The 49,047-nt window shown below is 62.5% G+C and carries 41 protein-coding genes and 1 pseudogene; 17 read left to right on the forward strand and 25 right to left on the reverse strand.

Annotated features, from left to right (window positions below; genetic code table 11):
• Positions 1 to 69 precede the first annotated feature (69 nt).
• Both MLC59_RS14225 and MLC59_RS14230 read left to right on the forward strand, forming a co-directional pair.
• Positions 70 to 531, forward strand: a pseudogene (locus MLC59_RS14225) (IS3 family transposase); the annotation flags it as partial.
• Between the two features lie 154 nt (positions 532 to 685).
• Positions 686 to 7,324 carry a cadherin domain-containing protein gene (locus MLC59_RS14230; RefSeq protein ID WP_248235314.1) on the forward strand — a complete coding sequence of 2,213 codons (6,639 nt, stop codon included), beginning with the start codon at positions 686 to 688 and terminating at the stop codon, positions 7,322 to 7,324.
• Between the two features lie 106 nt (positions 7,325 to 7,430).
• On the opposite strand, the gene MLC59_RS14235 is transcribed toward MLC59_RS14230, so the two are convergent.
• From MLC59_RS14235 to MLC59_RS14270, 8 genes are all read right to left on the reverse strand, one after another.
• Complete coding sequence (locus MLC59_RS14235) at positions 7,431 to 8,234, reverse strand: ABC transporter permease (protein WP_248235316.1); 804 nt, start codon at positions 8,232 to 8,234, stop codon at positions 7,431 to 7,433.
• The gene (locus MLC59_RS14240; protein WP_248235317.1) at positions 8,231 to 9,109 is read right to left on the reverse strand and encodes an ABC transporter ATP-binding protein; all 879 of its coding nucleotides are present in this window, start codon (positions 9,107 to 9,109) and stop codon (positions 8,231 to 8,233) included. The genes MLC59_RS14235 and MLC59_RS14240 overlap by 4 nt, the downstream gene beginning before the upstream one ends.
• Positions 9,110 to 9,176: 67 nt before the next feature.
• On the reverse strand, positions 9,177 to 10,172 hold the full coding sequence (locus tag MLC59_RS14245; protein ID WP_041333967.1) for an ABC transporter substrate-binding protein: 996 nt from the start codon (positions 10,170 to 10,172) through the stop codon (positions 9,177 to 9,179).
• A 289-nt stretch (positions 10,173 to 10,461) separates the two neighbouring features.
• Positions 10,462 to 11,118 (reverse strand): NAD(P)H:quinone oxidoreductase, encoded by a 657-nt coding sequence (wrbA, locus tag MLC59_RS14250; protein ID WP_041336636.1) that lies wholly within the window; start codon positions 11,116 to 11,118, stop codon positions 10,462 to 10,464.
• Positions 11,119 to 11,131: 13 nt separating this feature from the next.
• On the reverse strand, positions 11,132 to 11,647 hold the full coding sequence (locus MLC59_RS14255) for a nucleoside deaminase (protein ID WP_427901734.1): 516 nt from the start codon (positions 11,645 to 11,647) through the stop codon (positions 11,132 to 11,134).
• 2 nt (positions 11,648 to 11,649) lie between these two features.
• On the reverse strand, positions 11,650 to 12,444 hold the full coding sequence (locus MLC59_RS14260) for an ABC transporter permease (RefSeq protein ID WP_248235320.1): 795 nt from the start codon (positions 12,442 to 12,444) through the stop codon (positions 11,650 to 11,652).
• Positions 12,425 to 13,213, reverse strand: coding sequence for an ABC transporter ATP-binding protein (locus tag MLC59_RS14265; RefSeq protein WP_248235322.1), 789 nt, complete (start codon positions 13,211 to 13,213; stop codon positions 12,425 to 12,427). Before MLC59_RS14265 ends, MLC59_RS14260 begins: the two co-directional genes overlap by 20 nt.
• A gap of 2 nt (positions 13,214 to 13,215) precedes the next feature.
• On the reverse strand, positions 13,216 to 14,220 hold the full coding sequence (locus MLC59_RS14270; protein WP_248235323.1) for an ABC transporter substrate-binding protein: 1,005 nt from the start codon (positions 14,218 to 14,220) through the stop codon (positions 13,216 to 13,218).
• Between the two features lie 436 nt (positions 14,221 to 14,656).
• Here MLC59_RS14270 and MLC59_RS14275 point away from each other — a divergent pair, with 436 nt between their 5' ends.
• Genes MLC59_RS14275 through brnA form a run of 4 tightly spaced genes read left to right on the forward strand, consistent with a single transcriptional unit; the run spans position 14,657 to position 16,950 of the window.
• On the forward strand, positions 14,657 to 15,622 hold the full coding sequence (locus MLC59_RS14275) for an isopenicillin N synthase family dioxygenase (protein WP_248235324.1): 966 nt from the start codon (positions 14,657 to 14,659) through the stop codon (positions 15,620 to 15,622).
• Positions 15,615 to 16,367 (forward strand): alpha/beta fold hydrolase, encoded by a 753-nt coding sequence (locus MLC59_RS14280; protein ID WP_248235325.1) that lies wholly within the window; start codon positions 15,615 to 15,617, stop codon positions 16,365 to 16,367. Before MLC59_RS14275 ends, MLC59_RS14280 begins: the two co-directional genes overlap by 8 nt.
• A 51-nt stretch (positions 16,368 to 16,418) precedes the next feature.
• Positions 16,419 to 16,682: a BrnT family toxin gene (locus MLC59_RS14285; protein WP_041333963.1), complete on the forward strand. Its 264-nt coding sequence runs from the start codon at positions 16,419 to 16,421 to the stop codon at positions 16,680 to 16,682.
• Positions 16,672 to 16,950: a type II toxin-antitoxin system BrnA family antitoxin gene (brnA, locus tag MLC59_RS14290; RefSeq protein WP_041333961.1), complete on the forward strand. Its 279-nt coding sequence runs from the start codon at positions 16,672 to 16,674 to the stop codon at positions 16,948 to 16,950. The genes MLC59_RS14285 and brnA overlap by 11 nt, the downstream gene beginning before the upstream one ends.
• A gap of 59 nt (positions 16,951 to 17,009) precedes the next feature.
• Here brnA and MLC59_RS14295 read toward each other — a convergent pair whose 3' ends face one another.
• Together MLC59_RS14295 and MLC59_RS14300 are read right to left on the reverse strand one after the other, a co-directional pair.
• A complete protein-coding gene (locus MLC59_RS14295) occupies positions 17,010 to 17,996 on the reverse strand; it encodes an ABC transporter substrate-binding protein (RefSeq protein ID WP_144402184.1) in 987 nt (328 codons plus the stop codon).
• A gap of 23 nt (positions 17,997 to 18,019) precedes the next feature.
• Positions 18,020 to 18,967: an isopenicillin N synthase family dioxygenase gene (locus MLC59_RS14300; RefSeq protein WP_248235327.1), complete on the reverse strand. Its 948-nt coding sequence runs from the start codon at positions 18,965 to 18,967 to the stop codon at positions 18,020 to 18,022.
• A 243-nt stretch (positions 18,968 to 19,210) separates the two neighbouring features.
• On the opposite strand from MLC59_RS14300, the gene MLC59_RS14305 reads away from it, so the two are divergent.
• Positions 19,211 to 20,572 carry an 8-oxoguanine deaminase gene (locus MLC59_RS14305; protein ID WP_248235334.1) on the forward strand — a complete coding sequence of 454 codons (1,362 nt, stop codon included), beginning with the start codon at positions 19,211 to 19,213 and terminating at the stop codon, positions 20,570 to 20,572.
• A gap of 39 nt (positions 20,573 to 20,611) precedes the next feature.
• Here the strand turns inward: MLC59_RS14305 and MLC59_RS14310 are convergent, their stop codons facing one another.
• Both MLC59_RS14310 and MLC59_RS14315 read right to left on the reverse strand, forming a co-directional pair.
• On the reverse strand, positions 20,612 to 21,556 hold the full coding sequence (locus MLC59_RS14310) for an isopenicillin N synthase family dioxygenase (RefSeq protein ID WP_248235335.1): 945 nt from the start codon (positions 21,554 to 21,556) through the stop codon (positions 20,612 to 20,614).
• Between the two features lie 12 nt (positions 21,557 to 21,568).
• On the reverse strand, positions 21,569 to 22,915 hold the full coding sequence (locus tag MLC59_RS14315) for an amidohydrolase family protein (protein ID WP_248235341.1): 1,347 nt from the start codon (positions 22,913 to 22,915) through the stop codon (positions 21,569 to 21,571).
• A 306-nt stretch (positions 22,916 to 23,221) separates the two neighbouring features.
• Here MLC59_RS14315 and MLC59_RS14320 point away from each other — a divergent pair, with 306 nt between their 5' ends.
• The 3 genes from MLC59_RS14320 (at position 23,222) to MLC59_RS20040 (ending at position 26,311) form a co-directional block, all read left to right on the forward strand.
• Positions 23,222 to 23,953, forward strand: a complete 732-nt coding sequence (locus MLC59_RS14320; protein WP_248235343.1) for a hypothetical protein — start codon at positions 23,222 to 23,224, stop codon at positions 23,951 to 23,953.
• A 262-nt stretch (positions 23,954 to 24,215) separates the two neighbouring features.
• Positions 24,216 to 25,421, forward strand: a complete 1,206-nt coding sequence (locus tag MLC59_RS14325) for an amidohydrolase/deacetylase family metallohydrolase (RefSeq protein WP_248235344.1) — start codon at positions 24,216 to 24,218, stop codon at positions 25,419 to 25,421.
• Positions 25,418 to 26,311 (forward strand): rubredoxin, encoded by an 894-nt coding sequence (locus MLC59_RS20040; RefSeq protein ID WP_345799783.1) that lies wholly within the window; start codon positions 25,418 to 25,420, stop codon positions 26,309 to 26,311. The genes MLC59_RS14325 and MLC59_RS20040 overlap by 4 nt, the downstream gene beginning before the upstream one ends.
• A 75-nt stretch (positions 26,312 to 26,386) precedes the next feature.
• On the opposite strand, the gene MLC59_RS14335 is transcribed toward MLC59_RS20040, so the two are convergent.
• The 13 genes from MLC59_RS14335 to MLC59_RS14395 form a co-directional block, all read right to left on the reverse strand.
• Positions 26,387 to 27,772, reverse strand: a complete 1,386-nt coding sequence (locus tag MLC59_RS14335; RefSeq protein ID WP_248235348.1) for an amidohydrolase family protein — start codon at positions 27,770 to 27,772, stop codon at positions 26,387 to 26,389.
• Positions 27,769 to 28,311 carry a (2Fe-2S)-binding protein gene (locus tag MLC59_RS14340; RefSeq protein WP_082040541.1) on the reverse strand — a complete coding sequence of 181 codons (543 nt, stop codon included), beginning with the start codon at positions 28,309 to 28,311 and terminating at the stop codon, positions 27,769 to 27,771. Before MLC59_RS14340 ends, MLC59_RS14335 begins: the two co-directional genes overlap by 4 nt.
• Positions 28,308 to 30,581, reverse strand: coding sequence for a xanthine dehydrogenase family protein molybdopterin-binding subunit (locus MLC59_RS14345; protein ID WP_248235357.1), 2,274 nt, complete (start codon positions 30,579 to 30,581; stop codon positions 28,308 to 28,310). Before MLC59_RS14345 ends, MLC59_RS14340 begins: the two co-directional genes overlap by 4 nt.
• Positions 30,571 to 31,404, reverse strand: coding sequence for an FAD binding domain-containing protein (locus MLC59_RS14350; protein WP_248235358.1), 834 nt, complete (start codon positions 31,402 to 31,404; stop codon positions 30,571 to 30,573). Before MLC59_RS14350 ends, MLC59_RS14345 begins: the two co-directional genes overlap by 11 nt.
• Before the next feature lie 8 nt (positions 31,405 to 31,412).
• Positions 31,413 to 32,483 carry an ABC transporter substrate-binding protein gene (locus tag MLC59_RS14355; RefSeq protein WP_248235366.1) on the reverse strand — a complete coding sequence of 357 codons (1,071 nt, stop codon included), beginning with the start codon at positions 32,481 to 32,483 and terminating at the stop codon, positions 31,413 to 31,415.
• Positions 32,484 to 32,594: 111 nt separating this feature from the next.
• Positions 32,595 to 33,098 (reverse strand): ureidoglycolate lyase, encoded by a 504-nt coding sequence (locus tag MLC59_RS14360; RefSeq protein ID WP_041333935.1) that lies wholly within the window; start codon positions 33,096 to 33,098, stop codon positions 32,595 to 32,597.
• Entirely contained in the window at positions 33,095 to 34,123 is a 1,029-nt protein-coding gene (gene alc, locus MLC59_RS14365) for an allantoicase (protein ID WP_041333934.1), read from the reverse strand. The genes MLC59_RS14360 and alc overlap by 4 nt, the downstream gene beginning before the upstream one ends.
• The gene (gene puuE / locus MLC59_RS14370) at positions 34,120 to 35,061 is read right to left on the reverse strand and encodes an allantoinase PuuE (protein WP_248235387.1); all 942 of its coding nucleotides are present in this window, start codon (positions 35,059 to 35,061) and stop codon (positions 34,120 to 34,122) included. Before puuE ends, alc begins: the two co-directional genes overlap by 4 nt.
• Positions 35,058 to 35,741 (reverse strand): TetR/AcrR family transcriptional regulator, encoded by a 684-nt coding sequence (locus MLC59_RS14375; protein WP_248235389.1) that lies wholly within the window; start codon positions 35,739 to 35,741, stop codon positions 35,058 to 35,060. Before MLC59_RS14375 ends, puuE begins: the two co-directional genes overlap by 4 nt.
• A gap of 69 nt (positions 35,742 to 35,810) precedes the next feature.
• A complete protein-coding gene (locus MLC59_RS14380) occupies positions 35,811 to 36,587 on the reverse strand; it encodes an outer membrane protein OmpK (RefSeq protein WP_041333930.1) in 777 nt (258 codons plus the stop codon).
• Between the two features lie 62 nt (positions 36,588 to 36,649).
• Positions 36,650 to 37,570, reverse strand: a complete 921-nt coding sequence (locus MLC59_RS14385) for an ABC transporter permease (RefSeq protein WP_248235392.1) — start codon at positions 37,568 to 37,570, stop codon at positions 36,650 to 36,652.
• A 1-nt stretch (position 37,571) separates the two neighbouring features.
• Positions 37,572 to 38,678: an ABC transporter permease gene (locus MLC59_RS14390; protein WP_248235395.1), complete on the reverse strand. Its 1,107-nt coding sequence runs from the start codon at positions 38,676 to 38,678 to the stop codon at positions 37,572 to 37,574.
• Positions 38,665 to 40,200 (reverse strand): ABC transporter ATP-binding protein, encoded by a 1,536-nt coding sequence (locus MLC59_RS14395; protein ID WP_248235405.1) that lies wholly within the window; start codon positions 40,198 to 40,200, stop codon positions 38,665 to 38,667. The genes MLC59_RS14390 and MLC59_RS14395 overlap by 14 nt, the downstream gene beginning before the upstream one ends.
• 236 nt (positions 40,201 to 40,436) lie before the next feature.
• Here MLC59_RS14395 and xdhA point away from each other — a divergent pair, with 236 nt between their 5' ends.
• The 7 genes from xdhA to MLC59_RS14430 are packed head-to-tail and all read left to right on the forward strand — an operon-like array spanning position 40,437 to position 48,544.
• The gene (gene xdhA, locus MLC59_RS14400; RefSeq protein ID WP_248235408.1) at positions 40,437 to 41,900 is read left to right on the forward strand and encodes a xanthine dehydrogenase small subunit; all 1,464 of its coding nucleotides are present in this window, start codon (positions 40,437 to 40,439) and stop codon (positions 41,898 to 41,900) included.
• Positions 41,893 to 44,247: a xanthine dehydrogenase molybdopterin binding subunit gene (xdhB, locus tag MLC59_RS14405; RefSeq protein WP_248235411.1), complete on the forward strand. Its 2,355-nt coding sequence runs from the start codon at positions 41,893 to 41,895 to the stop codon at positions 44,245 to 44,247. Before xdhA ends, xdhB begins: the two co-directional genes overlap by 8 nt.
• Positions 44,247 to 45,128: a xanthine dehydrogenase accessory protein XdhC gene (gene xdhC / locus MLC59_RS14410; protein ID WP_248235413.1), complete on the forward strand. Its 882-nt coding sequence runs from the start codon at positions 44,247 to 44,249 to the stop codon at positions 45,126 to 45,128. Before xdhB ends, xdhC begins: the two co-directional genes overlap by 1 nt.
• On the forward strand, positions 45,118 to 45,618 hold the full coding sequence (gene uraD, locus MLC59_RS14415; protein ID WP_248235425.1) for a 2-oxo-4-hydroxy-4-carboxy-5-ureidoimidazoline decarboxylase: 501 nt from the start codon (positions 45,118 to 45,120) through the stop codon (positions 45,616 to 45,618). Before xdhC ends, uraD begins: the two co-directional genes overlap by 11 nt.
• Positions 45,615 to 45,959 carry a hydroxyisourate hydrolase gene (gene uraH / locus MLC59_RS14420; RefSeq protein ID WP_041336269.1) on the forward strand — a complete coding sequence of 115 codons (345 nt, stop codon included), beginning with the start codon at positions 45,615 to 45,617 and terminating at the stop codon, positions 45,957 to 45,959. The genes uraD and uraH overlap by 4 nt, the downstream gene beginning before the upstream one ends.
• Positions 45,959 to 47,347, forward strand: coding sequence for a guanine deaminase (gene guaD / locus MLC59_RS14425; protein WP_248235441.1), 1,389 nt, complete (start codon positions 45,959 to 45,961; stop codon positions 47,345 to 47,347). The genes uraH and guaD overlap by 1 nt, the downstream gene beginning before the upstream one ends.
• Before the next feature lie 3 nt (positions 47,348 to 47,350).
• Positions 47,351 to 48,544: a urate hydroxylase PuuD gene (locus tag MLC59_RS14430; RefSeq protein WP_248235443.1), complete on the forward strand. Its 1,194-nt coding sequence runs from the start codon at positions 47,351 to 47,353 to the stop codon at positions 48,542 to 48,544.
• Positions 48,545 to 49,047 lie beyond the last annotated feature (503 nt).

Below are 49,047 nucleotides of genomic sequence, written 5' to 3' on the forward strand. Positions count from 1 at the left end.
GCGCTGAAAGGTGCACGTCCGGTTCGGAGAGGAGAGGCAGGGAGATAGTTCGACTACGCCCTGCCTCTTACTCTACTACCGCTGGCCCGGGGCTTCATGTATCTGGTCGCCATCATCGACTGGTACAGCCGCAAGGTGCTGTCCTGGCGGGTCTCCAACACCATGGATACAGACTTTTGTGTCGATGCCCTGGAGGAGGCTCTACAGCGCCATGGAACGCCGGAAATCTTCAATACTGATCAGGGTGTCCAGTTCACCAGCGAGGCCTTCACAAGCGTTCTCAAAGAGTATGGCATCCGGATCAGTATGGACGGCAAGGGCTGCTACCATGACAACATCTTCGTGGAACGGCTCTGGCGCAGCGTCAAACACGAGTGCGTCTACCTCACTGCCTTCGAGGATGGCCGACACTTGAAGCAGGCGCTCCACCGGTACTTCCGGCATTACAATCAGACCCGGTACCACCAAACCCTTGATTACCAAACGCCCGATGAGGTGTACTACGGGCAATCCATATCCTTGGCAGCCTGAGCCAAGGAAACAACCGGATCATAGCTTAGGGACACCATCAGGTTGTCCAACTGATTGGGTCCACCTCACACCAAATCAGGCACCCACGGGCCTGAGCCTCAGTGACACTACAGTGCAGTACAGTGAGGGCGGCAGCAATGTAGCGGTTGGCGTATTGTCAACCACCGATCCAGACGCCGAAGATAGCCATAGTTATTCCCTCGTTGCCGGCACCGGCAGCGACCATAACAACTTGTTTGCAATCTCAGACAACACCCTGCTAGCCACGACCCCCCTGGATATGGAGCCTGGCACGTATTCAGTGCGCATCCGCACCAAGGACGCGGATGGACTTATCTATGAGTCGATCTTTTCTATCCTGGTGGTCGACAACCTGCCGCCTGTAGTGGAGTCTATTTCAGCACTCGAAGGGTCCACGGGCACCGTAGAGTACACCGTAACCTTCAGCGAGCCAGTATCGGGCGTTACTACCGACGATTTCAGCTTGGCCGCCACAGGAACTGCAAGCGGAGCCATTTCTGGAGTTTCAGGTGACACCGATAGTTATACCGTTACTGTCAGCAATCTGGCCGGGGACGGCAGCCTCGGGCTCGATCTCATCTCTGCAAACGACGTAGTTGACGCGTCAGGAAACCCAGCCGGTGCCTACTCCGCCGGCGAAACTTATTATGTGGACCTCACCCCGCCAGAGATTAATGAGTCTAACATTTCCCTCTCAGGTGGCAGTGGGACAAACGGTGCGTTCAAGGTGGGAGACACCATCACCGCAACATGGAACGACACAGATTCCGGTGACAATAACAGCGACACCATCGGCGCTGTCACCATGGATTTCAGCCAATTTGGCGGTGGTAGCGCAGTGGCCGCAACAAACAGCAGCGGCTCTTGGTCAGCGTCGTACACCCTCACCGCTGGCAATATCGACGGCACCAACAAGAATGTGGCAGTAACCGCAACGGATGACGCCGGCAACGCCACTACCACCGCGGATACATCCAATGCCACCGTGGACAATGACGTACCTACAGTCACTGGCACTAACATCTCTGTATCAGGTGCCACAGGCACAGGTGGCACCTTCATCGTTGGCGATACCATTACGGTGGAATGGGCGAACAGCGCGGAAGGTAACAGCGACATCGTGAGTGCGCTCGCCGACTTCACGTTCTTGGGAGGCACTCCCGTTCCGATGACTGACGTTAATGGAGACGGCACTCTCTTCACTGCCTCTGCAACCATCACTGCCGGCCCCTTTGACAGTGTCGCTTTTCTACCCATTATCACCGATGACGATGCAGGCAATACAACCTTATACACGGATCTCGCACCAACGGTCGACAACCAGGCACCAACGGTAACCGACGGCAATCTCTCCCTCTCCGGTGCCGGTGGTTCCGGTGGAACCTTCAAGGTAGGCGACACCGTCACCGCCACCTGGAACAACACAGCCGGGGGCGACAATAACGCCGATACCATCAGCCAGGTCGCCGTGGATTTCTCCGCCTTTGGTGGCGGCTCCGCTGTCGCGGCCACCAATAACGCAGGAACCTGGACTGCCACCTATACGATTACCGAAGAAGCCGGCGGAGCTATCGATGCGACCGGGCTGAACATCGCTGCAACCGTCACAGATAACGCCGGCAACCAGGCCACCACCGCCGATACCACCGGCGCCAGCCTGGACAACCAGAGCCCGGGCGCCCCCACCGCCACCCTCACCATCAACGAAAACAGCGCCAACACCTCGGTGGTCGGCACTGTCACCGGTGGTGGTACTGATGGCGTAACCTTCAGCCTGGTGGACGATGCCGGTGGCCGGTTTGCTATTGATGCGGGCGGGCAGGTCACCGTGGCTGACGGAGCCTCGCTGAATTACGAGGCTGCTGGCAGCCACAACATTACCGTGCGGGCGACGGATAATGCAGGCAATACTACCGACAACACCCTGACGGTGACGGTCAACGATATTAACGAAGCACCGGTGCTCGACCTGGATGCCGATGATTCCGGCGGCGCGGCCGTGGCCATCGCCGATGCCGACGCCGTGCTGACAGATGTGGATGCGGGCGAGCTGATCAGCTCCCTCACCGTCACCCTGACCAGCCCCCCTGATGGCCCCGCCGAAAGCCTGGCACTGGACGCCAGTGCGGCAGCAGCCGCTGCGGACCTGGAGGTCAATAACTATGATTCCGAAACCGGCACGCTGTCAGTGATCGGTGAAGCGGACACCAGTACTTACCAGACCATCCTGCGGGGTGTTCAGTACCAGAACAGCAAGCAGCCGTTGGAAATCACCATTGGTAACCGTACCCTCGAGGTGGTGGTCAATGACGGCGGCCTGGATTCTGCGACCGCCACCAGCACGGTCAACGTGGTGACCGCGCCGGTCATCGATCTGGGTGGCGATGGCGGCAGCCCGGACCTGGCAACGACTTACACCGAAGGCGATGGCGCTGTGGCCATAGCCAATGCTGCCACGGTGGGCGAGCCGGACGGGGACAACCTCAGCCAACTGACCATCCAGCTGACCAACGCCCCGGATGGCACCGATGAGACCATCACCCTCAGTGACCGCACCAGCGGAGACGTGGTCAACGGCATTACCATCACCTATGACAGCGCCACCGCCATAACCCTGGCTGGAGACGTTCCGGCCCCCGACTACAAGGCCTTGCTGAGAGAACTGCAGTACCAGAACTCCAGCGACGACCCGGACACCACCGAACGAACCATCACCGTTCAGGGCACCGATATCAACGGTAACGCCGGGGCACCGGCCAAACTGGGTGTTGGCCTGACCGCGGTGAACGATGCGCCCGTAGTGATGGTAACGCCAGCATTTGGCGTTACCTATACAGAGGGCGATACCGCCAGCGGTGCTCTCTTCGTTAACAGTACCGCCGACACCATCGAAGCCGACCAGAGCTTCACCGGACTGACCCTCACGGTCAGCCATCTGTTTGATGGTGCCGACGAAGTCCTGGTCATCGATGGCACCGAGCTGTCACTGACCGACGGCAACACCGTCACGACCACCGGTGGCCTGACTGCCAGCGCTTCGGTCGCCGGTCCAACGGCAACGGTGACCGTCTCTGGCGGCGCCCTGACCAACACCGAACTGAACACGCTCGTCGAAGGGCTGGCCTATCGCAATACCTCGGACAACCCCACGGCCACCATCGGTACCATGGGTGCCGAGAGGTTTGTTTCCCTGACAAGCGTGACCGACTCTGGCCCGAACTCCGGCGAAAACATCAATGAGACCCAGTTGGAGCTCTCTGCGGCGACTGTGTCGGTCACCGCCGTCAACGATGCCCCGGTGCTACTAAACGTGTTCGGAGAATCCAGCCAGATCACCGCCGGTGCTGTCCCGCAAGCTGTGGGTCTGTTTGGCGATGTACTCGTCAGCGATGTGGACAGCACCGATTACGACGGTGGCTTCCTGCTACTGACGCAACTGACCGGAACGGCGAACGGCAACTGGAGCCTGGACGGGGTGGTCGCCACCGCTGGCGGTGATGCCGGTATCAGCTCCGGTGACATCGTAGTGGTTAGCGGCACCAGCATCGGTACCGTTGCCTCCGTGGAAAACGGACAAAACGGCGAAGCCCTGGCCATTGCTTTCAATGCCTCCGCTACCCCTGACAGCATTCAGTCGCTGATCCGGGCGCTGCAGTATGCCGCGCCGTCGGATGTCGGCGATCGCCAGTTCAGCGTGAAGCTCAACGATGGGGATGGCGGTGACCAGGAGGTCACTGGTAACTTCACCATCAGCCTTGTGCCCAGCACGCCGACCATTACCCTTTCGCCCATTCCGGCCGTCAATGAAGGCAGCACGAATGCTGCGCTGAGCAACCTGATTGACATCACCGATGTGGATAACGACAGCCAGAGCGTGACCCTGAACGCCTCCAACGGGGTGGCATCGCTTGTTGATACCACAGGTTTGACGCTGCTAACCGGCAACGGAACCTCGGCGATTACTCTGGAAGGCTCACTGGCTGATATCAACAACGCCCTGGACAGCCTGGTCTTCACGCCCGACCCCAATATCTCCGGTGCGGATGCGGCCTCTGTCACGGTCACCACCGACGATGGCAACGGCAACACTGACAGTCAGACAGGCACCTTCGACATTACCGATATCAACCCGGTCATCGCGGATGGCACCTTTGCTGTGGATGAGGCCAGCGGTAATGGCACCGCGGTGGGTGCTGTCACACCCACGGGTGATACCGACGGCCTGACGTTCAGCATCATCTCCGGCAATGACAGCGGTGCCTTTGCCATCGACAACAATGGCCAGGTCACCGTGGCTGACAGCAGCCAGCTGGATTACGACAACCAGGGCAGCTACTCGCTCGCCGTGGCCGTCGACGATGAAGACCCGGACACCGATGCCGACGACACGGCGACCATGACCGTCAACATCACTGATTCCACCGCCCCGGCAGTGACCAGCGTCAACGCCACGAGCCCGGACGGTGTCTACGCCACGGGCAGTAGCCTGTTGATTACGGTGACACTGGACGAAGCCGTTACCGTCACCGGCAGCCCCGAACTGCTTCTGGACACCGGCACCAGTGACCGGGCCGCGGTTTACTCCAGTGGCTCCGGCACCAATACACTGACCTTTACCTATACCGTCACTGCCGGTGACATCAGCAGCGACCTGGACTATGTCTCAAGCAATGCCCTGACTCTGAATGGTGGCACCATCCTGGACGCGGCCGGCAACGATGCCAGCCTGCAACTGCCAGCCCCTGGCTCAGCGGGTTCGCTCAGTGCCAACAGCGCCCTGGTGATTGATACGCAAAGCCCAGGCGTGCCAACGGCCACTCTAACCATCGACGAAAACAGCGCCAACACCACAGTGGTTGGCACCGTCACCGGTGGTGGTTCTGATGATGTGACTTACTCCCTGACGGACGATGCTGGTGGCCGGTTCGCCATGGATGCCTCCGGCCAGGTCACCGTGGCGGACGAAGCCCTGCTGGACTACGAGGCCAGTAGCACCCATAGCATTGCCGTGCGCGCCACCGATGGTGCCGGCAATACCACCGACAACACCCTGTCAGTGACGGTCAATGACATCAATGAGGCCCCGGCAGGCTCGGACGCTGCCATCGACATCCCCTACAACGGCTCCCATACCTTCACCCTGGATGATTTCGGGTTCAGTGACCCGGATCAGGGCGACATTCTGCAACGGGTTACCTTTAACAGTATTTCAGCCGGTGTACTGACCCTGGATGGCGAGGTACTGGCCGATGGTGCAACCGTCATGGCCAATGATATTGAGGCGGGACTCCTGGGGTATCGCCCCGCGCTTGGCGGTTCAGGCAGCGACTATGCCACCCTGGACTTTACGGTGAATGACGGTGAGTTGAACGCTGCAGACAGTAACACCCTCACAGCCAATGTGGGGGATGCGCCGCCGCCTTCACCCGCTCCTGAGCCAGAGCCTCAGCCTGAGCCTGAACCACAGCCCCAGCCTGACCCTGACGAAATCGATGGCGTGGATGTTACCCCTGGCCAGGAACAGACCGACGACGGCGACACCGTGGAGACCATTATTATCCAGCCGGTGCCGGCCAACCGGAACGACACCGACCCGACATCCGACGATGCCGACATTCCACTGCACTTTGCCGATGACACCGGCAATCAGCCCGTAACCATCCTGACACTGCCGACCGGTGTCGGCGCCAGCGCCCGGACCAACGATGCCGCCCGCACACGGACTACCGAACCGGAGCTGCTGTCGCTGATTCGTAACAGTGCCGGAAACGAAACCGACGACCTGGCGACGCAGCTCGAAGGTGGCGGCCGCTTCCTGGGTCAGGCCGGCAACGGGGATCTCTGGGTCAACCGCATCACGCTGCAGCGGGAGCCCGGCAGCAATCCTGATGCCCCCATTCGCATCACCGGCCAGGGCCCCGGCGCCAGCGGCGACTTCCGCGAAGCCATGGTCATCGACGGCCGCGGCCTGGGCGGGGGTCGGCTGCAGTTGGACAACATCGAGTTTGCCGTGGTGGTTGGTAACGGACTTAACCTGTCCGGTGGCGCCGGCAACAACACGGTGTTCGCCGGTGCCGGCAACCAGACCCTGATCCTCGGGGAAGGCGACGACGAACTGCACGGCGGCGCGGGGGATGACGTGGTCGGCTCAAAGGGCGGCGATGATCGCCTGTTTGGCAACAGCGGCAATGACACCCTGTTTGGCGGTAGCGGAAACGACCTGCTCCACGGTGGTCGTGACCGGGATGTCATCACCCTTGACGGTAACCGGGACGACTACATCGTTACCCAGGACCACAGCATCATTACCGTGCAGCGCCAGGACAGCGACGATGTTGAAACCGTCATCAACGCCGAGGCCCTGGCCTTCGCGGATGAAACCCTGGAGCTGAGCTACAGCGATGGGCTCGACTGGATCACCACCCTGTACGACCGCCTGCTGGACCGTCAGGGCGACCTGGACGGCGTGCAGTACTGGGCCGACCAGCTGGCGCGTACCGATAACTTCATGGATATCGTTTGGGGCTTCCTGTACTCCGAAGAGTTTACCCGCAACCTGGGGCAGTCCGTTGACCAGCTGGACAAGGGAGCTCAGGTTGACCTGCTCTACCAGACCCTGCTGCAGCGGGAGGCGGAGGCCGAGGGACGTGAGTACTGGATCAATGACCTGGAAAACGGTGTCTCACTGGAGGGTGTGGCGGCTTCCATAGCCTTGTCGACCGAGGCCACGGCCAGCCATCTCGACGATCAGAACTGGGAATTCCTCATTTAGGGGGCTCAGCCCAATGTGTGCAGGTGGGCAGTTTAGTGCCCACCTGCACCCCTCACCCTTGACAGATCTAAACCCCGGGTGTGGGCGTCTGCAAGTTACTTTACACTCAATGCTCGACCTTCAGGGCACTCTCATGCCAGTTGCGCAGGGCCCTGTCCGACATCCACACCATCAGGGCGAATAGCAAAATACCAGTGAGTGTAATCAGTATAAGGGCAGCGAACATTTTGGGAATCTGCAGGTTGTAACCAGACTGCAGGATCATATAGGCAAGGCCTGCCTGGGCTCCCCCCGTACCCGCCACGAACTCCGCAACGACGGCACCAATCAGTGCCAGCCCTGAACTGATCCTCAGTCCTCCAAAGAAGTACGGAAGTGCGCTGGGAATACGCAGTCTCATCAGTTCCTGCCAGCGGCTGGTGCGGTACATCCGGAACATACTCAGCAGGTTCGGATCTACACTGCGCAGGCCCAGGGTGGTGTTGGAGATGATCGGGAAGATGGCCACGATCACAGCGCAGATGGTCAGCGCCCAGGTGGTGTCGTCGACCCAGATGATGATCAGCGGCGCAATGGCAACCACGGGTGTCACCTGCATCAGCACCGCATAGGGAAACAGGCTTATTTCGATCCACTTGCTCTGCACAAACAGCAGTGACGCGGCAACGCCGACCATCACGGCGATGGCAAAGGCCAGGAACGTCACCTTCAGGGTCATCAGCAGGGCATTGAACAGAGATGGGAAATCTGACACCAGAGACTGCCCGATATCGACAGGGCTCGGCACCAGGTATTTCGGCACCTCGAACGCCATCACCGTCAGTTGCCACACCAGCAGAACCAGCACGCCCACCAGCAGGGGGGCACCGATCTGCACAAAGCGCTCATTTCGTATCAGGGGTGCATTCATGGCTGACGTTCCTCATCCCGATCCTCGCCCATAGCACTGGCGCGCTCCAGGGCCTGGGAGACCTGGCGACAATAACCCGCAAATTCTGTGGAGACCCGGAAATTCGGGGAGCGCGGATAGGGCTCTTCAATAGCGATATCGTCGACGATCCGGCCGGGGCGTGCCGCCATCACCACCACGCGACTGGAGAGATACACGGCCTCGTAGACACTGTGAGTGACGAATACGATGGTCCAGCCCTTTTCTTTCCAGAGCTTGAGCACGTCGTCATTGAGTTTGTTGCGGGTCATCTCGTCAAGCGCCCCGAAGGGCTCGTCCATCAGCAACAGGTTGGGCTCGGTGACCATGGCTCTGGCGATGGAGGCGCGCATCTGCATGCCACCGGACAGCTCCCGCGGAAAACTATTATCGAAGCCCTTCAGGCCGACCATGCCCAGGGCATCATCGATTTTCTGTTCCACGTCCTCCGACTTGCCGGCATGCTCCAGGTCCAGGGGCAACCGCACGTTCTTGCGCACCCGGGCCCAGGGCATCAGGGTAGCGTTCTGGAATACAAAGGCCAGTTTGCGGCCCCTGCTGCCCACCACGCCGTAATCCTGCTCCCACCACCTCACGTTACCAGTGGTGACCTGACCCAGGCCCGCCATGATGCGCAGCAGGGTGCTCTTGCCGCAGCCGGACGGACCCAGCAGGCTCACAAATTCGCCCTGCTTCACCGTCAGGTCAGCGCCTTTCAGGGCAACCGTTCCGTTGCCATATATCTTGTCGACACCGCTCACCTGGAGCACCGGGCGCGGTGCGATGGTACCGGGCTCTCTGGTGTCCGGTCCGGGGTCCGGCGCCGGGTTCAAGGGCATTATCTTGGTAGCTGTCATAATGGTCTCTCCAGGGCTGGCCAGGACCACCTCCCGGCCAGCATCAGGATGGGTATCGCGGCGGTGCTCAGGGCAGCACCGGCTCTTCAGGAAGGAATTCCAGGGTGTAGACCTTGTTCAGATCCAGGTTCTCCGAGGCCAGGCCGGCTTCCACCATGAAGTCCCTGATTTTCTGCCAGCGCTCCCCGGTCATCACGCCGATGCCCATGGTCCCGGCATCGCCGCCCGTTACCAGTTCGTATTCCTTCATCTTCTCGATGCCGTAAGCGATCTGCTCCGGGGTCATCTCCGGGTTCTCCTGCATGATCAGCTTGTTGCCCGGCTCCGGGTTTTCCAGGTAGCTTTTCCAGCCCTCCATACTGGCCTGCACAAACCGTTTCACCACATCAGGCCGCTCCTCAATCATGTCGGTGGTGGTTTCAATAGTGGTGGCGTAGGGCGGGTAGCCATGATCGGACAACAGGAATACGTTGGGTTCGACACCCCCCTTGCGCATGGCGAAGGGCTCGGAGGACAGGTAACCCTGCTGGACAATGTCCTTGTTGTTGAGGAAAGGCGCCACGCTGAAGGTATAGGCGTGTACCACGTCATCCTCAAAGCCATATTCCGCCTTCAGCCACGGCCAGAACGTGGAATGGGCGAAGGTGGCGATATAGACGGGCAGGCCCTCCTCCCTGATCTGCTCGATGGACTCCACATGGGGGTGCGCAATCAGCGCCTGCGGGTCACCCTGCATGGAGGCCGCCACGGTCATCACCGGCAGCCCTTTTTCAACGGCATTAACGTTGCCAATGGGATACCCCATCAACAGGTCGTAGCGACCGGAGACCAGCAACTGGGTGCCGTTGACCTGGGGACCGCCCATCCTGATCTCCACGTCCAGGCCGTAGTCCTCATACAGGCCTGTGGCCAAAGCCTGGTAAAAACCACCATGCTCTGCCTGGGCGTACCAATTGGTACCGAACACCAGCTTGTCCAGCTCTTCAGCTGATGCCGAAGACAAGGCCAGCAACCCGGCCATCATGATTGAGCCACCGACGGCTGCACGTGTTTTCACTGCCATGAAACCTCTCCTGTAAATGCAGGCGGCTGCTGCCGCTCTTTAACTGACCAATTGTTCAGGTTTTTAAAAGCAACCGTCATGCCATTCAAGGAAAAACAAACTATCCCTTTAATTTCATAATGTTAAGGCCGTCACTAAAACTAGTGTCGTGCACTACACTGAACCGGCCTGCACCGGTTTTGTACAGCGTGGACAAGCACCCGGCAGTGGCCGGACAAAAAAAACCGCCCGAAGGCGGCAAAAGGAAGACAACGCTTGTATCGATCACCCCTCAAAGAGGGTGTCCGGTTCAGGGCCCTGAGGCAGCAGCCAGTTCTACGGACGCAGGTTCTGGCTCGGCCCAGCGGGCCAGCCTGGCGACCCGGGCACCCAGGGCCCGGGCGATGGCCAGTTCATTACTGTCCACGCCCCGGGTTCCGTCAAAACCGGTGACCGCCGAGGCACCATAGGGCGAGCCACCCTTGGTGGTGTGGACCAGTTCCGGCACGCTGTGGGGCACTCCGGCCAGCACCATGCCGTGTTGCATGAAGGGGAGTAGCAGGGATAACAGTGTCATTTCGTTGCCGGAATGCATGCCCCCGGTGGAGGTAAAGGCGGCCCCCACCTTCCCGATCAGCGCACCTTGCCGCCATAGCGGTGCCACTTCGTCGATAAAGGCGCGCAGGGGCGTGCTCATCAGGCCATAGCGGGTTGGCGATCCCCACAGGATGCCATTGGCCCACTCCAGATCAGCTGCGCAAGCCCGTGGCAGGTCCCGGTATTCGGCCTGGGCCGCCATAAAATCCTGTCGCCGGGTATCCACACTGAATTCCGGCTCGACGATCTCCACCCGGCATAGCCGGACCTCGGCACCTTCCGAGCGGGCACCATCGACAATCGCTTTCGCCAGAGCCAGCGTGGTGCCATAACGGGAATCCACAACGACAGTGACACGGCTTGCGTTCATGGCTATTTCCTCGCTATCCCTGATTGCGCCAGAAGGCTTCATGGACTTCCGCCGCTTCATCCTCCAGCACCGGGCCGATGACCGCCACTTCCCGCTGGCCGGAAGCGAATACCTGGCGGCAGGGCAGGTCCAGTGTGGGGTTCTCGGGGTGGTTACCGGTCATCTGTTTCAGGCGGTGTTCACTGACCCCGTATACCAGCCGCCCCAGGCCCGCCCAGTAGGCGGCCCCGGCACACATGCAGCAAGGCTCTGCCGACACATACATCGTGAACTTCGCCATCTCAAGGGGGCGCCAGGTCTGACTGGCGCGGGTCATCAGCACCCGCTCGGCATGGCCGGTCATGTCCTGGTGCGGCAGGTAGGCATTCACCTGGGACATCAGCTCTTCGCCCTTCTCGTCCACCAGGATCGCGGCGAACGGGTGGATGCCCTTGGCCGCAGCACTATTCGCCAGGTCCAGGGTCTTGCGAATAAACCTCAGATCATTGTCCGTTGGTTGCTCTGTCAGCGCCAAAGGGAAACTCCTCATGGTCAATGGCTGCCCTTGCGAGGCAGGCTCCAGGGAAAGAACCACTGCTGTATCCACTGCACGGACTTGAACAGCAACAGGCTCACGACGGCCAGGAAGAACAGGCCGGCAAAGGCCTGGGGTATCCGGAAGAAAGACGTGGAAAACTGGATGAAATAGCCCAACCCTTCCTCGGCCGCGACGAACTCGGCGACCACGGCACCAATTATCGCCAGGGTTATGGCGACCCGCAGGCCGCTAAAGATGTGAGGGATGGCGTAGGGAATGCGGATCTGCCAGGTTTCCCGGCGCAACGGTGCGTCCAGTGAGCGACTTAGTTCGACCAGCTCCCCGGGCGTCTCATTGATACCGGTGGCGGTCGACACGACCAGCGGAAAGAACGTCAGCAGGCAGGTGATCAGCACCCGTGACGGGTCATCAGACCCCATCAACACGATGATCAGCGGCGCCACCGCCACCACTGGCGTCGACTGGATCACGACCAGCAAGGGGTAGAGCGTGCGACTCAGCAACTCCGAGCGCATCATTGCTATAGCAACGGGGATCGCCACCAGTATGGATACCGCAAATCCCATCAACGCGACCTTCAGGGTCGCCCACAAGTAAGTAAACCAGCGGCTCATCTCCACCTTTAAGAAAGCCTCCACAATGGCAGACGGCGCTGGCAGTACATATTCCGGTAACGAGAACACCCGACACACCAGCTCCCACGACAGGATCAGCGCCAGGAAGAACACCCAGGGCGCTGCCGCCAGGAGGTAGCGACCGGCCTTGCCCTCAGGCAGCTTCAGGCTCATAGATATGCTTCCTCAGACGTTCCGTCAGCTGCCCGAAACGGGGTTCGGAGATGGTGTGGGTGGTTCTGGGCCGGGGCAGGTCCACATCCAGCACGTCCAGCACAGTGCCGGGGCGCTTGCTCATCACCAGCACCCGATCCGCCAGCAGCACGGCCTCGGCGATAGAGTGGGTGATAAACAGCACGGTCTTGGGGTTTTCCTCCCAGATCTTCAGCAGGTCGAATCCGATCTGCTCCCTGGTCATGGCATCCAGCGCCGAGAAGGGTTCGTCCATTAACAGAATGTCCGGGTTCAGCAACAGCGCCCGGACAATGCCTACCCGTTGCTGCATACCGCCGGACAACTCATCCGGCCGCTTGCCGGCAAAGCCTCCCAGCCCGGCCATGGCCAGCAGTTCGTCGGCCCGCTTCTCATCCGCGCGACTGTAGCGACCATATTTGTGCCTGAGCGGAAACAGTACGTTCTTGCGCACCGACAGCCATGGCAGCAGGGTCGGTTTCTGGAACACGATACCGACGTCATCCCGGGGACCAGATACCGGCTTCCCGAACACAGAGACCTCGCCTTCCGTCGGCATCAGCAGACCGGAAATCATCCTCAGCAGGGTCGACTTGCCGCAGCCGGATGGGCCCACCACCGCCACGAATTCGTGACGGCGGATATCCAGGTCGATACCGGTCACGGCCGGCGGTACCGTCGGGTCCGGATCATACCGGTGCCCGACCCCGGAGAGCCGGACAAACGAACGGTTGGTGGCGGGCTCGGTCATGCTTACAACGCCTCGATCAGGGTACGGTCGATAATGGCTTCCGGGTCCAGGGCGTCGTGACCCAATTTTTCTGCCTGTGATACCCAGTCCCAGGTCAGTGCCACACGCTCTTCGGTAAGCGCGCCCACACCATCCCGCTCGCTGACCTCATTCATGATGAGCTCCATGGTGTCGCCAATCTGGGCAGTCACTACGTCCATATCCACTTCCGGCACCATACTGTGAAGGGCTTCGGCAGCCTTGCGGGGATTCTCGCTGGTAAACTTCAGGGACTTGTCGAAGGCACGCATAAAGCGTTTGGCAACGTCAGGGCGCTCACTCAGGAACCTCTCACTGGCCACCACGGAGGAGGAGTACAGCTCCAGGCCGGCATCCGACCAGGGCAGCACCACCAGCTCATTACCGGTCGCCTCCGCCTGATCGGCAAACAGGGCAATATTGGTCACCCAAGCGATGATCGCATCGGTGCTGCCACTCATCAGCATCGGCCCAAGGGCACCCGGGTCAGCCTTGGTCAGGTTGACGGCGTCTTCCGCCATACCATTTTCTTTCAATACCAGCGGTAGAAATGCATTGGACGACGTGAACGGCGAGGTAGCGACCTTCTTGCCCTCCATGTCCGCCATCTCGCTGATGTCGTTCTTCGCCAACGTAAAAAAGGCGTGGGGCGCCTGGTTAAAGATGCTGTAGACGGCCTTTACCGGCAGGCTCTCATCCTGGGCCTTGGCGGCCATCAGGGCACCGATGTCGGCGCTGCCAATATCCGCCTGGCCAGTGGCGATCTTGGTGATCGCATCGGTGGAGCCACGACCGCTGGCGATGCTGACTTCCAGGCCTTCCTCCTCGAAGAAGCCTTCCTGGACACCCACATAGACCGGGGACTTGTCGCCACCCGGCAGCCAATCGAGCTGGTAGGTCACTTCGTCGGCGGCGAGTGCCGACTGGGCCATGAGCCCGCCGGTCAATGAGGCCGCCAGCAGGAATGAACGTGTAAGACGCTTATGCATGTGCTTTTCCCCTTTCATGGTTTATCGCCCGCCGAATTTTATTGATCATTCGGTCAGGTTTTATCAGGAGAAAGCAAACGGCAGACCAGCTTGGAAACGTCCGCTGCATAATTCCCGCCAGAACTGACGAACTGCCTGAAAAGCGAGACCTTTCGTCCTTCTACCCGCCTCCGGCCACGGGACCACACCATAAGCACTGACACTCCAGCCCAAGCCAGGGCCTGTCGTTCAGTCGGATCAGGCGCCCGAAACTAGTGCACAAAAACGCGACACGCCCTCATATGAGGCCAGTAGCCAGCGACGGTTCTGGTTGCAAACGCTCACAGGCCAACGGATTCCTGGCGTCGGGGCCCAGGCAGATAACGGATCTCAATGGCACGCTTTATGAATTACTGACCATATGGACAATTTTGCAGACAGAAAGTGGAGCCACACCATGAGCAAGACTTCCGGGGCGGGCGCCGCCCTGCCCGTCATCGACCTTTCCCTGCTGGCGGGAAACGAGGAACAGCGTCAGTCGCTGGCCCGATCCCTGAATAACGCCTGCCTGCATACCGGGTTCTTCTATATCTGTCGCCACGGTATTCCTGATGGCCTGATCGCCCGGGTCTTCCGGGAATCCCGGGCGCTCTTTGACCTGCCTGCAGAGGAGAAGGAGGCCATCCACAAGGCCCACTCAACGGCCAACCGGGGTTACGAACCGTTGAAGGGACAAACCCTGGAACCCGGCAGCCCGCCGGACCTCAAGGAAGGCTTCTATATTGGCGAGGAACTGGACGACTCGGATCCCCGGGTCCGGGCCGGACGCTTCAACCATGGTCCCAACCAGTGGCCTGCAGCATTGCCGACGTTTCGCGAGACCATGAGCAAGTATTTTGAGGCCATGAACGAGCTGAGCGACCGGATCATGCAGGCACTGGCCCTGGCTCTGGACCTGCCACAGGACTTCTTCGACGATTTCTGCCAACAACCGCTCTCGACCCTGCGACTGCTGCATTACCCGCCGCAACCGCCGAACCCTCAACCCGGTGAGAAAGGCTGCGGCGCCCACACGGATTTCGGCGGCGTCACCATCCTGCTGCTGGACGACAACCCCGGCCTGCAGGTGTGGGATGCGGCCAATGACCGCTGGATCAATGCCAACCCGATTCCCGGCACCTTCGTGGTCAACCTGGGGGACATGATTGCCCGCTGGACCAACGACCGTTACCGCTCCACACTGCATCGGGTAGTCAATACCTCCGGCGCCGAACGCTACTCGGTGCCCTTCTTCTTCAGCGGCAACCCGGACCATGAAGTCCGCTGTCTCCAGGCATGCCTGTCCGAAGACGAACAGCCCCATTACCCGCCGACCACGGTGGAAGCTCACTTGATGGAGATGTACCGGAGGACCTATGCCTGATGCACATGGCATTACCGCGGTACTGATCCATGGAGCCTGGGCCGGCGGCTGGGTGTGGGACACCATCACGCCGTACCTGGAAGCCCGGGGATTCCGGGTTCTGGCGCCGGATCTCCCCGGTTGCGGTGCGCGTCTCGGTGATCCTGAAAACGCCTCACTGATCGGATGTGTCGACGATCTTGAACAACAGCTGAGTGCTGTCTCCGGTCCGCTGTTGATGGTGGGCCATTCCGGCGGCGGCGCCGTGGCCACGCAACTGGCCGAGGCCATCAGTGAACGGGTGATTGGCGTCGCCTACCTGGCGGGTATGATGCTCCCCTCAGGAACCGGCTTTAGTGAGGTCGTCGCCGAAATGGTTGATGACTACCCGGAAGCGTCCGGTATCGGCCCGTATCTCGAATGGGAGGCCGAAGGTCAGGTCTCCCGGGTACCCGCTCACGCCATTCGCGATATTTTCCTGCAGGACATCAGCGACGCGATTGCTCAACAGGCCATTCCCCGCTTTGGTCCCCAGGCCGAGGGCAGCCGCGCCCTGGTGCCGTACTGGAAGCCGGAGCGGTTCGGGCAGATTCCCCGCCTGTACCTGGAAGCCCGCAAAGACCGGTCCGTGGTACTGCCGGTACAACGGCGTATGCAACAGCTGGTGCCCGGTGCCCAGATAGTATCCCTGAATACCGGCCATGTGCCGCAAGTGGCAGCTCCTGGGGCAGTGGCCAATGCCCTCACAACATTTGCCATCCATTGACCAACACCGCCAATTATTGCAGCATGAGTAAAAAGGGAATAATTTATACTCATGGAAGCGTTCGAGTTCGACGAGAACAAAAGCAAAGCCAATAAGGACAAGCACGGCATCGACTTTCTGGAAGCCCAGACGCTATGGGACGATCCATACCTGCTCGAAATCCGTGCAAAATCCATGGATGAAGACAGGTTCTTGTTGATTGGCAGGATTGAAGAGAAACATTGGTCGGCTGTCATTACGTACCGGGGAGAGCTTATTCGGCTTATATCAGTCAGGCGCTCCCGGAAGCAGGAGGTTGAGCTCTATGAAAGCTAAAGACTTCGACAGGAAATTCGAGGAAGGCTCAGAGGATATCGTTGATGACCTGGACCTTTCCACAGCTCGCCGCGTGAATCAGGAACCCAAGCGAATCAACGTGGACTTCCCTACCTGGGTTGTGGAATCTCTGGATCGCGAAGCGGCCCGCATTGGCGTTACCCGCCAATCCATTATCAAGGTCTGGCTGGTTGAACGTCTTCAGGAAGAAGCTGCGAATAACGAAGCATTGCTGCACAAGCAAGAGTCGCATACGCCCGCAAAATAACCCGGAAAAGAGAAAAGGGGCCCGACTGAGCCCCTTTTCCCGCTTCACCAGCTACTCGTCTAGTCGGCGTAAACCGCCTCCACAAAGCTCAGGTCAAACGCTGCTTCCCAGTCCAGATCCTCCGGCAGGGTGCCGGCGGCCACCATGTCCTCGAAGAAGGCCTGCCAGCGCTCACGGGTCATCATGCCGTACTGGCCACCCTCGGCCGCGCCGGACAGCAGGATACCTTCCTCCTGCATCTTGGCGTGGCTGTAGGCCAGCAGTTCATCCTGCATTTCCGGATTGTCTTCCTTGATCAGGGCGTTGGCTGGTGCCGGATTCTCGAAGTAGGCTTCCCAGCCCTTGGCCGTGGCTTCCACCATCTTCTGAACAACTTCGGGATTTTCCTCCACCATCTCGTGGGTGGTATCCAAAGTCGCGGAATAAGCTTCCCAGCCATAGTCCGCCAGCAGCAGGCTCTTGCCCTCGACCCCGGCCTGTTCCAGGAAAAAGCCATCATTGGTGACATAGCCCTGCTGGATGGTCTGCTCGTCACGAATAAACGGCGCGAAGCTGTAGTCGTAGGCCTGCAACTGGTCATCGGTGTAGCCGTACTCGGTCTTCAGCCAGGGCCAGTAGGCGACGCGGCCGGCGGTGGGTACCCGCATGGGCTTGCCTTTCATGTCCTCCAGCGAGTCGTTGCCGACACCGGTGTGCACCACCAGCGACTGGGGATCCTTCTGGAAGAAAGCCGCCACGGTCACCAGCGGGATGTCCTGGTTCACGGAATTGAAGGACTGCAGGGCGTAGCCCATGATGAAGTCTACCGAGCCTCCCATCAGCAGCTGCACGTTGTTGACCTGGGGGCCACCCATCTTGATGGTGACATCCAGGCCGTAGTCCTCGTAGATACCCATGGCCTTGGCGGCGTAGAAACCACCGTGTTCCGCCTGGGCATACCAGGTGGTGGCCACGGTCACCGGGGTAAGCTCCTCCGCCTGGGCGAAGCCGGAAATCGCGCCGAGGGACAGGGTGATGCCGGCGGCCAGTGTCTTCACTATTTCCATGGTTACTTCCTCGTTCAGGGAATTCAGGTTCCGTAGGTATTGGTAAGCTTTTCGTGGAGATGCTGGCCCGCGGTAATCGGGCCATAGAGGGGCGGATTCTCCGCCGTTGCGCAGGAGTCGATGCAGGCGATCTCCGCATCCTTGTTGGGATGACAGAAGAAGGCGATGGAGTAGCGGTCCCGGTGACGATGCTCCGGCGCCACATTGACCCGGTGGGGCGTGGAGCAGAACACATGGTTGGTCCAGCGGTGCATCAGGTCACCGGTATTGACCACCACGGTGCCGGGAATCGGCGTGGCGCGGATCCACTCGCCGGCGCGCGTTTGCACTTCAAGGCCACCCACATCGTCCTGGAACAGCAGGGTAATACTGCCGTAGTCGGTGTGGGCGCCGGCACGGCTCTCACCGTCATGGGGCTCGAAACCCTCCGGCAACGGCGGGTAATGGAGCAGCCTCAGGGTGTGGTGATGCTGGTTGTGGGCGTCCACAAAAAAATCCGACGGTTGCTCAAGCGCCAGGGCAAAGGCCTCCAGAACCCGGTCTGCGGTGCGGATGCATTCATCGAGGAAATCGGTCATGGCCGACTCGAACTCCGGGCGACCAGCCGGCCAGAGGTTCTTGTGGACATCCTGGGGCTGTTCCGGCGCCAGGTTGAAGGCCTCCTTCAGGTCCCCCGGGCGGGACGGATCCAGCCGTTCGCGCTTGATGCCCACATAGCCCCGATTGCTTTCCGCGCTCTGCCAGGCCACCTGGCTCTTCTCGTCCACCGGCAGCGCAAAGAAGTTCTTCGATGCCGCAAAGGTGTCCGCCAACCGGTCTGCGGGCATGCCGCAATTGGCCAGGTAAAAGAAACCCCAGTCGCGGCTGGCCTGTCGCATCTGGTCAGCGACCGCCTGCTGGTCCACCTGTGAGCCGTCGAGGAAGGGCCCGAAATCAATCACGGGTATGCCCTCCTGTGCCTGGTCTGCCATGTTCTCCCCCGTTGCTTTTCCAGAATTTGTTAGCCAACTGGTCAGGTTATTTGCAACGGATGTGCCATTTCCTTTATCACCATAAATCGCCTGTTTATAGACCATGCAGGCAGAACCTTTGCCTCATCCAGGTGCACAGCGCCACTTTTATGACCATAAAGTCAGCCTTTCCATGAGATAGTGAAGGCACTACTCTTGCATGTGGTAAACGCTCCAATGTCCTGCAATGAGAAGACGACAGCAATGACGCAAACGCTGCTACTGAAGAACGCCCGGGTTATCGCCACCATGGACGACGACCAGCGCGAGATCGACAACGGCTATATCCTGATCCGCGGCAACCGCATTGAGGCGGTCGGCCCCATGGCCGAGTGCCCGGACGACGCCGACCGCACCATCAACCTGGAAGGGCACGTGGTGATTCCCGGGCTGATCAACACCCACCACCATATGTTCCAGTCCCTGACCCGGGCCCTGCCCGCCGCCCAGAACGGCGAGCTGTTCGACTGGCTCAGCGCCCTGTTCCCGGTGTGGCGCAACATCACCCCGGCCATGCAGCGGGCCGCCAGCCGCACCGCCATGGCCGAGTTGATGCTGTCCGGCTGCACCACGGCGGCGGATCACGCCTATCTGCACGTCAACGGCATCACCCTGGACGACAGCATGCAGGCGGCCACCGAGATGGGCATTCGCTTCCACGGTGCAAGGGGTGCCATGAGCCTCGGGCAGAGCAATGGCGGACTGCCGCCGGATGAGCTGGTGGAAGCGGACGAGAGCGCGATCCTCAAAGATATGCAGCGGGTGGCGGAAGCCCACCACGACCACAACCCCGATGCCATGGTGCGTGTCGCCCTGGCGCCCTGCTCGCCGTTTACCGTGACCACCGACCTGATGCGGGAGGCCGCCACCATGGCCCGGTCCCTGAAGGTGGGCCTGCACACCCACACGGCGGAGAACTGGAAAGACGTGGCCTTCAGCAAGGAACGCTACGGCATGACGCCCACGGAGTTCACCGAGGACGTGGGCTGGGTGGGGGACGATGTCTGGCACGCCCACTGCGTCCACCTGGACGAGCCGGGTATTGCCCTGTTTGCCCGTACCGGTACCGGCGTCGCCCATTGCCCCTGCTCCAACATGCGGCTGGCTTCCGGCATCGCGCCGGTGAGGAAAATGCTGGATGCCGGGATCAAGGTCGGCCTGGGCGTAGACGGCAGCGCCTCCAACGATACCGGCAACCTGCTGGACGAGGCCCGGCTGGCGATGCTGTCGGCGCGGGTGCGGGAACAGAATCCCGGCGATATGACCGCCCGGGAAGCGCTGCGTATCGCCACCCGGGGCGGTGCAGAGGTTTTGGGACGAGGTGATGCCCTGGGCCGCATCCAGCCCGGTTACTGCGCTGATATCGTCGCGTTCCGCACCGATGACATCGCCATGGCCGGTGGCCAGAGCGACCCGCTGGCGTCCCTGGTATTCTGCACGCCGCCACGGGTCAACTGCAGCATCATCAACGGTCGCGTGGTCATCGAGGAAGGACAACTGCTGACCCGGTCACTGCCCCATATTATTGAGGAGCAGAACCGGATGGCGGCCAGTCTGGCCAGCTAAACCCGGATCGCGCCAGTCACCCTCCGGTCGCTGGCGTCGCTACTCGGCCCGATGGTCATAAGTGGCATTCAGCCGAGACGCCAGGTACTCGGCACAGGTAATAGGCTCATACTTCGGTGACTGGTCCGGCACGATTTCCCTCGAGTCCACCACCGAGTCCGGGTTCACTTCCAGGAAAAAGGCGATGGAGTATCGCTCCTTCGCCGGCGGTCGCACCCGGTGGGGCGTGGACACGTAGGTGTCGTTGCTCCAGCGCATCAGGCAGTCGCCGATATTGCACACGAAGGCCCCCGGCACATGGGGCGCCTGGATCCACTCCCCCTGGCGGTTCAGTACTTCCAGGCCCGCCACTTCGTCCGTCGCCAGGATGGTGACGTTGCCATAATCGCTGTGGGTGCCGGCGGCGCCATCCTCCCGGTCGAGTTTGCCGGCACTGGGCGGGTACCGCAGCATGCGCAGGGTGGCGATGGGCAGGGTCAGGTGTCCCTCAAAGAAGTGCTCGCCCAGCCCCAGGTCGAGGCTAAAACCCCGGTGGATGGTCCGCCCCAACGCCAGGCAGTGATTAAAATAATCCAGTGCCCGCTGGCGCCAGCCGTCGATGGGCGGCCAGAAGTTCACGCCCCGGAAGGGCTTGCCTGCCAGCACGTCCGGGTGATCCGCCGGGAAGTCGGTGCCGATGTTGAACGCCTCCTTCATGTCGGCACCGGACTGCGGGTTCAGCTTCTCGTCCGCCATGGCCACGTAGCCCCGGTTATGGGGTGAGCGCTTGATGGACAGCGGCTCCTTGTCCTCCGCCGGCAGCGCGAACAGCTGTTTCGCCAGGTCAAAGGCCCCCTGGCAGACCTCATCCGGAATGCCGTGGTCGGTGGCGTAGAAAAAGCCCACCTCACGGCAGGCCCGGCCCAGCTCGGCGGCGGTGGCCCGGCGTTCGTCCGGGTCGTCGCTACGCAGGCCGGCGAGGGAAATAATGGGTAGTGAAGACATGGGAATTCTCTCTCAAACCATGGATGTTCGGGTATGGGACAGGTTGCGGCAGGCCTCATGGAGGGCCAGACCTTGCTGCTGCGCCTCGGCGATCACCATTCCGCCGCTGACCAGCGTGGCATCACCGTTATCGATCAACCGGCGGCCATCCACCCAGACACCGGAAACGTTGGCGCTGCCGGCGGCAAACACCAGATTCCACACCAGGTTGCCACCCTGTTCATTGACACTTACCGGAGTCAGGTTGGCCTGCTTCAGGTTCAGCAACAGCAGGTCCGCCTTCTTGCCAATCTCCAGCGAGCCTATCTCGTTGTCCAGCCCGAGGGCTTTGGCACCATTGATGGTCGCCATGCGCAGGATCTGGTCGGCGGGCAGTGCGGTGGCATCCAGCCGGGTCGCCTTCTGGATCAAGGAGGCGAACTTCATTTCCTCGAACAGGGTCAGGCTGTTGTTGCACACCGGCCCGTCCGTACCCAACCCCACGGTGACGCCCGCCGCCAGCATCTCCGGCACCGGCGCCACCCCGCTGGCCAGTTTGGCGTTGCTCACCGGGCAGTGGGCAATGCTGGTGCCGGTGTCTGCCACCCGGGCAATTTCTTCGCTGTTAAGCCAGACGCAATGGGCCAGCAGGGTACGTTCACCGAGGATGCCGTAATGATCCAGCATGGCCAGGGACCGTCGCCCCAGCTCTGCGGTAACCGCCTGCTCCTCTTCCTTCTGCTCGCTGCAATGGGTGTGGATGCCCAGCCCGTATTCCCGGCTCAGTTCCGCCGCCTCACGGTAGGCGTCTCCGGTGCAGTAGAACAGGTGCTCCAGCCCCATCCACACGCGGATGCGACCGTTCTGGGTCTCATGGTGGGAGTGGATCAGACGGCGGTTCTCCTCCCGGGTGGAGAAGAAGTCCTTGCCCGGTCGGTCCGCCACGTAGGGCGCCAGCTGCACCCGCAGGCCAAGCTCGGCGGCGGCATCGGCGCACCGGTCCATGTATCGGAACATGTCCATCACGCAGGTGGTGCCGGACTGCAGCGCTTCCAGGTAGCACAGACGGGCCGAGTGATAGGCGAACTCCTCGGTCATGGCCCGATGCTCCAGCTGGTACCAGGGCAGCCACTCCATCAATGGCATGTTCTCGGTCACACCCCGCATCAGGCTGGAGTGGGAGTGACAGTCGACCAGCCCCGGCAACAGGGCATGGCCCCGCCCATCGATAACCTCACAGCCGTCGGGCACAGTGACCGCCCGATCATCCCCCACCTGGGTAATCACACCATCCTGCACCACCAGGGTGCCGTCTGGAATCACCCGATTTTGGGGATCGACCGTAAAAATCGCAGCATGACGGATCGCAAAATCGGGCATGGGGACTCCTGAAACTTCCTGACCAAATGATCAGTTTTTAAAGCAATCACCATGCCACGGCCATCCGTCGCCCAGACTCCTGATTCCTGCGCCCATCAATGAGGCCAGCGCCAGGTAATAGCGCACCGTTAACGATCACCCGCCAAATCCGCGCACCACAACGATTCAGTTTACCTGACCGTATGCTCATCATTTAAGGGGGATAACAAAACGCCAACAATTCGTGGCACGCATCGTGCAAAACCGCTGTAAACACCCATTGACCCCCAAAGCCCCGCCAGCCAGGGGTTACCAAAAGGAGGCTGCATGATCACCGCGACACTCAGGCCACGGCCGGCCAAGGACCCAACCGTCTTCTACGACGACCTGGCCATGACCCTGACCGCCCGCCGGGACGCCCTTATCGGGTCCTCCAACACCGTCAACGGACGCCAACCGCTCGCCTGGGAGGAACTGGTGGAATGGCTCCGGTTCCAGTGCTGGTACCGTCGGCAGGAAACGGACATCATCGATTCCTGGCTCGATCACGTGCCCCAGCCCGACATTCTCACGGCCCTGCGCAGACAGCTGGCCGAGGCGGGGCGCCACTATCGGCGATTGCTCGCCCACCTGGACACCCTGGGCACCTCAATGGCGGACTGGTCGCCGGAACCGGAGTGGGTGAACTGGGCCAGCGAGTTCCACGCCAGCGGTTCAGACACCCTGGAGCGGATCATCGCCCATAATCTGGCCGGTGCGCCCGGCGCCATGGAAGTGCCAGGTGGGCTGATGTCAACACTGTCCGAGGATACCCATGCGGTGCTGGAGCAACTGCGCCCGGACAGTGGGTTGCACGCTACCCTGGGTCGCATGGTGGCGAACCGGTACGCCACAACCCTGGACGCCCAGGCCCAAACCCATGCCAGGGTGATGCGCGCCTTCGAACGGGAGCAGAAGGGCCGGCTGGCACTGGACCGGCGTATCCGCGCAATCCGTCAGCAGTCAGCCGCCAATGACGCTATCGATGATGGTCTGGCCGCCGGTGGCCACGTCTCCTGATTCCCGTCGTCTTATCGATGCACCGATAGCCGTCACAACGGGGATTACTGCACCTCAACGGGCCACACAGGTGGTCCGTCATCAGGCGATAAACCGCCACAACGGCGGTCTGGTGCCGCCCTGGCATGTATCCTGCTAAATTCCGTTCAGGGAATTTCCGGGCCGAGAGAACCTCCTGGATCAGACTCCTGAGTCAAGATGACATTCCTCTGTCATAACGCCGCGGTGGCGTACGGTTCTCGTGAAATACCGGAGGAATGCTATGCCTTCCGCTCAAGATGCCATTCTTGTACTCAAGGGTGGCCGGGTAATCGACCCGGCCAACGGAACCGACGACATCGCTGATGTGGTCACCCGGGGCGATACCATACTGGAAGTAGGGCCGGATGCCGGCACCCGCTATCCCGATGCCCAGGTCAAAGACGTTACCGGCAAGCTGGTCACTCCCGGCCTGATCGATATCCACACCCACTGCTTTACCGGCCTGGGAGATTTCTGCCTGCCCACGGACCTGATGGGAGTGGACTCCGGCGTGCCCATTATCGTGGATGCAGGCACCACCAGTACCACCATCTTCGGCCTGGCCCGCAAAGGGATCATCGATCACCCGGACACCAAAACCAGGATCTTCGCCCTGATGGACCCGTCCCAGATCTACCTGGCCAACAAGACCTTTATCTGCCACTACCTGCGCATCGCCGATGACGAGCGCAACATCGACATCGAGGCCGCAAAGGACGTGGTTGACGCCCACCGGGACGTCATCGTCGGCTTCAAGGTACGACCCACGATTACCGACAACCCGGACCGTTCACCTTTCCTGGAGGCCGCCCACCAGATCGCCCCGGACCTGCCCATCATGATCCACCTGGGGTCCTTCCCCCACACGCCGGTGCTGGAAACGGAAAAACTGCTGTACCAGCTACGCAAGGGCGACATCATCACCCACGCCTGCCGGGGCGGTGGTGGCCAACTGGACGCCAGGGGCGAACCGACAACAGCGTTTACCGATGCCTACAACCGCGGCGTGCTGATGGACATCGGCCACTCTGCCGGCGATTTCCACTTCCGCACCGCCCGGCGCCTGATCGAACGGGGCTACATGCCCAACACCATTTCCACGGACCTGAACGTGTTCAACGTGGACGGACCCGTGCATTCCCTGTCCACCACCATGTCCAAGCTCTGGGCGCTGGATGTGCCCCTGGATCAGGTTATCGCCATGAACACGATCAACGCGGCAAAAGCCATCAACCGCGAAGACCAGTATGGAACCCTGACGCCCGGCCGGGCCGCCGAGGTCAGCGTGCTGGATATGGAGGAAGGTTCCTGCATCCTCTCCGATGGCCATGAGGAGATCACCGCTGACCGCCGTTTGCGGGCCGTAGGCTGCCTGCGTAACGGCCAGTGGCACGATGCTGTCCACGATCAGAAGGCCCTTCTGGCAGAGATGAAGGAGGCGGTATGAGCACGGCAGCAGCGGAAACACAGTCCGCAGAAGACCCGAAGACCTTCTACCAGAACCTGGTCAGCACGCTCGAAAGCCGCCGGGATGCCCTCTCCGAGGCGGAAAAGAGCTTTGGCGGTTACCAGCCCCTGGAACGGGCCGAACTGATCGAATGGCTGAAATTCCAGTGCTGGTACGAGCAGGAAGCCGCCGGTTTCATCGGCTCCTGGCTCCGGGATACGCCGGAGCCGGAAGTGTTCGTCGGGCTCTGTCGGCAGGTGGCCGATGAAGGCAAGCACTACCAGCTAATCCTGTCCCACCTGGAGTCCCTCGGCACCAACATGGAGGGCTGGACACCGGAACCGGAATGGGTGGCCTGGGTGAGCGAGTTCTACGCCGCCGGCGACGACACCCTGGAACGGGTGGCCGCCCATAACATCACCGGGGAACTGGGCGCCATGGATGCCTTCGACGGCCTGCTGCCCCGGGTGCCGGACAGTACCCGGGCGGTGCTGGAGAAGATCATTCCTGACGAGAAGTTCCACGTATCCCTGGGGCGGATGGCCGTGCACCGTTACGCCACCACCGCCGACCGGCAGGCCCGCGTGCGGGACCGGGTGATGACGGCCTTCGAGCTGGAACAGAAGGGCCGGCTGGCCTTCGAACGCCGGCTTCAGCAGGTGCGGGAAGAAGCGGCCGCCAACGATACCAGCCCTGCGCCGGGCAAGGCGGCAGACACCGGCCAATCCCTCCAGTGGGTCTGCCAGGTGTGCGGGTGGATCTATGACGAGGCCGTGGGTGACCCGGACTCCGGCATTCCTCCCGGCACCGCCTTCGAGGACATCCCGGATGACTGGATGTGCCCGGAGTGTTTGGTGACCAAGGAGGATTTCGTCCTGCTGTCCGTCTGATTCAGACAACCTCGGAGGGCCCCGGCGCCCTCCGCATCATCATTTTCCTCCACCGACCACTTCCCCCACCGGCCTTCATGCCAGTGAAGTGACTTCTTTCTGACTGGCCAGCCAATCATCCCGACGTGTCAGCAATCGCACGGCCGCAGCGTTCGCTTCATCGATATAGGCCGGCAGGTCACCGCTGAGCAGCACCTGGTTTTCAGTCACGATCCTGCCGGCCACCATGGTCATGGCCACATCACCACCCAGGGTGGAATGCACCAGGTTGTAGTGCAGGTTCTGGAGCGGCCCGGACGGAATAAACGGCGTCATCCTCGGCGTATCCGCCTTCACGGCAATGATATCCGCCTGCTTGCCCGGCTCCAGGGAGCCGATCTGGTGCGCCATACCCAGGGCCCGGGCGCCTTCGATGGTCGCCGCCCGCAGCACATCCCAGGAGCGCCAGGCCGAGGCATCCATGTTGCGCAACTTGGCCAGCAGGGAGGCAAACTTCATCTCCTCGAACATGTCGAGGTTGTTGTTCTCCTTCTCACCGTCGGTGCCGATACCCACTGCGATGCCGGCCTCGATCATGGCCTCCACCGGTGCCGAGCCGCTGGCCAGTTTCATGTTGCTGCAGGGGTTATGGGCCACGCCCACGTTGTAATCCGCCAGCGCCCGGATTTCGTCATCGTCCAGCCACACGCAGTGGGCCAGCAGCACCCGCTCCGGCGACAGCAGGCCCAGTTTCTCCAGGGCGCGGATCGGGCTGATACCATGGAGCCGCAGCGATTCCGCCCGTTCAATCTCGGCCTCGTTGGAATGGGTATGAAGCCCGGTCTGGAAGTGATGGCTCAGCGCCACCGCCCGGCGACAGGCCGCAGGCGTAGCGTAGGACTGATGCTCCAGCCCGACCCAGACCTGGACCCGTCCACCGGCACCGCCGTGCCACTGGTCCAGCAGTCGTTCGTTGTCGTCCAGGGTGTCAAAGTAGTCATGGCCTTCGGCCTCACCCACGTAGGGCACCATCACCACACGGTTGCCCAGTTGTTCAGCGGCCCGGGCGGAACCCGCCATATAGCGCCACATATCCACCGATGTGGTGGTGCCGGCCAGCAGGCTCTCGGCGTAGCACAGCCAGGACGCCGTCTCTGCCTCGTCCGGCCTGAGCACCCGGTGCATGGGGTCAATGTATTGCTGCAGCCACTCCCATACCGGCAGCTCCTCGGCGGTGCCCCGCAGCAGGCCGGAATGGCTGTGGGTATTGATCAGGCCGGGCATCAGCACGGCGCGCCCGTATTCCCGACTCTCCGCATCCGGGGCCTGCTGTTCCAGCTGCGACCGCGGGCCCACGGCCTCGATGGTGTCACCGCTGACCAGCACGGCGCCGTCGGTGATCACCGGATCGCCCGGGGTCATGGGTAGCACGGCGTCAGCGCACAATAGGGTCCGGCGATTGCCGGCGGGTGTTGCGGTCATTCTGGTTCTCCTGAAATCTGTTTTTTGCTGACGGTCCCGCCATCGGAACTCGTCGATGAGCAGGGGCTCAGATGCTTTTCCACGGCCCGCTTCAGGCCGCCGTAACCGGTGCAGCGGCAGAGGTTGCCGGCGATGGCCTCGCCCAGGTCCACCGGGTTGCCCTGGCGCCGCTCCCGCAACCCCGACACCAGAGACAGTGCGAAGCCGGGGGTGCAATAACCACACTGCAGGGCGCTCTCTTCCACCAGCGCCTGGCGCACCCTCAGGAAGTCAGGGTCACCGCCCAGGCCTTCCACGGTTTCAATCCGGCGCCCGGGTAACTGCCAGGCCATAATCAGGCAGGCCGGCATTGCCTGCCCGTCCATCAGCACGTTACAGGCACCACAACGACCGATACGGCAGCCGGGGCGCACGGAGGTACACTGCCCGTCCTCCCTGAGCAGATCCAGCAGCGGCGTGGCGGCGGGTACCGAGCGGGTGACCGTTTCCCCGTTCAGTTCAAAGGTGACGGGTTCCGAAGCCCTGTACAGATCATTCATGACACCACCTCCCGGGCATGGATGGCCGTCAGCAGAACGCCCGGTTCAACCGGCAGCGTTCGTATGCGGACGCCCGTCGCGGCTTCGATGGCCGCGGTGATGGCCGGCGCGACGGCTTCAATGCCCAGCTCGCCCACGCCCCGCACCGGGAACGGATCGTTCTCGGGGGTCCCGTCCAGCACATCAACCCGTTGCGCCGGCGCGTCATGGAAGGTGGGGATCAGATATTGGTCCAGGTTGTCCCGCCGCAGACGGCCATCCTCCGCCGGCATGTCCTCGGTCAGCGTCATACCAAGGCCCATGACCGCCGCTCCCTCAATCTGTCCAAGATAACCGGGCGGATAGATCACCCGGCCGGCGGCGGTGATGTGGTGGAGATCGGTCACCCTGACACGACCGGTCAGGCGGTCCACCCTCACCCTGGCCACGGTGGCAATCTGTAGCTGCAGGTATCGTCCCACCGGGTGGTCCTGGTCCGGCGCCACGGGGAAATCCTGACTGGCATCGGCCACCATCGCTTCCCGCCGCCCATGCTCCGCCAGTTCCCGGTAGCTGAGCACCTGGCGGCCCTGGTGGAAGACACCTCCGGGGCCGTGGGCCAGGTCATCCCCGGGATAACCGGTCAGTTCGGCGGCCTGGCGCCTTACCGCCTCCATCCACTGGGGCAGCATCCTGTTCAGTACGCCGTGGACCAGCACCGAACTGCGTGAGGCGCTGGTGGGCCCGGAATCTGGCCCCCGGGAATGTCCCAGCATCACCTCCACGTCACTCCCCTGGCAGCCCAATACCTCACATACGGAATGGGTGATGGCCTCGCCAATGCTCTGGCCGTAGTCGGAGAATCCGAATTCGACCCGGACACGGCCCTCACGGCTCAGGGAGATACGGCCACCACCAGCATCCGGCAGGCCGTCGCCAAGCCCGTTGCCCTGGGCCCCCATGGCCATGCCGGTACCCGTCAGCCAGCGCCCCCGGGAACCCTTCTCCGGTGACCACAAGGGCGATGCCTGCGCCTGCCGCAGCACCTCGACGGGTGGGGCCGTCCAGCGTACGGGCTGATGGCGGCTGCCGGGTTCATCTACCGACCGCAGGTTGATGCGCCGCAGTTCCCGGGGGCACAGGTTCAGTTCCCGGGCGAGGGCGTCCAACTGCGATTCCACGGCGAAGGTGGCCTGGTTGCCGCCGAATCCCCGGAAAGCGCCGCAGACGCCGTTATTGGTGTAGACCAGCCGCCCGGACACCGAATAGGCACCGATCCGGTACAGTGGTGCGGTGGCGTGGTCGAGGAAGTTCTCCAGTACCGCCGGACCGAGGCTGGCGTAGGCGCCGGTGTCCAGCACCGCCTCCACCCGATGGGCCAGCAGCCGCCCGTCCGCATCGCAACCGGTGGTCATCCTCACCGTCACGGGATGTCGCTTCATGCCCGCTCGGCAGGACTCGAAACGGTCCAGATGGATCATCACCGGACAGCCGGTTTTCAAGGCCAGGATGCCCGCCGCCGGCTGCACCGTCAGTTCGTCCTTGCCACCAAAAGCACCGCCGGTGGCCATGGCTTCCACGGTCACCTGCCCGGGCGCCAGTGCCAGGATGTCGGCCAGCTGTTCCGCATCCCGGTGACCGGACTGGCAGCCCACCCGGAAGTGCACACCAACGGCGTCATCGGGTATGGCGATGCCGCCCTCGGTTTCCATAAAGGCATGCATCTGCCGGGGCGTCCGGTAATCGTGTTCCACCACGACCGCACAGGCGGCAAAGGCCTGCTCCGGATCACCACGGTGGAAAGTCTCCTGTGTCAGCAGGTTGCCACCCTCATGGAGCGGCACCTGCTGCTCCGCCGTCGTCGCGTCCGTCACCAGGGACAATGGTTCATAGTCCACCTCGATGGCCGCCAATGCGGCCCGGGCCTGGGCCAGCGTATCCGCCGCCACGGCGGCGATGGCATCACCCTCGTAGCGAACCCGGTCCTCGCAGAACACCGGCTGGTCCCGTACCACGATGCCAAACCGGTTGAGCCCGGGCACATCGTCGGCGGTAACCACCGCGCGCACGCCTGGCATGGTCCTGGCCCGGGAGGTGTCGACCCGCAGGAGCCGGGCATGGGCGTGCTCACTGCGCAGGATCGCCCCCTGCAACAGCCCGGGGGTATCAAAAAGGTCGGTGGGATAGCCCAGTCGGCCTTCGATGCGGCGATAAAGCTCCGGCGACGGACAGCCGCCGTCGGGGGCATCGGCGTCGAGAGTGACAATCCTCCCGGGGGTATCAGAGGACATGGCCCACCTCCGCCAGCAGGTAATCCACCATTCGCTGGATGGCCAGACGCAGGGTCGGATCCCGCCAGCCACGGAATTCCAGCTCGGTGTCCAGGATATGGATTCGGTCCGCCCCGGACAGTGAATGGCCATCGTTCAATGCCGCCTCGCTGATGGACAGTCGGCCCGGCCCGCCTTCGCCACTCACCGCCAGCCGCAGCCGATCTCCATCATGGACAGAGGCTACCGTTGCCCGGGTGGGGCTGAAGCGCTCGCGATGGCCCAGCTTGTCCACTGCAATACGCCATGGGCTGGCGTCGGGCAGGGTGACCGACTGGATCAGATCGAAACCGGCGTCCGCCGCGTCCCACACCACCAGGCTTTCACCTTTCGGGTCATGATGGCCGACGAGGTGAAGCCGGGCATCCAGGGCCAGGAACAGGGCCGACAGGTCGCCCCCGGCGCACAGATTGCCCCCCACCGTTCCCAGCCGACGCACCCCCGGCCCCGCCACCTGGTCCAGCAAGGTCCCCAGGCCAGGCAGGTGTTCGTGAACCAGCGGATGGCTGGCCAGCTCATCCAGCGTCGTCAGCGCACCAATGGTGAGCCCGCCCTCGTCCTGCTCAATACCCCGGAACCCCGGCCAGCCGGGATCCAGGGCCACCAGGTAGGAAGGCCTGCTCTGGCGCCGTTCCCAGACCGGCTGCAGCCAGCTGGCACCGGCGATGTAGGTGCCACCGAAACGCCGGGCCATGGCGACGGCCTCGCGGGGAAACTCCGGACGCAGGACCCGGACCCCACCCCGCCCAGCCACTTCAGGTTGCACGGTCACATCAGATTGCATGGCGACACTCAGTCCCCTTCAACACCGGACACATCCGGATACCGGGCCATGATGTCGTGGATCGCCTCGGTGCCCACGAACTCCGTGGTATAGCCCTGCGTCGGATCAACGGAGTCATCGACCAGCCCCAGGCCTACCAGTTGCTCATGGATCGCCTGCCACCGCTCATCGGTCATGATGCCGATGCCATCGGTGAGGGCATCGCCGGAAAGCACGATGCCCCTCTCATCCATTTCCCGCAGGGAGTGGGCAAGCTGCGCCGGAGTCTGGTTCTCGTTGAGCTCGTTGATGTACTCGTTGGTGGCCTGCGGGTCCTGCAGGTACTGGTACCAGCCTTCGATGGTTGCTTCCACGAACTTGCGTGCCACTTCCGGCCGCTCCTCCAGGGTCTCGCGGGTGGTCACGATCATGGTGGAGTAGGACCGCCAGCCATGGTCCGACAGCAGGAACACGTTGGGGTCAATGCCCGCCTCCTTCACCACGAAAGTCTCGGAGGTGACGTAGGCCTGCTGGATCACCTCGGGATCCGCGATGAACGGCCCCATCTGGAAGGTGTAGGGGCGCACCTGGTCGTCGGTGTAGCCGTACTTCTGTTTCAGCCAGGGCCAGAACGACTGGTGGGCGTCCTGGGACAGTAGAATCGGCTTGCCTTTGAAGTCCTCCAGGCTGTCATTGCCAACGCCCGGGTGACTCATGATGATCTGCGGGTCCTTCTGATAGAACGCGGCCAGCGCTACCAGCGGCAGGCCCTCTTCCAGGGCGGTCAGGATCTGGCCACTGGAATGGAGCATCACGAAATCGGCACGCCCGCCCAGCAGCAGCTGGATGTTATTCACCTGCGGACCACCCGGCTCCATGTCCACGTCCAGACCGTAATCCTCATAGGTGCCCTGGGAGACGGCGTGATACCAGCCGCCATGTTCCGCCTGCGGGAACCAGTTGGTGCGGAAGGTCACCTTCTCGAGATCCGCCGACCAGGCTGGCACCGATGACAGTGTCAAACCTGCTGCCAGGACCAGGCCCGCTATCCAGCCCGGCCGACCATCGCGGGCTACATCTGAAGCTGTCTTGCTAGTCATACACTCTCTCCTTGCACACAGTCACAAGGGCTAACCGGCCGGTTGGCAGGTGCCCACTTTCGAGTTCCCTGTTTTTGTTGTTAGAGGGAGGCTATATGGCATTGGCAGGGATCAGGACGTTGGCAGTAACGGTTGCACCGGTGTCACCAACAGGGTTTCATCACAGTTGCCACCCGGCCCCTGGCGGTCCACCACCAGGTAGTCGGCATCCGCTTCCAGGGGGAGTAACGGCGCGTGCCAGGTGCCGGCGCGGTAGCTCAGGCCCTGGTCGCCCCGGGCCAGGAACACCCGGATGGCGGATTCGTCGAATTCCCCCGGCGGCGCCACCACCGCCAGGAAGGGCTGGCTGCTGAGGGGCACGAACGCCTGGCTGCCCAGGGGGTGGCGCTCCATCAGGGTGATCAGCAGAGGTTCCAGGGGCTGCCCCCGGAAGATCGACAGGATGGCCCGGGGATCATCGCCCAGCAGCTCCACACCGGCCAGGGCGTGGAACCGTTCGGTGCGGCCCTGGTTGATAAGGAACGCGTCGGCACCATCGGTATCGATCACCTCACCAAAGCGGGCGAACGCCTCCCGGGTCAGGGGCTCCGCGAAGATCTCCCGGGGCATGGTCATGACACCGGCTTCCCGAACAGTCGTACCCGGCTGACACCGCCATCCGGAATCATGTTGAAGCGGATATGGGTGATCGGCCCCAAGTCGTTCAGCTCACTGAATTCGTGGATGCTGTCCGCGGTCAGCGGCTGCTCCTCCATCAGTGTGTGCCAGAACATGCTCTGGGTGATCAGGGACTGGGGTGTCGCCGCGCCCTCCTGGACACAGGCGGCCTGGATTGAGCAGCCAGCCGGGAAATTGCCCTTGAAGTGAGCGGTGTCCACCTCGATACGCTCGGCAATACCCTTGTGGCCCAGGGCCAGGATGCACCAGTCGTTGCCCGGTTCACGGCGGCGGCGGGTTTCCCAGCCGTCGCCCATATTGATGCCCCGACCCGGACGCAACAGTTTGCGGGGCTCGCCATAGTGGGCGTCGCTCCAGGCCTGGTCCACCTGATCGCCGCCATGTTCCAGGGCCAGCAGGTTGACGGATTCACTGGCTGCTAGGGTGGACCAGTCACAGAACGGCTTACCGTAGACCCGCAGCCGGGCCAGGCCGCCATCCGGATAGATCTGCACCCGCACATGGGTGAAGGGCTGGTCGGAGGCGATCCCGCAGAAACGGTGGTCGTTGCCCTTCAGTTCCGTGGCCGGCACCAGTGGCTGCCAGTCGCTGTTTTCGTCCGGCTCCCCAGCCGGGCTGAAGCAGGCCTCCAGGGACGCCGCCGGGGGAAAGTTGCCGGTGAAGAAGCTGGTATCGAAATCCACCCCCATCAGCACGCCAGGAATCGCCAGGCGCACGATGCACCAGTCGTGGCCGGTGGTGCGTCGACGGCGAGTTTCCCAGCCGTCCATCCACTTGCCGTGGTCGTCGTAGCGGTCCGGGTAGAACACCGGCTGCTCCGGGTTCAGCATACGGTCCCGGGGGCCGAAGAATTCGTCGGTCACCTGGACCACTTCCGCGCCCAGGCTGCCATCCGCCAGGTTCAGGCCCTGGCGGGTAAAGTCGGGCCCCTCGACTATGGGGGCCACTACGGCATCAGTCATTCGTTGTCTCCGGGGTGATAGGGGTGCACCTGTTTCCAGTGGCGGGCGATATCGATTCGCCGGCACACCCACACCTGCTCATGCTGTTGAATATGGTCGAGGAAACGCTGAAGTGCACGGAAGCGACCGGGACGGCCGATTACGCGGCAGTGAAGACCCACTGACATCATTTTCGGGGATTCCGCGCCTTCCTCGTAAAGCACATCAAAACTGTCCTTCAGGTACTGGAAGAACTGCTCACCAGAATTGAATCCCTGGGGCGCGCAGAAACGCATGTCGTTGGCTTCCAGGGTATAGGGCACGACGAGGTGCGGTTCGTCGGCGCCGTCACGGGTGGTCACCGTGGTCCAGAACGGCAGGTCGTCGCCGTAATAGTCGCTGTCGTACTCAAAGCCGCCCTGCTCCACCACCAGTCGGCGGGTGTTGGGGCTGTCGCGACCGGTATACCAGCCCAGTGGCGGCTTGCCGGTCAACCGGGTGTGCTGTTCGATTGCCAACTCCATATAGCGGAGTTCTTCGGACTCGCTCATGTCTTGGTAATGGATCCAGCGCATGCCATGACAGGCGATCTCGTGCCCGTCGTCGATAAAGGCCTTTACCGCCTCCGGATTACGGGCCATGGCCATGGTGACACCAAAGATCGTCAGCGGCAGCTTCCGCTTGCGGAATTCCCTCAGGATGCGCCAGACCCCGGCGCGGGAGCCGTATTCATACAGCGACTCCATGCTCATATGTCGGTCGCGATAGGCCTCAGCGCCAATGATGTCGGACAGGAAGGTCTCGGAATACTCATCACCGTGGAGCACGCAGTTCTCGCCGCCCTCCTCGTAGTTGAGCACAAACTGGACGGCGACCCGGGCGTTGCCCGGCCATTGGGCATGGGGAGGATTCCTGCCATAGCCCCGCATGTCCCTCGGATAAGGGTTGCATTGATTCATGTCGGTTTTTCCAGACCGCACCCCCGCAGGATCACCTCGACGAGGAAATCGGCCGCATGGTCGAAGTCGCGCTTCTCATACTCGGCCTTGTTTTCCACCATCAGGATCTGTACCTGGAAGTCGGCGTAGTGTTGTGTGGAGGACCAGATCAGGAAAATCAGTTGTACAGGGTCCACCGGGGCCATGCGGCCGTCGTTGATCCACTGCTGCATGACCTCGGCACGACCGCGCACCCACTCCCGCATGTTGGTACGCAGGTGATCCAGCAGGAACGGCGCACCCTGGATGATCTCCATGGCGAACAACCGGGAAGCCAATGGGTAGCGCCGCGACATCTCCACCTTGGTCCGGATGAAGGTGGACAGTGCCACCGCCGGATCGTCTTCGGGGCGGATATCCGTGAACACCTTGTTCCAGCGCGCCAGGATGTCATCGAACATGGCGCTGTACATTCGCTTCTTGTTGCTGAAGTAATACAGCACGTTGGATTTGGGCAAACCCGCCCGCTCCGCAATGTTCTGGATCGTGGCGCCCTTGTAGCCATGCTGTGCAAATTCCTGCTCCGCAGCCTGCAGGATCTTTTCCCTGTTTCGCTCCCGGATCCGCCCCGGGCGGTACTTGCGGCCATTACCGGGGTGCCCGATACGGGAGGGAGCGTCTGCGACTGGTTGCTTGGTCATTGGCTTCTCACTTGTTGTCCATTTGTTCAGGAGTCCGACAGAATGATTCTGCCGGACTCCCGTGACGGATCAAAAGTGGAATTTTACCAATGCACTCACAGAGCTCTGCGTGTCGATCAGGGTATCGTCCAGACCGAACTTGTTGTTCCAGTACTGGTACTCAACGCCGGCGTAGAGCTTGCCCGGGCTGCCCATGAAATTGCCCACATCCAGTTTGATCTGCGGGGTGAACTGAAATTCCGACTCATGGTCGCTCGCCGAGGTGGACCAGTCGATATAGCCGTCCACCAGAAACAGCGCCGGACCGACATTGAAAGGTACCGCCCACGTAACGGTCGTCTGCCAGTCATCGGCGACCTCACTGTTGTTCACGTAGTAGAACGCGGTGTTGAAGTAATTGAAGCCGGGCAGGTCCCAGGCCAGGCCAAAGCCGGCCATGTAGTTATTGACTTCGGTACCGCCACCAAATTCGTACTGGCCCGCCAGCACCACATCCTTGACCGGACCGAAGGACAGGTTCTGCCCGGTCAGCCAGCTGCCACTGAGCGTGGGTGCGAATTCACCGTAGACTTCGTCGGTGCCTTCCAGGTCCCCCTGGGGCTGATCCCGGTCAATGAAGAAGAAGGTGCCGCCCCAGTCGTGGGCAGTAGCATTCTCGAAGGTCATATAGGTCGCTTCGTATTCCATGCCACCGTCACCGCCGGCGTCGAACTCCACACCCTGGTACTGGTTACTGTGTAGGATGGAAATACTGGACCCGCCGAAGAATTTCTCGGCATGGGCCGCAGGTGCAAAGGAAGCTGCAGCAACACAGCCAGCGATCAGCGTTTTACGAAATGCATTCATGGTTGAACCTCTCTGGTTACGTTCTTTTTGAGTCATCGTTGGCAAACGGGTGATGGTTATTGTTAGTGGCTGGGCCGGTAGGGCTGGCCGAGTGAAAGCGGTGTGTTTAGCCGGGTACGAACCGGGTCGAAGGAGAGCAGAATCAACATCAGGATGGTGACCACATAGGGCAGCATCGCCAGCAGCTCCGTGGAGGCCCGCCAGCCCAGGCCCTGCAGCACCAGGTGCAGGATGCTGGCGGCGCCGAACAGCCAGGCGCCTATCAGCACCCGCTCCGGTCGCCAGGTTGCGAAGACCACCAACGCCAGGGCGATCCAGCCGCGGCCGGCGGTCATGTTCTCGGTCCACATGGGGGTATAGGCCAGTGACAGGTAGGCGCCGGCCAGTCCGGCCATGCCGCCGCCGAAAGCCACCGCCAGGTAGCGGACTACCAGCACCTTGAGGCCATTGGCATTGGCGGCTTCGGGATCCTCACCGACAGCGCGCAGCAGTAGGCCGCCACGGCTGTGGTGCAGGAACAGCCAGATCCCGGCAAAGGCCACCAGTGAGAAATATACCAGCAGGTCCTGGTGGAACAGCACGCGCCCGATCACCGGAATGTCACTGAGCAGGGGAATCGCTACCCGTTCGAAACCATTAATGGACTCCCCTACAAACCCGGCGCCCACGAAGGCACTCAAGCCGGTGCCAAAGATGGTCAGGGCCAGGCCCGCGGCGTACTGGTTGGCGGCCAGTGTAACGGCCATAAAAGCGAATAACAGGGCCATGCCGATGCCGGCGAACACCGCAGCGAACACCGCCACGGCCAGGCTGCCGGTAGTCAACGCCACCACGAAACCGGCTACGGCGCCCATCAGCATCATGCCCTCCTGCCCCAGGTTGAGAACGCCTGAGCGCTCGCAGATCAGTTCGCCCAGGGCTACTAGCAGCAGCGGAGTGCCCGCCACCACCATAGCCGCCAGAATGTTGGTCAGCAGCTCCATCTCAGGCCTCCTGGGTGGCAGCTGGTGCTGCTACACGAGTGGGTTTGCGGACTGGCGCACGGAGGCGTATCCGGTAATGGATAAAGGCATCGCAGGTCAGCAGGTAGAACAGCAGCAGACCCTGGAATAACCCGGTAACGGCCTTGGGCATGTTCATGGCGATCTGCAGCATCTCACCGCCGATAAAGGTCAGTGCCAGCAGGGCACTGGCGGCAATGATGCCCAGGGCATGCATCCGGCCGAGGAACACCACGATGATCGCGGTATAGCCGTAGCCCGGGGACACCTGGGGGACCAGCTGGCCGATCGGGCCGGTGACTTCCGAGGCACCGGCCAGGCCAGCGGTGGCACCACCGACCAGGAAGGCGAACCAGGTCAGGCGGCGGGCGCCAAAGCCGGCGAAGGCAGCGGCACGGTGATCCTGGCCGATCACATTGAGCTGGAAACCGATAAAACTGCGTGCAAACAGTACCCACACACTTACCGCCGCGAGCAGGCCAAACGCCAGCCCCAGATGGAGACGGGTACCGGGAATCAGGTCTGGCAGCAGCGCAGACTCACCAAACATGACCGATTGCGGAAAGCCAAAGCCGTAGGGGTCCTTTAGGGGACCGTGAACCGCATACAGCAGCAGGTTCAGGGCAATGTAGTTGAGCATGATGGTGGTCAGGATTTCATTGCAGTGCAGGTGGGTCTTCAGACCCGCGGCAATCGCCGCCCACAGCATGCCCGCCAGGACGCCCGCCACCAGCACGACTGGCAGCACCCAGACACCGGACGCGTCCACCAGCTGAACCGCCACCGCACTGGCCCCCAGGGCACCCATCAGGAAATGCCCCTCGGCGCCGATGTTCCACAGCTTGGCGCGATAACAGACGGTCAGGCCCGCCGCACACAGCAGCAGGGGTGCCATTTTCAGGCCCAGTTCCGCCAGGCCGATCAGGTCGCTGATCGGGGTGATAAAGAAGAAGGTCAGCCCTTCCACCGGGTCCTTGCCCATGGCCAGGAACAGCACGAAACCGGTGATCACCGTCAGCACCAGGGCCAGCACCGGGGAGGCCCAGCGCATCAGTGAGGAATCAACGGGGCGACGTTCAAGCAGCAGCATGGGAAGCCTCCCCGCTGTCGAACCCACCCGCCATCCACTCACCCAGCTGTTCGATGCTCAGCTCCGCAGTACACGCCAGTGGCGACAGGCGGCCTTCGCAGAGGGCGCCGATTCGACTGCAAAGCTGGAACAGCTCATCCAGGTCTTCGGAGATCAGCAGGATCGATGCACCCTCATCCCGCAGCTTCACCAGTGCTTCATGGATGGCAACCGCCGAGCCCACGTCCACGCCCCAGGTGGGATGGGACGCTACCAGCAGACGCGGATTCTGCAGCGCCTCCCGGCCGATAATATATTTTTGCAGGTTGCCCCCGGACAGACTCGCGGCGGTGCTGTCCTCGCCGGTACAGCGCACACCAAAGCGTCGGATCACCTCGCGGGAGAACGCGCGCACCCGGCCGAAACGGATAATGCCGCGGTCCACCAGGTCCTGCCCGGAGGCGGTCAGCAGGGCATTCTGCGCCAGGGACATCCCCGGTACCGCACCCCGGCCCAGGCGCTCCTCCGGTACAACGGCAACACCCAGTTTGCGACGCTGCGCCGGAGACAGGGCATTCATCCTCATGCTATCGAGGTCCATGCTTCCCCGGTCCGGGCGGATTTCCCCCGACAGGGCCTTGAGCAATTCGTCCTGGCCATTACCGGCAACCCCGGCAATACCGACGATCTCTCCCTGACGCAGTTCAAAGCTCACATCCGTGAGGCTGGTACCGAAGGGGTCCCGCCTTTTGCAACCAAGGTTGCGGACACCCAGCAACACATCGCCGGCCTGTGCAGCAGAAACCTGAGTGGAAATGGGTGTGTCATCGCCCACCATCAGGCGCGCAATATCCACCGCAGAGACCTCACCAGGCCGGCAACCACCGCTGACTTTCCCCTGACGCAGAACGGTGGCGTTGTGGCACAGGCTGCGCACCTCTTCCAGCTTGTGACTGATAAACAGGATGCTGCAGCCCTCGCTCGAGAGCTGCCGGAGGGTGGCAAACAGTGCGGTCACTTCCTGCGGGGTCAGCACCGAGGTAGGCTCGTCCAGTATCAGCAATGTGCTCTCCTGGATCAGGCAACGGACAATTTCCACCCGCTGGCGTTCGCCCACCGACAGGGTGCTGACATAGCGCCGGGGGTCCAGCGCCATGCCATAACGCCCGGATACCTCACGGATACGCTGGTCCAGCTTGCGTCGGTCACGGGCCTCGTCAGCGGGCAGTCCCAGCGCAATGTTTTCTGCCACGGTGAGGGTCTCGAACAGGGAGAAGTGCTGGAACACCATGCCAATACCCATCTCCCGGGCCCGGGCCGGACTGTCAACCGTGACCGGGTGGCCATTCCAGATCATGCGCCCCTCGTCCGGCTGCACCACCCCGTAGATCACCTTCATCAGGGTGCTCTTACCGGCACCGTTCTCCCCCAGCAGTGCATGAATCTCCCCGGCGCCCACCGTCAGATCGATACCATCGTTTGCCCGACACCCCGGGTATTCCTTGACGATGTTTTCCAGTTTCAGGCGCAGTGCCGCAGTCATACACAGCCTCTTCTCGTTACCCATTCCGGCCTGGCCAATACATAAACTGACCAACCAATCAACATTTGAGGGGTTAGCAATATGCTTGCCAATAGTTAACGAAACCCGAAAAACCGCTAAATGAACCAATTGGTCAGATTTTTGCAGAAACCGGCCTATAAGCAGCGGAATGCCTGTCTGTAATAGAAAGCAGGTAGCCGTGAAAAACCGCAAATAGCCTGCAAGCGGAGAGAGCCGTGATTGAATTTGTTCTGAACGGTCGAACTGAAAAAGTTGACCAGGTCGACCCAAATTTGAGCATCCTGGAATGGTTGCGCACCAAAATGCGACTCACCGGCACCAAAGAGGGCTGTGCCTCCGGTGACTGCGGTGCCTGCACCGTGATCACCGGAACCCCTGACCCGCAGGGCAACATTCGGTACGAGGCCATCAACAGCTGCATCAGCCTGGTGGGCGGACTGCATGGCAAGGAGCTGATCACGGTTGAGGCCTTTCAGCAGGAGCCGGGCCACCCGGTGCAACGCTCGATGATGGAGAAGCACGGCGCCCAGTGCGGGTTTTGTACGCCAGGCATCGTTATGTCGCTGGTCGCCTTCCATGCCAATAAGGAGGGCCCAACCCCGGACGATCACCGGTTACTGGAAGCCCTGTCCGGTAACCTGTGCCGCTGCACCGGTTACCGGCCCATCATCGAGGCTGGGCGCCAGGCCCTGGTGCAGGAGTGGACACCGGAGCCATCCCACCCCGCCGCCAGCCTGTGTGGCACGAGCGCCAGACCCGAACTGTCGGGCATTCCGGGTGGCAGCGTCTCGTCCGGCACGACGGACGGTCTCCGATACGACGCCCCCGCCACCCTGGCCGAGCTGCGGGAGCTGCGCCGTAACTTCCCCGACTCCCGGCTGGTGGCTGGCAGCACCGACCTGGCCCTGGAAATCACCCAGCAACTGAAGGCACTGCCGCACCTGATCAGCGTGGAACGGGTCGATGAACTGAAAGGCTGCACACAGGAAGGGGATGAACTGGTCATCGGCGCCGCCGCCACCTATCAGCAATTCCGTGGACCACTATCAGCACTGTGGCCGGCGTTTGACCCGATGGTGGAACGCCTGGGCTCCCTGCAGATCCGCAACCGGGGCACCCTCGGCGGCAACATTGCCAACGCCTCCCCCATCGGTGATATGCCCCCGCCCCTGATCGCCCTGGATGCCACCCTGGTGCTGGACGGCCCGGACGGCGACCGACGGCTGCCCCTGGAGGACTTCTTCCACGGCTACAAGCAGACCGACCTGAAACCCGGTGAGTTCGTGCACTCGGTACGGGTGCCGGTCCCCCGGGCCAACGAGCAGCTTTACATCTACAAGGTCTCCAAGCGCCTGGACGACGATATCTCCGCGGTGCTGGGCGCCTTCCGCCTGACTGTAGAGGACGGCGTGGTGGCGGATTGCCGGCTGGCCTTCGGTGGCATGGCCGCCACCCCGGCCCGCGCCCCGAAAGCCGAAGCCGCCCTGAAAGGCCGGCCCTGGAATGAAGACAGCGTTGCAGCCGCGATCATCGCGCTGGCCGACGATTTCACGCCCATGACCGACGTGCGCGCCTCCGCCGCCTACCGCCTGCAGGTGGCCGGCAACCTGCTGCGCCGGGCCCTGCTGGCCTCAGACGCCAACACCAGCGAGACACTGATGGTGACCGACTATGCGTAAACTGCCCCTGAACACCCCGACGCCGGCCCACAGCGCCCGCGGCCTGGCCGGCCACAGCGCCAAGCACGACAGCGCCTGGAAGCATGTCAGTGGCCAGGCCCGCTACATCGATGACCTGCCCATGCCGGAGGCCCTGCTCCACGCCGCCGTAGGCCACAGCGAACAGGCCCACGCCCGCATCCTGTCCATGGACCTTGAGGCCGTGCGGGCCTACCCCGGCGTGGTGGCCGTGATTACCGCGAAGGACGTGCCCGGCCATCTGGATATCGGCCCGGTGTTCCCCGGTGACCTGGTGCTGGCGGACGACATTGTGGAACACATCGGCCAGCCCCTCTTCGCCGTGGCCGCCACCAGTCACGAGGCCGCCCGCAAGGCCGCTCAACTGGCGAAGGTGGAATACCAGCCCCTGCATGCCGTGGTCACTGTGGAACAGGCCCTTGAGCAACAGCTGTTTGTGCGCCCCAGCCATACCCAGCAACGGGGTGAGCCCGACCAGGCCTTGGCGGAAGCGCCCAATCGCCTGAAAGGCGAGCAGCACGTGGGCGGCCAGGAGCATTTCTATCTGGAAGGCCAGGCCTGCCTGGTGGAGCCCACCGAGGACGGTGGCATGTTCGTGCACACCTCCAGCCAACATCCGTCGGAGGTGCAGAAGCTGGTGGCGGAAGTGTTGGGCCTGCCCATCCACGAGGTGCAGGCGGAGGTGCGCCGCATGGGCGGCGGCTTCGGTGGCAAGGAAACCCAGGCGGCCGCGCTGGCCTGTACCGCCGCGCTGCTTGCCAACGTTACCGGGCGCCCGGTGAAATACCGGCTGTCACGCCCGGACGACATAGTGCAGACCGGCAAACGCCACGACTTCTACAACACCTACGACATCGGTTTCGACGACGACGGCCTGATCCAGGGCGCCGACATCATGGTGGCCGGGCGCTGCGGCTATTCCCCGGACCTGTCCGATGCCATTGTCGACCGGGCCATGTTCCATGCCGACAACGCCTATTACCTGGACCAGGCCCGGGTGGTGGGCCACCGCTGCAAGACCCATACGGTGTCCAATACTGCCTTCCGGGGCTTTGGCGGGCCCCAGGGCATGATGATCATCGAACAGGCCATGGACGACATCGCCCGGCACCTGGGCCGTGACCCGCTGGACATCCGCAAGCTCAACCTCTACCGACCCGGGCGTGACACCACCCATTACGGCCAGACCGTGGAGCAGCATGTGCTGACCCAGCTCATGGACACCCTGGAGACAACTTCCGATTACCGCCAGCGTCGCGCCGAAATCACCGCCTACAACCGGTCCAGCCCGGTGCTCAAGCGTGGCCTGGCGCTGACGCCGGTGAAGTTCGGCATTTCCTTCACCGCCAAGCACCTGAACCAGGCCGGAGCGCTGGTGCACATCTACACCGACGGCAGCATCGTGGTGAACCACGGCGGCACCGAGATGGGCCAGGGCCTGTATATCAAGATTGCCCAGGTGGTGGCCTCCGCCTTCCAGGTGGACCTGGAACGGGTCAAAGTGACTGCCACCCGTACCGACAAGGTGGCGAATACCTCGCCCACGGCGGCATCCTCAGGCTCTGACCTGAACGGCATGGCAGCGCTGGATGCCTGCGAGAAAATCCTCGAAGGGCTGGTGGCCTTCGCCGCACAGCACTGGTCGACCCCGGCGGAGCAGATCAGCTTCTCCGACAACCAGGTGATGATCGGCGGCCTCGCCGTGCCCTGGGAAACCTTCATCCAGGCCGCCTACATGAGCCGCATTCCCCTGTGGTCCTCCGGCTTCTACGCCACCCCGAAAATCCATTACGACCCGGAGACCGGCACCGGCCGGCCGTTCCTCTACTACGCCAATGGCGCCGCCTGTTCCGAAGTGGTGGTGGACACCCTCACCGGGGAATACCGGGTGGTGCGCACCGACATCCTCCACGATGTGGGCCGGTCCCTGAACCCGGAGATCGACATCGGCCAGATCGAAGGCGGCTTCGTGCAGGGCATGGGCTGGTTGACCACTGAGGAACTGGTGTACAGCGATGAGGGCCGGCTGCTGACCACCGGCCCCGCTACCTACAAGATTCCCGCCGTGTCTGACTGCCCGCCGGACCTGCGGGTGGCGCTGCTGCCGGAGAGCCCGAACCGCGAGGCCACCGTGTTCCACTCCAAGGCCGTGGGCGAACCACCGCTGATGCTGGGTATCGCCGTGTGGAGTGCCTTGCGGGATGCCGTGGCCAGCGTCACCGACTACCGCTACAGCCCGCCCCTGGACACCCCGGCCACACCGGAACGGGTGCTGGGTGCCGTCACCGCCAGCCAGCAATGGCTGAACCAACAGAAGGAGACCGCGTGATGGAACGGCGACTGAACTGGTACCAGGCCGTGGCCCACTGCGAGGACCGGGGCGAACCTTATGTGCTGGTCACCGTGCTGGGGGTAACCGGCTCGGTACCCCGGGAGCCCGCCAGCAAGATGGTGGTGACGGGCGAACACAGCTACGACACCATCGGCGGCGGCCACCTGGAATACCGCATCTGCCAGCAGGCCCGGGAGCGGCTGGCGAAGCAGGACTACACCAGCGAGCTGGCCCACTTTCCCCTGGGTGCGAGCCTGGGCCAGTGCTGTGGCGGCAGCGTGTCGGTATTGATCGAGGCTCATCCGGGCTGCGAGCAGGAACTGGTGATCTTCGGGGCCGGCCACGTGGCCCGGGCCCTGGTCAACATCCTCGGCGACCTGCCCTGGCGGGTTACCTGGGTGGACGAGCGCGCCGACCAGTTTCCCGTGGAGGTGCCCGCCAATGTGCGCATCCACCACACCGATGACCCGGTGGGGGATGCCCCGGCCCTGTGCACCGGCAAACAGGTGCTGATCCTCACCCATAACCACCAGCTGGATTTCGACCTGTGCCGCTCCCTGCTGACGGCGGGAGACTGCGCGGGCATCGGCCTGATCGGCTCCGACACCAAGGCGGAGCGCTTCCGCCAGCGGCTGGAGCACCGTGGCTTCAGCCCCGACCAGATCGACAGCATCCGCTGCCCGGTGGGCCGTTCTGATATACCTGGCAAACGCCCCATGGAGGTGGCCGTGTCCATCAGCGCCGAACTGCTGAGCCTGACCGCCAGCGCGGACCAGCCCGCCACCCGCCGCGGCCTGCCCTGGAAGGAACTGAAAGGCCTGATCCAGAACCCCGACACCGGCCAGTCATCCAGAGAGAGCAATTCGAATGAGTCTTGAAGAACTGAACGCCCTGCCCCGGGACCAGGCCGAAGCCCGCTTCCGGGACTGCTGCGCCGCCGATCCCTGGGTCTGGGGCATGGTGATTAACCGCCCCTACACCAGCCGCGAGGCGATGATGGAACAATGCCACCGCCTTTGGCCCATCCTCACCGAGGACGACTGGCTGCAGGCCTTCGAGGCCCACCCGCAGATCGGCGACGTGGACAGCCTGCGTAAGAAATACGCCAGCACGAAAGCCCTGGCCAGCGGTGAGCAGGCCGGCGCCCGGGGCGCCGATGAAGACGTGCTCCAGCGCCTGAAGCAGGGCAACGACGCCTACCTGGACAAGTTCGGCTTCATCTTCATCGTCTGCGCCACCGGCAAGTCCGCCGACGAGATGCTGGCCCTGCTGGAGGCGCGGCTGCCCAACGGCCGCGAGATGGAACTGAAGAACGCCGCCCGGGAACAGGCAAAGATCACCGAGATACGACTGGAGAAACTGGCATGACCGACAAGAGTCCCATCACCACCCACATCCTCAACCTGGGCAGCGGCAAGCCCGCCGCCGGGGTTGCCGTCACCCTGGAACAGGTGATCGACGACCGGGCCGTACCCATCGCCGACGGTTTCACCGATGACGATGGTCGCCTGATGTCGTGGTTCGCCAGCACCCTCGAGTCCGGCCACTACCGGTTGCGGTTCGACACCGGTGCCTGGTTCCAGGCGCAAAACCTCGACACCTTCTACCCGGAGGTGACCCTGAACTTCCAGGTGTCAGACCCGCAGGCCCACTACCACGTGCCGCTGCTGCTGAACCAATGGGGCTACTCGACCTACCGGGGGAGCTGATGACCAGGACAACCCACACCGCGTTCCCGGCTGGCTGCGAGGCCCACCGGGGCGCCCTGCTCCACTTCCTCGGCGACCCCGGCAACGAACCGGATCCCAGAGATGGCAGCCTGGACTACTTCGGTGACGGCCTGCTGGTAGTGCTGAACGGCCAGGTGCTTGCGGCTGGTTCGGCGGAAAACCTGCTACCGCAATTGCCCGCAGGCACCCCGGTCACCGACTGGCAGGGCGGCCTGATCCTGCCCGGTTTTATCGACACCCACGTGCACATGCCGCAACTGGGGGTGATGGCCAGCTACGGCGCCCAACTGCTGGACTGGCTGGAGACCTACACCTTCCCCCACGAGGCCCGCTTCAGCGATGGCGACTGGGCACGGGCCGAGGCGCAACGGTTCACCGACCTGCTGCTGGCCCACGGCACCACCTCCGGACTGGTGTTCTGTACTTCCCACCCCGCCTCGGTGGACGCCCTGTTCCAAGCCGCCGAAAGCCGTGGCATGGGCCTCACCGCCGGCAAGGTGATGATGGACCGCCACGCCCCGGACAACCTCACCGACACCACCCAGGGCAGCTACGACGATAGCCTGGCGCTGCTGCAGAAATGGCACGGCCAGGGCCGCCAGCGCTATGCCATTACCCCGCGTTTTGCGGCAACCTCCACCCCGGAGCAACTCACCCTGGCCGGCCGGCTCGCCGCGGATCACCCGGACGTCATGGTCCAGACCCACTGGGCGGAGAACACCGGCGAGATCCGGTGGATCAGCGAGCTCTTCCCGGAGCGCCACAGCTACCTGGACGTGTACGACCACTACGGCCTGCTGGGGAATCGCACGGTGCTTGCCCATGGCATCCATATTGATGACCGGGACCGCCAGCGGCTGACCGAAACCGACACCCGCATCGCCTTCTGCCCCACCTCCAACACCTTTCTGGGCAGCGGCCTGTTCGACTTCCGAACCGCCCGGGAGGCGGGCGTGACCGTGGGCCTGGCTTCAGACGTCGGCGGCGGCACCAGCCTGTCGATGCTGGCCACCATGGCCGAGGCCTACAAGGTCTGCCGCCTGCGGGGCCAGACCCTGACACCGTGGCAGGCGTTCTACCTGGCCACCCTGGGTAACGCCCGGGTACTGCACCAGGCGGAGCAGACCGGCAGCTTCCGGCCCGGTCGCCACGCCGACTTCGTGGTGCTCGACCAGAACGCCTCACCGGCCCTGACCATGAAGCAGGCGTACAGCCACACCCTGGCAGAGACCCTGTTCAACCTGATGATCCTGGGGGACGACCGGGCCATCGTCGCCACCGCCGTGGCCGGCGAAATCCGCTATCGCAGATCCGACGGCGCCACCGCAACCACCCCGACGCCCGTATCCCCCACCCAAGGAGCCTGATTGATGGAAGCATACCTCAGCGAATGGCTTGGCCTGATGGTCCGCTGGTTTCATGTGATTGTCGGCGTCGCCTGGATCGGCGCGTCCTTCTACTTTGTCTGGCTGGACAACCACCTGCGGGAACCGCCGGAGTGGAAGAAACAGGAAGGCATCAAGGGCGACCTCTGGGCCATCCACGGCGGCGGCATCTACGAAGTGGCCAAGTACCAACTGGGGCCAAGGGAAATGCCCCGAGAGCTGCACTGGTTCAAGTGGGAGGCCTACACCACCTGGCTGAGCGGCATGACCCTGCTGTTCATCGTCTACTACCTGGGGTCACCGGGCTACCTGATCGACCCGTCCAAAGCCGATATCAGCCTGGGCACCGGTGTCGCCATCGGCCTGGGTACCCTGGCCCTGGTGATGGCGATCTACGAAGCACTGATCCGCAGTCCCCTGGCCCACAACGGCAAGGGCTTCGGTCTGGTGCTGTTCGCCATCTTGCTGCTGGTGGACTGGGGGCTGTTCCAGGTGTTCTCAGGCCGGGGTGCCTACATCCATGTGGGGGCCGTCATCGGCACCATCATGGTGGCCAACGTGTTCCTCGGCATCGTGCCTTCCCAATGGGCACTGGTGAACGCACTCAATGACGGCAGGGAACCAGACGAGAAGGTCGCCAGACTGGCCGCCCTGGCCAAACTGCGCTCCACCCACAACAACTACCTGACCCTGCCGATCATCTTCATCATGATCAGCAACCACTACCCGATGCTATATGGCCACCCCCATGGCTGGGCCATCCTGGCGGCCATCGGGTTTATCACCGCCTTTGCACGACATTACTTCAACCTGCGGCACCGGGATATCAACCGGCCATCGATCCTGGTAGCCGCAGCGGCCATGACCGTGGTTCTGATTTGGGTAATCGCGCCCACACCGACTACATCCGCCAACACCGGCATCACCGCCGTCAGCGACGAGACGGTGGCGCAGATCATGGAAACCCACTGCGTAGCCTGCCACGCAGAAACACCCACCCAGCCCGGATTTCAGTCCCCACCGGCAGGGATCAAACTGGATGATTTGTCACTGCTGGCCGACCATAACGGCAAGGTCAGGCAGGCGGCGGTGGATACGCATTATATGCCGTTAGGGAATATGACGGGCATGACGGAGGAAGAGCGGAGGCAGTTGGGAACGTGGTTGCGCAACCAGTGAGGCACCAGGCAGGTTCGGCAGGGCGGCCCTCACAGCCAGTAGAAGCGTGAGGGCAACGCTGACCGCACTCCAGAAGGGGATGCCCCCACCTGTACAGACTGAGCAGCAGTGGGCAGGTGCTTGCGAGAATAAGGGGCCAGCATGGGAATACGATAAACGGCAATGCAGCGCCAAGTGCGTAGCCGGCCCGTGCGATCGGGCTAACGAGTGCACCCACTTCTGGTGGTGCAAAAAGGATCCATGCACCCATGCCGGAAGCCAGGAAAGAGAGCCCGATGGTCATCGCTCCCCGGCTGTTGCGAACAGTTATGCAGTCAAAGGGCCGTCGGCAGTCTTCCGGGCACGCAGCCCCAGCCAGGCAAACAGGCACAGGACAGACACGGTGACAGCCAGACGCGGGTACCCAAGCGCCCCTTGCTGCAACCGGGCTAGTGTCCCGTTTGGTTAATTCGCTGATCTACTGAGCCACTGAGAGCCTTGAGAGCTAGGCGCGGTGGCGAAGG

This window comes from Marinobacter bryozoorum, assembly GCF_023156245.1.
In the GTDB taxonomy this organism is placed as follows: domain Bacteria; phylum Pseudomonadota; class Gammaproteobacteria; order Pseudomonadales; family Oleiphilaceae; genus Marinobacter; species Marinobacter bryozoorum.

Excerpts from the sequence above, each read along its gene's own strand:
- alc (WP_041333934.1), bottom strand. The coding sequence starts at position 34,123 with ATGACTGATGCCGTAGTGGCCCCCATAGTCGAGGGGCCCGACTTTACC.
- xdhB (WP_248235411.1), top strand. The coding sequence starts at position 41,893 with ATGCGTAAACTGCCCCTGAACACCCCGACGCCGGCCCACAGCGCCCGC.
- MLC59_RS14430 (WP_248235443.1), top strand. The coding sequence starts at position 47,351 with ATGGAAGCATACCTCAGCGAATGGCTTGGCCTGATGGTCCGCTGGTTT.
- brnA (WP_041333961.1), top strand. The coding sequence starts at position 16,672 with ATGAAAGCTAAAGACTTCGACAGGAAATTCGAGGAAGGCTCAGAGGAT.
- uraD (WP_248235425.1), top strand. The coding sequence starts at position 45,118 with ATGAGTCTTGAAGAACTGAACGCCCTGCCCCGGGACCAGGCCGAAGCC.
- MLC59_RS14345 (WP_248235357.1), bottom strand. The coding sequence starts at position 30,581 with ATGTCCTCTGATACCCCCGGGAGGATTGTCACTCTCGACGCCGATGCC.
- MLC59_RS14285 (WP_041333963.1), top strand. The coding sequence starts at position 16,419 with ATGGAAGCGTTCGAGTTCGACGAGAACAAAAGCAAAGCCAATAAGGAC.
- MLC59_RS14380 (WP_041333930.1), bottom strand. The coding sequence starts at position 36,587 with ATGAATGCATTTCGTAAAACGCTGATCGCTGGCTGTGTTGCTGCAGCT.
- MLC59_RS14305 (WP_248235334.1), top strand. The coding sequence starts at position 19,211 with ATGACGCAAACGCTGCTACTGAAGAACGCCCGGGTTATCGCCACCATG.
- MLC59_RS14310 (WP_248235335.1), bottom strand. The coding sequence starts at position 21,556 with ATGTCTTCACTACCCATTATTTCCCTCGCCGGCCTGCGTAGCGACGAC.
- MLC59_RS14340 (WP_082040541.1), bottom strand. The coding sequence starts at position 28,311 with ATGAATGATCTGTACAGGGCTTCGGAACCCGTCACCTTTGAACTGAAC.
- MLC59_RS14335 (WP_248235348.1), bottom strand. The coding sequence starts at position 27,772 with ATGACCGCAACACCCGCCGGCAATCGCCGGACCCTATTGTGCGCTGAC.
- MLC59_RS14240 (WP_248235317.1), bottom strand. The coding sequence starts at position 9,109 with ATGACAGCTACCAAGATAATGCCCTTGAACCCGGCGCCGGACCCCGGA.
- uraH (WP_041336269.1), top strand. The coding sequence starts at position 45,615 with ATGACCGACAAGAGTCCCATCACCACCCACATCCTCAACCTGGGCAGC.
- MLC59_RS14375 (WP_248235389.1), bottom strand. The coding sequence starts at position 35,741 with ATGACCAAGCAACCAGTCGCAGACGCTCCCTCCCGTATCGGGCACCCC.
- MLC59_RS14235 (WP_248235316.1), bottom strand. The coding sequence starts at position 8,234 with ATGAATGCACCCCTGATACGAAATGAGCGCTTTGTGCAGATCGGTGCC.
- puuE (WP_248235387.1), bottom strand. The coding sequence starts at position 35,061 with ATGAATCAATGCAACCCTTATCCGAGGGACATGCGGGGCTATGGCAGG.
- MLC59_RS14295 (WP_144402184.1), bottom strand. The coding sequence starts at position 17,996 with ATGGAAATAGTGAAGACACTGGCCGCCGGCATCACCCTGTCCCTCGGC.
- MLC59_RS14355 (WP_248235366.1), bottom strand. The coding sequence starts at position 32,483 with ATGACTAGCAAGACAGCTTCAGATGTAGCCCGCGATGGTCGGCCGGGC.
- wrbA (WP_041336636.1), bottom strand. The coding sequence starts at position 11,118 with ATGAACGCAAGCCGTGTCACTGTCGTTGTGGATTCCCGTTATGGCACC.
- MLC59_RS14260 (WP_248235320.1), bottom strand. The coding sequence starts at position 12,444 with ATGAGCCTGAAGCTGCCTGAGGGCAAGGCCGGTCGCTACCTCCTGGCG.
- MLC59_RS14320 (WP_248235343.1), top strand. The coding sequence starts at position 23,222 with ATGATCACCGCGACACTCAGGCCACGGCCGGCCAAGGACCCAACCGTC.
- MLC59_RS14280 (WP_248235325.1), top strand. The coding sequence starts at position 15,615 with ATGCCTGATGCACATGGCATTACCGCGGTACTGATCCATGGAGCCTGG.
- MLC59_RS14395 (WP_248235405.1), bottom strand. The coding sequence starts at position 40,200 with ATGACTGCGGCACTGCGCCTGAAACTGGAAAACATCGTCAAGGAATAC.
- MLC59_RS14385 (WP_248235392.1), bottom strand. The coding sequence starts at position 37,570 with ATGGAGCTGCTGACCAACATTCTGGCGGCTATGGTGGTGGCGGGCACT.
- MLC59_RS14255 (WP_427901734.1), bottom strand. The coding sequence starts at position 11,647 with ATGAGGAGTTTCCCTTTGGCGCTGACAGAGCAACCAACGGACAATGAT.
- MLC59_RS14245 (WP_041333967.1), bottom strand. The coding sequence starts at position 10,172 with ATGGCAGTGAAAACACGTGCAGCCGTCGGTGGCTCAATCATGATGGCC.
- MLC59_RS20040 (WP_345799783.1), top strand. The coding sequence starts at position 25,418 with ATGAGCACGGCAGCAGCGGAAACACAGTCCGCAGAAGACCCGAAGACC.
- MLC59_RS14265 (WP_248235322.1), bottom strand. The coding sequence starts at position 13,213 with ATGACCGAGCCCGCCACCAACCGTTCGTTTGTCCGGCTCTCCGGGGTC.
- MLC59_RS14300 (WP_248235327.1), bottom strand. The coding sequence starts at position 18,967 with ATGGCAGACCAGGCACAGGAGGGCATACCCGTGATTGATTTCGGGCCC.
- guaD (WP_248235441.1), top strand. The coding sequence starts at position 45,959 with ATGACCAGGACAACCCACACCGCGTTCCCGGCTGGCTGCGAGGCCCAC.
- MLC59_RS14275 (WP_248235324.1), top strand. The coding sequence starts at position 14,657 with ATGAGCAAGACTTCCGGGGCGGGCGCCGCCCTGCCCGTCATCGACCTT.
- xdhC (WP_248235413.1), top strand. The coding sequence starts at position 44,247 with ATGGAACGGCGACTGAACTGGTACCAGGCCGTGGCCCACTGCGAGGAC.
- MLC59_RS14390 (WP_248235395.1), bottom strand. The coding sequence starts at position 38,678 with ATGCTGCTGCTTGAACGTCGCCCCGTTGATTCCTCACTGATGCGCTGG.
- MLC59_RS14315 (WP_248235341.1), bottom strand. The coding sequence starts at position 22,915 with ATGCCCGATTTTGCGATCCGTCATGCTGCGATTTTTACGGTCGATCCC.
- MLC59_RS14360 (WP_041333935.1), bottom strand. The coding sequence starts at position 33,098 with ATGACCATGCCCCGGGAGATCTTCGCGGAGCCCCTGACCCGGGAGGCG.
- MLC59_RS14325 (WP_248235344.1), top strand. The coding sequence starts at position 24,216 with ATGCCTTCCGCTCAAGATGCCATTCTTGTACTCAAGGGTGGCCGGGTA.
- MLC59_RS14350 (WP_248235358.1), bottom strand. The coding sequence starts at position 31,404 with ATGCAATCTGATGTGACCGTGCAACCTGAAGTGGCTGGGCGGGGTGGG.
- MLC59_RS14270 (WP_248235323.1), bottom strand. The coding sequence starts at position 14,220 with ATGCATAAGCGTCTTACACGTTCATTCCTGCTGGCGGCCTCATTGACC.